52 protein-coding genes and 1 tRNA gene (2 of these 53 running past the window's edge) are annotated in these 55,361 nt (G+C 71.1%); 22 read left to right on the top strand and 31 right to left on the bottom strand.

Translation table 11 applies throughout. From position 1 onward, the window contains the following. The 7 genes from MJ607_RS11965 to MJ607_RS11995 form a co-directional block, all read left to right on the top strand. Positions 1 to 441, top strand: partial view of an ABC transporter substrate-binding protein gene (locus tag MJ607_RS11965; protein WP_243075831.1) — the final stretch only. 645 nt of this gene lie to the left of the window's left edge; only the last 441 of its 1,086 coding nucleotides appear in the window; its start codon lies beyond the left edge, outside the window; the stop codon is at positions 439 to 441. A 140-nt stretch (positions 442 to 581) separates the two neighbouring features. Further along, the gene (locus MJ607_RS11970; protein WP_243076250.1) at positions 582 to 1,307 is read left to right on the top strand and encodes an ABC transporter ATP-binding protein; all 726 of its coding nucleotides are present in this window, start codon (positions 582 to 584) and stop codon (positions 1,305 to 1,307) included. Continuing rightward, on the top strand, positions 1,297 to 2,214 hold the full coding sequence (locus tag MJ607_RS11975) for an ABC transporter permease (protein WP_243075832.1): 918 nt from the start codon (positions 1,297 to 1,299) through the stop codon (positions 2,212 to 2,214). Before MJ607_RS11970 ends, MJ607_RS11975 begins: the two co-directional genes overlap by 11 nt. Beyond that, a complete protein-coding gene (gene cobA / locus MJ607_RS11980; protein ID WP_243075833.1) occupies positions 2,211 to 3,038 on the top strand; it encodes a uroporphyrinogen-III C-methyltransferase in 828 nt (275 codons plus the stop codon). Before MJ607_RS11975 ends, cobA begins: the two co-directional genes overlap by 4 nt. Positions 3,039 to 3,052: 14 nt before the next feature. After that, positions 3,053 to 4,501 carry an FAD-dependent oxidoreductase gene (locus tag MJ607_RS11985; protein WP_243075834.1) on the top strand — a complete coding sequence of 483 codons (1,449 nt, stop codon included), beginning with the start codon at positions 3,053 to 3,055 and terminating at the stop codon, positions 4,499 to 4,501. Further along, a complete protein-coding gene (gene fdxA, locus MJ607_RS11990; protein WP_243075835.1) occupies positions 4,498 to 4,827 on the top strand; it encodes a ferredoxin in 330 nt (109 codons plus the stop codon). Before MJ607_RS11985 ends, fdxA begins: the two co-directional genes overlap by 4 nt. Further along, positions 4,820 to 5,779, top strand: coding sequence for an NAD(P)/FAD-dependent oxidoreductase (locus MJ607_RS11995; RefSeq protein WP_243075836.1), 960 nt, complete (start codon positions 4,820 to 4,822; stop codon positions 5,777 to 5,779). Before fdxA ends, MJ607_RS11995 begins: the two co-directional genes overlap by 8 nt. 128 nt (positions 5,780 to 5,907) lie before the next feature. Here the strand turns inward: MJ607_RS11995 and MJ607_RS12000 are convergent, their stop codons facing one another. The 4 genes from MJ607_RS12000 to MJ607_RS12015 all read right to left on the bottom strand — a co-directional run bounded on the left by MJ607_RS12000 (position 5,908) and on the right by MJ607_RS12015 (position 10,019). After that, a complete protein-coding gene (locus tag MJ607_RS12000) occupies positions 5,908 to 6,708 on the bottom strand; it encodes an ABC transporter permease (protein WP_243075837.1) in 801 nt (266 codons plus the stop codon). Positions 6,709 to 6,717: 9 nt separating this feature from the next. Beyond that, entirely contained in the window at positions 6,718 to 7,641 is a 924-nt protein-coding gene (locus tag MJ607_RS12005) for an ABC transporter permease (RefSeq protein ID WP_243075838.1), read from the bottom strand. Between the two features lie 67 nt (positions 7,642 to 7,708). Next, positions 7,709 to 8,890: an ABC transporter substrate-binding protein gene (locus tag MJ607_RS12010; protein ID WP_243075839.1), complete on the bottom strand. Its 1,182-nt coding sequence runs from the start codon at positions 8,888 to 8,890 to the stop codon at positions 7,709 to 7,711. Between the two features lie 94 nt (positions 8,891 to 8,984). Beyond that, positions 8,985 to 10,019 carry an ABC transporter ATP-binding protein gene (locus tag MJ607_RS12015; RefSeq protein WP_243075840.1) on the bottom strand — a complete coding sequence of 345 codons (1,035 nt, stop codon included), beginning with the start codon at positions 10,017 to 10,019 and terminating at the stop codon, positions 8,985 to 8,987. Positions 10,020 to 10,153: 134 nt separating this feature from the next. On the opposite strand from MJ607_RS12015, the gene MJ607_RS12020 reads away from it, so the two are divergent. Next, the gene (locus MJ607_RS12020) at positions 10,154 to 10,945 is read left to right on the top strand and encodes a FadR/GntR family transcriptional regulator (protein ID WP_243075841.1); all 792 of its coding nucleotides are present in this window, start codon (positions 10,154 to 10,156) and stop codon (positions 10,943 to 10,945) included. Beyond that, positions 10,942 to 11,688, top strand: coding sequence for a cache domain-containing protein (locus MJ607_RS12025; RefSeq protein ID WP_243075842.1), 747 nt, complete (start codon positions 10,942 to 10,944; stop codon positions 11,686 to 11,688). Before MJ607_RS12020 ends, MJ607_RS12025 begins: the two co-directional genes overlap by 4 nt. A gap of 159 nt (positions 11,689 to 11,847) precedes the next feature. Here the strand turns inward: MJ607_RS12025 and MJ607_RS12030 are convergent, their stop codons facing one another. Then, a complete protein-coding gene (locus MJ607_RS12030) occupies positions 11,848 to 12,492 on the bottom strand; it encodes a TetR family transcriptional regulator C-terminal domain-containing protein (protein WP_243075843.1) in 645 nt (214 codons plus the stop codon). Between the two features lie 71 nt (positions 12,493 to 12,563). Between MJ607_RS12030 and MJ607_RS12035 the strand changes: the two genes are divergently transcribed. Next, positions 12,564 to 13,445, top strand: a complete 882-nt coding sequence (locus tag MJ607_RS12035) for a S9 family peptidase (RefSeq protein WP_243075844.1) — start codon at positions 12,564 to 12,566, stop codon at positions 13,443 to 13,445. A 121-nt stretch (positions 13,446 to 13,566) separates the two neighbouring features. Here the strand turns inward: MJ607_RS12035 and MJ607_RS12040 are convergent, their stop codons facing one another. Further along, positions 13,567 to 14,436, bottom strand: coding sequence for an amidohydrolase (locus MJ607_RS12040; RefSeq protein WP_243075845.1), 870 nt, complete (start codon positions 14,434 to 14,436; stop codon positions 13,567 to 13,569). Positions 14,437 to 14,525: 89 nt separating this feature from the next. Here MJ607_RS12040 and MJ607_RS12045 point away from each other — a divergent pair, with 89 nt between their 5' ends. Further along, positions 14,526 to 15,278 carry a FadR/GntR family transcriptional regulator gene (locus MJ607_RS12045; protein WP_243075846.1) on the top strand — a complete coding sequence of 251 codons (753 nt, stop codon included), beginning with the start codon at positions 14,526 to 14,528 and terminating at the stop codon, positions 15,276 to 15,278. Here the strand turns inward: MJ607_RS12045 and MJ607_RS12050 are convergent. From MJ607_RS12050 to MJ607_RS12110, 13 genes are all read right to left on the bottom strand, one after another. Then, entirely contained in the window at positions 15,263 to 16,582 is a 1,320-nt protein-coding gene (locus MJ607_RS12050; RefSeq protein ID WP_243075847.1) for an L-fuconate dehydratase, read from the bottom strand. The genes MJ607_RS12045 and MJ607_RS12050 overlap by 16 nt on opposite strands. 288 nt (positions 16,583 to 16,870) lie before the next feature. Then, positions 16,871 to 17,476, bottom strand: a complete 606-nt coding sequence (gene dcd / locus MJ607_RS12055; RefSeq protein ID WP_243075848.1) for a dCTP deaminase — start codon at positions 17,474 to 17,476, stop codon at positions 16,871 to 16,873. Positions 17,477 to 17,922: 446 nt separating this feature from the next. Next, positions 17,923 to 17,996, bottom strand: a tRNA-Gly gene (locus MJ607_RS12060). A gap of 143 nt (positions 17,997 to 18,139) precedes the next feature. Continuing rightward, the gene (locus tag MJ607_RS12065) at positions 18,140 to 19,669 is read right to left on the bottom strand and encodes an aldehyde dehydrogenase family protein (protein ID WP_243075849.1); all 1,530 of its coding nucleotides are present in this window, start codon (positions 19,667 to 19,669) and stop codon (positions 18,140 to 18,142) included. Positions 19,670 to 19,694: 25 nt separating this feature from the next. Next, positions 19,695 to 20,747, bottom strand: a complete 1,053-nt coding sequence (locus tag MJ607_RS12070) for a LacI family DNA-binding transcriptional regulator (RefSeq protein ID WP_243075850.1) — start codon at positions 20,745 to 20,747, stop codon at positions 19,695 to 19,697. After that, the gene (locus tag MJ607_RS12075; RefSeq protein ID WP_243075851.1) at positions 20,744 to 21,928 is read right to left on the bottom strand and encodes a fumarylacetoacetate hydrolase family protein; all 1,185 of its coding nucleotides are present in this window, start codon (positions 21,926 to 21,928) and stop codon (positions 20,744 to 20,746) included. The genes MJ607_RS12070 and MJ607_RS12075 overlap by 4 nt, the downstream gene beginning before the upstream one ends. 19 nt (positions 21,929 to 21,947) lie before the next feature. Further along, the gene (locus MJ607_RS12080) at positions 21,948 to 22,730 is read right to left on the bottom strand and encodes an enoyl-CoA hydratase/isomerase family protein (protein ID WP_243075852.1); all 783 of its coding nucleotides are present in this window, start codon (positions 22,728 to 22,730) and stop codon (positions 21,948 to 21,950) included. Next, on the bottom strand, positions 22,727 to 23,863 hold the full coding sequence (locus MJ607_RS12085) for an extracellular solute-binding protein (protein ID WP_243075853.1): 1,137 nt from the start codon (positions 23,861 to 23,863) through the stop codon (positions 22,727 to 22,729). Before MJ607_RS12085 ends, MJ607_RS12080 begins: the two co-directional genes overlap by 4 nt. A 1-nt stretch (position 23,864) precedes the next feature. Then, positions 23,865 to 25,106 carry a CaiB/BaiF CoA-transferase family protein gene (locus MJ607_RS12090; protein WP_243075854.1) on the bottom strand — a complete coding sequence of 414 codons (1,242 nt, stop codon included), beginning with the start codon at positions 25,104 to 25,106 and terminating at the stop codon, positions 23,865 to 23,867. Between the two features lie 43 nt (positions 25,107 to 25,149). After that, positions 25,150 to 26,274, bottom strand: a complete 1,125-nt coding sequence (locus MJ607_RS12095; protein ID WP_243075855.1) for an aldose 1-epimerase family protein — start codon at positions 26,272 to 26,274, stop codon at positions 25,150 to 25,152. Positions 26,275 to 26,279: 5 nt separating this feature from the next. After that, positions 26,280 to 27,041 (bottom strand): SDR family NAD(P)-dependent oxidoreductase, encoded by a 762-nt coding sequence (locus MJ607_RS12100; protein WP_243075856.1) that lies wholly within the window; start codon positions 27,039 to 27,041, stop codon positions 26,280 to 26,282. A gap of 2 nt (positions 27,042 to 27,043) precedes the next feature. Next, on the bottom strand, positions 27,044 to 27,958 hold the full coding sequence (locus MJ607_RS12105; protein WP_243075857.1) for a sugar phosphate isomerase/epimerase: 915 nt from the start codon (positions 27,956 to 27,958) through the stop codon (positions 27,044 to 27,046). Positions 27,959 to 28,022: 64 nt separating this feature from the next. Further along, complete coding sequence (locus tag MJ607_RS12110) at positions 28,023 to 29,117, bottom strand: Gfo/Idh/MocA family protein (protein ID WP_243075858.1); 1,095 nt, start codon at positions 29,115 to 29,117, stop codon at positions 28,023 to 28,025. A 227-nt stretch (positions 29,118 to 29,344) separates the two neighbouring features. On the opposite strand from MJ607_RS12110, the gene MJ607_RS12115 reads away from it, so the two are divergent. Genes MJ607_RS12115 through MJ607_RS12130 form a run of 4 tightly spaced genes read left to right on the top strand, consistent with a single transcriptional unit; the run spans position 29,345 to position 34,019 of the window. Then, on the top strand, positions 29,345 to 30,424 hold the full coding sequence (locus tag MJ607_RS12115) for a substrate-binding domain-containing protein (protein ID WP_243075859.1): 1,080 nt from the start codon (positions 29,345 to 29,347) through the stop codon (positions 30,422 to 30,424). Between the two features lie 28 nt (positions 30,425 to 30,452). Then, the gene (locus MJ607_RS12120; RefSeq protein ID WP_243075860.1) at positions 30,453 to 31,991 is read left to right on the top strand and encodes a sugar ABC transporter ATP-binding protein; all 1,539 of its coding nucleotides are present in this window, start codon (positions 30,453 to 30,455) and stop codon (positions 31,989 to 31,991) included. Then, complete coding sequence (locus MJ607_RS12125; RefSeq protein ID WP_243075861.1) at positions 31,988 to 33,013, top strand: ABC transporter permease; 1,026 nt, start codon at positions 31,988 to 31,990, stop codon at positions 33,011 to 33,013. The genes MJ607_RS12120 and MJ607_RS12125 overlap by 4 nt, the downstream gene beginning before the upstream one ends. Next, positions 33,006 to 34,019, top strand: coding sequence for an ABC transporter permease (locus MJ607_RS12130; protein ID WP_243075862.1), 1,014 nt, complete (start codon positions 33,006 to 33,008; stop codon positions 34,017 to 34,019). The genes MJ607_RS12125 and MJ607_RS12130 overlap by 8 nt, the downstream gene beginning before the upstream one ends. Positions 34,020 to 34,151: 132 nt before the next feature. Here MJ607_RS12130 and MJ607_RS12135 read toward each other — a convergent pair whose 3' ends face one another. The 4 genes from MJ607_RS12135 to MJ607_RS12150 all read right to left on the bottom strand — a co-directional run bounded on the left by MJ607_RS12135 (position 34,152) and on the right by MJ607_RS12150 (position 39,313). After that, entirely contained in the window at positions 34,152 to 36,101 is a 1,950-nt protein-coding gene (locus tag MJ607_RS12135; RefSeq protein WP_243075863.1) for a glycoside hydrolase family 127 protein, read from the bottom strand. Next, positions 36,098 to 36,997, bottom strand: a complete 900-nt coding sequence (locus tag MJ607_RS12140; protein WP_243075864.1) for a carbohydrate ABC transporter permease — start codon at positions 36,995 to 36,997, stop codon at positions 36,098 to 36,100. The genes MJ607_RS12135 and MJ607_RS12140 overlap by 4 nt, the downstream gene beginning before the upstream one ends. Before the next feature lie 3 nt (positions 36,998 to 37,000). Beyond that, complete coding sequence (locus tag MJ607_RS12145; protein ID WP_243075865.1) at positions 37,001 to 37,927, bottom strand: carbohydrate ABC transporter permease; 927 nt, start codon at positions 37,925 to 37,927, stop codon at positions 37,001 to 37,003. A 90-nt stretch (positions 37,928 to 38,017) separates the two neighbouring features. Beyond that, positions 38,018 to 39,313 (bottom strand): sugar ABC transporter substrate-binding protein, encoded by a 1,296-nt coding sequence (locus tag MJ607_RS12150; protein ID WP_243075866.1) that lies wholly within the window; start codon positions 39,311 to 39,313, stop codon positions 38,018 to 38,020. A gap of 173 nt (positions 39,314 to 39,486) precedes the next feature. On the opposite strand from MJ607_RS12150, the gene MJ607_RS12155 reads away from it, so the two are divergent. Next, a complete protein-coding gene (locus MJ607_RS12155) occupies positions 39,487 to 40,512 on the top strand; it encodes a LacI family DNA-binding transcriptional regulator (RefSeq protein ID WP_243075867.1) in 1,026 nt (341 codons plus the stop codon). A gap of 19 nt (positions 40,513 to 40,531) precedes the next feature. Here MJ607_RS12155 and MJ607_RS12160 read toward each other — a convergent pair whose 3' ends face one another. Further along, complete coding sequence (locus MJ607_RS12160) at positions 40,532 to 41,407, bottom strand: DMT family transporter (protein WP_243075868.1); 876 nt, start codon at positions 41,405 to 41,407, stop codon at positions 40,532 to 40,534. A gap of 4 nt (positions 41,408 to 41,411) precedes the next feature. Further along, entirely contained in the window at positions 41,412 to 42,575 is a 1,164-nt protein-coding gene (locus MJ607_RS12165; RefSeq protein ID WP_308193834.1) for a serine hydrolase domain-containing protein, read from the bottom strand. Positions 42,576 to 42,763: 188 nt separating this feature from the next. On the opposite strand from MJ607_RS12165, the gene MJ607_RS12170 reads away from it, so the two are divergent. Together MJ607_RS12170 and MJ607_RS12175 are read left to right on the top strand one after the other, a co-directional pair. Continuing rightward, entirely contained in the window at positions 42,764 to 43,075 is a 312-nt protein-coding gene (locus tag MJ607_RS12170; RefSeq protein ID WP_243075870.1) for a DUF2470 domain-containing protein, read from the top strand. A gap of 45 nt (positions 43,076 to 43,120) precedes the next feature. Next, positions 43,121 to 43,774, top strand: coding sequence for a heme oxygenase (biliverdin-producing) (locus MJ607_RS12175; RefSeq protein ID WP_243075871.1), 654 nt, complete (start codon positions 43,121 to 43,123; stop codon positions 43,772 to 43,774). Positions 43,775 to 43,870: 96 nt separating this feature from the next. On the opposite strand, the gene MJ607_RS12180 is transcribed toward MJ607_RS12175, so the two are convergent. Further along, the gene (locus tag MJ607_RS12180; RefSeq protein WP_243075872.1) at positions 43,871 to 45,226 is read right to left on the bottom strand and encodes an ATP-dependent RecD-like DNA helicase; all 1,356 of its coding nucleotides are present in this window, start codon (positions 45,224 to 45,226) and stop codon (positions 43,871 to 43,873) included. Positions 45,227 to 45,323: 97 nt separating this feature from the next. Between MJ607_RS12180 and MJ607_RS12185 the strand changes: the two genes are divergently transcribed. Both MJ607_RS12185 and MJ607_RS12190 read left to right on the top strand, forming a co-directional pair. After that, on the top strand, positions 45,324 to 46,523 hold the full coding sequence (locus MJ607_RS12185; RefSeq protein WP_308193835.1) for a hypothetical protein: 1,200 nt from the start codon (positions 45,324 to 45,326) through the stop codon (positions 46,521 to 46,523). Between the two features lie 192 nt (positions 46,524 to 46,715). Next, complete coding sequence (locus tag MJ607_RS12190; RefSeq protein WP_243075873.1) at positions 46,716 to 48,467, top strand: SulP family inorganic anion transporter; 1,752 nt, start codon at positions 46,716 to 46,718, stop codon at positions 48,465 to 48,467. A 214-nt stretch (positions 48,468 to 48,681) separates the two neighbouring features. Here the strand turns inward: MJ607_RS12190 and MJ607_RS12195 are convergent, their stop codons facing one another. The 3 genes from MJ607_RS12195 to MJ607_RS12205 all read right to left on the bottom strand — a co-directional run bounded on the left by MJ607_RS12195 (position 48,682) and on the right by MJ607_RS12205 (position 51,923). Next, positions 48,682 to 50,661, bottom strand: coding sequence for a cytochrome c oxidase assembly protein (locus tag MJ607_RS12195; protein WP_243076252.1), 1,980 nt, complete (start codon positions 50,659 to 50,661; stop codon positions 48,682 to 48,684). 188 nt (positions 50,662 to 50,849) lie between these two features. Next, positions 50,850 to 51,137, bottom strand: coding sequence for an HU family DNA-binding protein (locus MJ607_RS12200; protein ID WP_243075874.1), 288 nt, complete (start codon positions 51,135 to 51,137; stop codon positions 50,850 to 50,852). A gap of 198 nt (positions 51,138 to 51,335) precedes the next feature. After that, entirely contained in the window at positions 51,336 to 51,923 is a 588-nt protein-coding gene (locus MJ607_RS12205) for a TetR/AcrR family transcriptional regulator (protein ID WP_243075875.1), read from the bottom strand. A gap of 122 nt (positions 51,924 to 52,045) precedes the next feature. Here MJ607_RS12205 and MJ607_RS12210 point away from each other — a divergent pair, with 122 nt between their 5' ends. Continuing rightward, the gene (locus MJ607_RS12210) at positions 52,046 to 52,876 is read left to right on the top strand and encodes an alpha/beta hydrolase (RefSeq protein ID WP_243075876.1); all 831 of its coding nucleotides are present in this window, start codon (positions 52,046 to 52,048) and stop codon (positions 52,874 to 52,876) included. A 150-nt stretch (positions 52,877 to 53,026) separates the two neighbouring features. On the opposite strand, the gene MJ607_RS12215 is transcribed toward MJ607_RS12210, so the two are convergent. After that, the gene (locus MJ607_RS12215; RefSeq protein ID WP_243075877.1) at positions 53,027 to 53,899 is read right to left on the bottom strand and encodes an LLM class flavin-dependent oxidoreductase; all 873 of its coding nucleotides are present in this window, start codon (positions 53,897 to 53,899) and stop codon (positions 53,027 to 53,029) included. A gap of 54 nt (positions 53,900 to 53,953) precedes the next feature. Between MJ607_RS12215 and MJ607_RS12220 the strand changes: the two genes are divergently transcribed. Beyond that, positions 53,954 to 54,364 carry a nitroreductase/quinone reductase family protein gene (locus MJ607_RS12220; RefSeq protein ID WP_243075878.1) on the top strand — a complete coding sequence of 137 codons (411 nt, stop codon included), beginning with the start codon at positions 53,954 to 53,956 and terminating at the stop codon, positions 54,362 to 54,364. 31 nt (positions 54,365 to 54,395) lie between these two features. On the opposite strand, the gene MJ607_RS12225 is transcribed toward MJ607_RS12220, so the two are convergent. After that, on the bottom strand, positions 54,396 to 55,361 hold the 3' portion of the coding sequence (locus MJ607_RS12225) for an alpha/beta hydrolase (protein WP_243075879.1). 135 nt of this gene lie beyond the right edge of the window; 966 of the gene's 1,101 nt are visible here — the last part of the coding sequence; its start codon lies beyond the right edge, outside the window; its stop codon occupies positions 54,396 to 54,398.

Genomic DNA, 55,361 nt, shown 5'->3' on the forward strand with positions numbered 1-55,361 from the left:
GCGGGCGCCCACGTCCTCCAGGACGAGGCCGACCTGTGGAAGGACGGCGAGTTCCCGACGACCGTCCTGCTCGTGCGCGCCGAATTCCTCGAGGAGCACCCGGACGTCGTCGAGGAGCTGCTGCAGGGGCACGTCGCCTCGGTCGACTGGATCGCGGAGCACCCCGACGAGGTCGCCGACGTCATCAACGCGAAGCTCGAGGCCGACACGGGCAAGACGATCGCCGACGAGGTCATCACGCGCGCGCTCGAGCACGTGACGTTCGCGGTCGACCCGCACGCCGACACGTTCGAGCAGCTCGTCGCGAACGGACTGCAGGCGGGCACGCAGAAGGAGGGCTCGATCGAGGGCCTCTTCGACCTGCGACTGCTCAACGGCATCCTGGCGGCTGCGGGCGAAGAGCCCGTATCGGCCGCCGGCCTCGGTGAGGACACTCCGTGACGACACCCGTCAGCGGGTCCGCCGGTGTCGCGTCGCCTCTCGGCGGCGCGGCACCGCGGTCCCACGGCGCGAGCGACTTCGCGCCGAGCTTCGACGGCGTCACGCCCGTCCTCGCCCCGGCGCCGCCTCCTCCGCCCGCCGTGCGCATCTCGCACGTCACGAAGCGGTTCGGCACGGGTCCCGTCGTGCTCGAGGACGTCTCGCTCGATATCGCACCGGGGGAGTTCGTGTGCCTGCTCGGCGCGTCCGGCTGCGGCAAGTCGACGCTGCTGAACCTCGTCGCGGGCCTCGAGCTGCCCTCGGCCGGCGAGATCCAGACGCCGGCCGGAGGCTCGGCCGTCATGTTCCAGGAGTCGGCGCTCATGCCCTGGCTCACGGCGCGCCGCAACGTCGAGCTGGCGCTCCGCCTGCGCGGCGTGCCGCGCGCCGAGCGTCGCGAGAAGGCGCTCACGCTTCTCGACACCGTCAACCTCGCGGATGCCGCCGAGAAGCGCCCGCACGAGCTCTCGGGCGGCATGCGCCAGCGCGTCGCGCTCGCCCGCGCCCTCGCGCAGGACCGGCCCGTCCTGCTGATGGACGAGCCGTTCGCGGCCCTCGACGCCATCACGCGCGACCTGCTGCACGAAGAGCTCGAGCGCGTCTGGCGCGCGACGGGGCGCACGATCGTCTTCGTGACCCACAACGTGCGCGAGGCCGCACGCCTCGGGCAGCGCGTCGTGCTGCTCGGGAGCCGTCCCGGCCGCGTCGTGCAGGAATGGCGCATCTCCAAGACGACGGGCCGGCGCATCGAGTCGCCCGAGGTCGCGGCCCTCTCGGTGGAGATCACAGAGCAGCTGCGTAAGGAGATCCGCCGCAATGCCGCTTGAGACCCCCTCACCGACCCTCGCCGACGCCTCCGCCCAGGGCGGCGACGAGCTGCGCAGCCTCTCGGCGGGCCTCGACCGCCTGCAGACGGATGCCGCGACCGAGCAGAGCCGCTGGCGCCGCATCGCCGCGAGCGTCGTGCCCCCCATCGTCTTCGTCATCCTCCTGATCGTCGCGTGGCAGCTGTACATCGTCATCGCCGAGCCGCGCCCCGACAAGGTGCCGAGCCCCCTCGCCGTGTGGACGGCGATGGGCGACGCGTGGAATGCCGGACGCCTGCAGGAGGCCGTCGTCACGAGCCTCGAGCGCGGTGTCGTCGGCTTCATCATCGCGATCATCGTCGGCACGCCGATCGGCCTGCTGCTGGCCGAGGTGCGGCCCATCCGCCGCGCCGTCGGCCCCATCATCTCCGGCCTGCAGGTGCTGCCCTCGGTCGCATGGGTGCCCGCCGCCATCATCTGGTTCGGCCTCTCGGACGCAACCGTCTACTTCGTCATCCTCATGGGCGCCATCCCGTCGATCGTCAACGGCCTCATCGCGGGCATCGACCAGGTGCCGCCGCAGCTGCGCCGTGTCGGCACGGTCCTCGGCGCCTCGCGCTGGCAGCTCGCGACCGCCGTCATCATGCCCGCCGCACTCCCCGGCTACGTCGCGGGGCTCAAGCAGGGCTGGGCGTTCTCGTGGCGCTCGCTCATGGCCGCCGAGATCATCGCGGTGGGCGGCACGATCGGCTTCGGCCTCGGCTCGATGCTGCAGCAGTCGCGCGAGCTCGCCGACCTCGCGGGCGTCCTCGCGACGATCATCCTCATCCTCGCGATCGGCGTGCTCATCGAGCTCGTCTTCTTCGGACCGATCGAGCGCCGCATGCTCAAACGCCGCGGCCTCCTCGTGACGGGGAGCGGGCGATGATCCCCACGCCCCCTCCACACGACGCTGACGCGTCGCGCGGAGCCTCCGGGCGCGTGGGCCCCGGCAAGGTCTGGCTCGTGGGAGCCGGCCCCGGCGACCCGGGGCTGCTCACCGTCCGCGGCCTGCGGGCGCTCGAGGGCGCAGACGTCATCGTCGCCGACCGTCTCGGGGCCCGCGCGGTGCTGGACGGACTCGCCGCGGAAGGCGTGCAGCTGCGTGCCGAGGTCGTCGACGTCGGCAAGCTCCCCGGCCACCACGCCGTCCCGCAGGACGCCATCAACGCGCTCCTGGTCCAGCTCGGGCGCGACGGCAAGAAAGTCGTGCGCCTCAAGGGCGGCGACCCGTACATCTTCGGCCGCGGCGTCGAAGAGCTCGAGGCCTGCCGCCAGGCGGGCGTCGACGTCGAGGTCGTCTCGGGAGTCACGAGCGCCATCTCGGTCCCCGCGATCGCCGGCATCCCGCTCACGCACCGCGGAATCGCGACGGCCTTCACCGTCGTCACGGGTCACGACCAGATCCGCGAGCTCGGCGGCGGCCGCGACCACACCGTCGTCCTCCTCATGGGCGTCGGGACGCTCGCGCACGCCGCGATCACCCTCGCCCGTGGCGAGCGCGGGGCGGACTGCCCCGTCGCGATCGTCGAGGACGGCTTCGGCCCGCGCCAGCGCGTCACCGTCGGAACGCTCGGCACGATCGCGGCGCAGGCCGCCGTGCGCGGCATCCGCTCCCCCGCCGTCGTCGTCGTCGGCGACGTCGCCGCCCTCAGCCCCTATGCACCCTCCGAGCTCGCGGCATCCGTCCAGCCGTCCGAGCCCATCCTCTGAAAGGCAGCCCCGCTGTGACCGTGCAGAACTCCTCGGCCCTCCAGCTCCGCGTCGCGATCGTCGGCGCAGGTCCCGCCGGCATCTACGCCGGCAACATCCTCGCGAACACCGTCCGGGAGGCCGGCGGCTCGGTTGCGATCGACCTCTTCGAGTCGCTCCCCGCGCCCTACGGCCTGATCCGCTACGGCGTCGCGCCCGACCACCCGCGCATCAAGGGCATCGTGAACTCGCTGCACGAGATGCTCGGCGAGGGCACGATCCGCTTCCTCGGCAACATCGAGGTCGGCCGCGACATCTCGCTCGGCGAGCTGCACGAGCGGTACGACGCCGTCGTCCTCGCGACGGGTGCGATCCGGGATGCCGCGCTGAACATCCCCGGAATCGACCTGTCCGGCTCCTACGGCGCCGCCGACTTCGTCTCGTGGTTCGACGGTCACCCCGACGTCCCGACGGAGTGGCCGCTCGACGCCGCCGAGGTCGCCGTGATCGGCAACGGCAACGTCGCGCTCGACGTCGCCCGCATCCTCGCGAAGCACGCCGTCGACCTGCGCCCGACCGAGATCCCCGACAACGTGCTGGCGGGCCTCGAGGCCTCGGCCGTGACCGACGTGCACGTCTTCGGACGCCGCGGCCCCGGCGACATCAAGTTCACCCCGATCGAGCTGCGCGAGCTCGGCGAGGTGCCGAACGTCGACATCGTCGTGCACGACGAGGACTTCGCAGACGCCGATCCCGCGAAGGCTCCCAACAACCAGCTCAAGGTCATGCTGCGCGTGCTCAACAGCTGGCGCGACCGCGAGTCGACCGGAGCGAGCCGCCGCCTGCACCTGCACTTCTACCACTCGCCCGTCGAGGTGCTCGGCGAGGGCCGTGTCGAGGGCGTGCGCTTCGAGCGCACCGAGCCCGTCGGCGACGGCACCGTGCGCGGCACGGGCGAGTTCCGCGAGATCCCGGTGCAGCAGGTCTACCGCGCCGTCGGGTACTACGGCACGCCCGTCGTCGACGCGCCGTTCGACGCGAAGGCCGGCGTCGTGACGAACGTCGAAGGACGCGTTCAGGTCCCCACGGCCACTCCACCCGCCGCTGACGCGTCGGGCGGAGCCTCCGGCCGCGTGGGCCCGGACGCCGCCCAGCCGATCCCCGGCCTGTACGCGACCGGCTGGATCAAGCGCGGACCCGTCGGCCTCATCGGCCACACGAAGTCCGACGCGATGGAGACGATCGCGCACCTCGTCGCCGACGCGTCCGCCGGCCTGCTGGCCGCCCCGACCGTCCAGGAAGACGTGGTCGAGCTGCTCGAGGAGCGCGAGGTCGCCTACACGACGTGGGACGGATGGCTCGCCCTCGACGCGCACGAGCGCGACCTCGGCGCGAACCATGTGCACACGCGGGAGCGCGTCAAGGTCGTCCCGCGGGACGAGCAGGTCGCTATCTCGCGCGCTGGTGAATTGACGTTGTCATGACGTACGTCATCGCACTGCCGTGCGTCGACGTCAAGGACCGCGCCTGCATCGACGAGTGCCCCGTCGACTGCATCTACGAGGGCGACCGGTCGCTCTACATCCACCCCGATGAGTGCGTCGACTGCGGCGCGTGCGAGCCGGTGTGCCCCGTCGAGGCGATCTATTACGAAGACGACCTGCCCGAAGAGTGGCAGGACTACTACAAGGCCAACGTCGAGTTCTTCGACGACATCGGCTCGCCCGGCGGCGCGGCCAAGGTCGGCGTGATCCACAAGGACCACCCCGTCATCGCCGAACTCCCCCCGCAGGCGGGCGAGCATGGCTGAGACCGAGGTCTGCCCCGCGCAGGCGGATGTCGTCATCGTCGGCGGCGGCCCCGCCGGCCTCTCGGCCGCCCTCAACCTCGGGCGCGCCCGCGCGTCGGTCGTGCTGCTCGACGCCGGTCGTCCGCGCAACGCGGCGACGCTGCGCTCGCACGGCTTCCTGACGCGCGACGGCCTGCCGCCGCTCGAGCTGCGCAAGCTCGCACGAGCCGAGCTCGCCGCGTACCCGAACGTCCGCATCCTCGACCGCTGCGTCGCGGGTGCGCTCCTGCCGGCGCCCGGCGCCGACGGCCTGCGCTTCATCACTGCGGTGCAGGGGCGGCGTCCCGGCACGCCGCCGGCCGTGGCATCCCGCTCCGTGCTCGTCGCGACAGGACTGCGCGAGACGCTGCCCGCGATTCCGAGCCTGCGCGCGTTCTACGGCATGACCGTCTTCAGCTGCGCCGCGTGCGACGCGTGGGAGCTGCAGGACCGCCCGCTCGCCCTGATCGGCGAGACGCCCGACCTCGCGGACCGCGCGCGGCTCATCGCCCGCTGGACCGACCGTCTCACGGTCTTCACGAACGGCGCCGACGTCGTCTCGACCGTCGAGGAGGCCGAGCTCGCGGCATCCGGGATCATCGTCGAACGCCGCCGCATCGACGACCTCGAGGGCGTCAAGGGCGCCGTGTCGGCGGTCCGCCTCGTCGACGGCACGCGCATCGAGATCGAGGGCGGGTTCGTCAGGCCGCACTGGGACCCGGCGCTGGACTTCCTCGGGGGCATCGACGCCGAGCGCGACCCCGAGGGGCACCTCGTCGTGGACGGCTCGGGACGCACGTCGGTCGCGGGGCTGTATGCGGCGGGGGATGCCGCTGCCCCCGGTCCCCAGCAGCTCATCGTCGCGGCCGGCCAGGGCGCCCGCGCCGCCGCCGTGCTCGTGCACGATCTCGTGGGAGTGCGCACGGCGCACTGACCCGGCCCAGCCTCGGCGCGTACGGCTCCGGAGGAGATGACGCAACCGGAGGAGATTCCGCGGTGTGGCGACCTCCCGACGGGACAACTCCTCGGCTCCGCATGCCGGCCGGCCCGCGGCATCCCGAATCAGCGCCGGGTCTGCTCCGACCCCGAGAGCCGCTGCGCGACGTAGATCGGGATGATCGACACGAGCACCATGACGACGGCGATGACCGAGACGATCGGCGCCTGGTTGGGCCGGAACATGTTGTTCAGGATGAAGATCGGCAGCGTCGTGACGCCCGATCCCGCCGTGAACGTCGTGACGATGATCTCGTCGAAGCTCAGCGCGAACGCCAGCAGCGAGCCCGCGAGCAGCGCAGAGCGCAGCTGAGGGAACGTCACGAGCCGGAAGGTCGTCCAGACGCCCGCACCGAGGTCGGCCGAGGCCTCCTCGAGGTTGATCCCCATGCGCCGCAGGCGCGCGATCGCGTTGTTGAAGACCGTCACGATGCAGAACGTCGCGTGGGCGATGACGACCGTCCAGATCGAGAGCGGCACGCCCATGATCGTGCGGAAGAAGTTGTTCAGCGCGATGCCTGTGATGATGCCGGGCAGCGCGATCGGCAGGATCACGAGCAGGTTCACGACGCTGCGCCCGAAGAAGTCGAACCGCTGCAGCGCGAGCGACAGGAGCGTGCCGAGCACGATCGAGACGAGCGTCGCGACGATCGCGATCTGCACGCTCGTGAGCACGGCGTTCATGGCTCCCTGCGACTGGAACGCCTTGACCCACCATTCGAGCGTGAAGCCCGGGGGCGGCCACGTCAGCGACGTCGAGGTCGAGAACGAGTTCACGAGTACGACGAACAGCGGCACGTAGACGACCAGCAGGATGACGCCCGTGACGATCGCGAGGGTGACGCGCGCGGACTTTCCGAGTCGCACCGGGGTCTCCTAGAGGTTGTCGAGGGCGCCCGTGCGGCGCACGAGACCCAGGTAGCCGAAGATGATGACGATCGGGATGAGTGCGATCGCCGCCGCGAGCGGCAGGTTGTTCGCGGCTCCGACGTTCGTGTAGACGAGGTTGCCGAGCATCTGCGTCGTGCCGCCGACGATGTTGACCGTGATGTAGTCGCCGAGCGTCAGCGAGAAGGCGAAGATCGTTCCCGCGATGATCGCCGGCATCGCGAGGGGCAGGACGACGTGCCGGATGGTGCGCCAGCTCTTTCCGCCGAGATCTGCGGATGCCTCGAGCAGCGAGTCGGGCACGCGCTCAAGCCCCGCGTAGATGGGCAGGATCACGTACGGCAGCCACAGGTACGACAGTGTGATGACAGTCGCGGTGATGCCGTAGCCCGGCGTGTGCAGGCCGAGAGGCGCGAGCAGCCACTCGAGCAGCCCGTCCTGCGAGAGCACGGACCGCCACGCGTACGCCTTCACGAGGTAGCTCGCCCACAGCGGCATGAGGACGGCGATCACGAGCAGGCGCTGCATGCGCGGCGAGGCGACCTTCGCCATGTAGAACGCGATGGGCAGCGCGATCGCGACGTCGATGATCGTGACCGCGAGCGCGATCCCCACGGTCCGCAGCGTGACCGTCTGGTAGAGCGTGCCCGTCACGACCGTGATGATGTTGTCGAGCGTCCAGTCCGTGACGATCTCGCCCGTGAACGAGTCCACGGTCCAGAACGCCGTCACGAGCAGCAGCACGAGCGCGACGATGTAGACGACGCCGAGCCAGAACAGCGGCGCGCTCAGCAGCAGCGCGAGCCTCGCGCGGGGGTGCGTGCTGAGCCACGCCGAGACGCGGCGACGCGGCGACGCCGGCGGAACGGGCACGGCACGCGTCGGCGGCGTCAGGTGGATCGTGTCGGTCATGTCTTTCCTCGAGATGCCGGGGGCGGTGTTTCGGGTCACCGCCCCCGGCGGTCGGGTCAGGGCTGGGTCAGCCCCGGATCTCGGACCAGGCCTGGGTCCACTGCGAGTAGTCGACGCACTCGACATCGGTGCGGCCGTCGACGCACTCGGCGATCGGGGTCGTCCAGTACCAGATCTTCGACGCGTACTCCGCGTCACCTGCGTGGTAGGCCTCGCAGTCCTCGCGGTAGTCGCACGCGGCGTCGCTCGAGGGCGCCTCGCCGAAGTAGCCGGTCGCCTGCGCGTTGACCTCGGGGCTCGCGATCCAGTCGAGCCACGCGTAGGCGCAGTTCGGGTTCGCAGCCTCGGACGCGATCATCCACGTGTCGGACCATCCGGTCGCGCCCTCTTCGGGGAGCACGACGTCGGTCGGCGCGCTCTCGGCCGCGAGGGAGTTCTGGATGACCTGCCACGTCGTGCCGACGACTGAGTCGCCGGTCTGGAAGGCCTGGATCTCCTTGAGGTAGTCCGACCAGTACTCGCCGACGTGCTGGCGCTGCTCCTTGAGCAGGTCGACGGCCGCCTGGAACTGCGTCTCGTCGAGCGCGTACGGGTTCTCGATGCCGAGGTCGGGCTGGTGAGCCATGAGGTACACCGCGGCGTCGGCGATGTAGATCGGCGAGTCGTACGCCGTGACCTTGCCCGAGTTCTCGCCCGCCTTGTCGAAGACGACGTCCCACGACGTGGGCGCCTCGGTGAAGACGTCCGTGTTGTACAGGAGCAGATTGGCGCCGTAGCCGTGCGGCACGCCGTACGACTGACCGTCGACCGAGTTCCAGGCCTGCTCCTTGAGGAAGTCGTAGACGCCGGCGTAGCTCGGGATGAGGTCGGTGTTGACGGGGGCGACGTCGCCCGCCGCGATGAGGCGCAGCGTCGCGTCTCCCGACGCCGCGACGACGTCGTACTCGCCGGTCTTCATGAGGTTGACAGCCTCGTCGGACGTGCCGTACGTCTTCGCTGCGACGGTGCAGCCGGTCTTCTCCTCGAAGCCCGAGACCCAGTCGACGGCGGGGTCGTTGGTGCCGTCCTCGACGTAGCCGGGCCACGCGAGGATCGAAACCTGACCCTCCATCTCGCCGAGCTCGTCGGCCTCTTCCGACGGGGCTGCGCTGCCTCCGCCGGACGTGCCGCAGCCGGCCAGGATCGCGATCGCGCCGATCGCGAGCGCGGCGCCCGCGGTCGCGCGCGCCGCGCGGGTCTTGTGCATCATGATGTGCTTCCTCTCGGGTGCTGGACTGCTGTGTTCTCCGGGCCTTCGGCCGCGGTCTGATCCCCGGCGCGCAGCCGGGGGAGCGGGCGCCGGCTCAGGTGCCGGGCGGAACGAGCGAGACGACATCGCCGTCGTCCCATGTGACGTGCACGCGGTCGCCGCGCTCATCGTCCGCGGCACGCGAGCGGTCGTTGCGCTCGAGCACCGTGACGCGCAGGCCGGCATCGAGATCCACGACGCGACGGATGCCGCTCCCCACGTAGATCGACTCGACGAGCGTTCCCGGGGCCGAGCGCTGGCCCGCCGCGGAGGCGGCGTGCGCGCTCAGGGTGAGCTTCTCTGGGCGGATCGAGTGCTCGCCACGACGGCCGATGAGCGCGGGGGATCGTTCCGCGTCGAAGAGGTTCGAGGTGCCGACGAAGTCCGCGACGAATCTCGAGGCCGGCTTCTCGTACAGCTCCCACGGCGTGCCGAGCTGCTCGATCTTCCCGTCGTGGAAGACGGCGATGCGATCGGAGAGGGTCAGCGCCTCCTCCTGGTCGTGCGTCACGAAGATGAACGTGATGCCGAGGTCGCGCTGGATCTGCTTGAGCTCGACCTGCATCTGCTCGCGGAGCTTGAGGTCGAGGGCGCCGAGCGGCTCGTCGAGGAGCAGCACCTTGGGAGCCACGACCGTTGCGCGGGCCAGGGCGACGCGCTGGCGCTGCCCACCGGACAGCTGTGCGGGTTTACGGCCGGCCATCTGCTCGAGGCGGACCGCCGTGAGCGCCTTCATGGCGCGCTCCCGGCGCTCGGCGCGGCCCACGCCGCGCACGCGCAGACCGTAGGCGACGTTGTCGAGCACTGACATGTGCGGGAAGAGCGCGTAGTCCTGGAAGACCGTGTTGACGTCCCGGTCGAACGGCGCCTTCTTCGTGACGTCGTGTCCGAAGAGCTCGATCGTGCCGCTCGTAGGCTGCTCGAAGCCCGCGATGAGCCGCAGCACCGTCGTCTTGCCCGACCCCGACGGGCCGAGCATCGAGAAGAACTCGCCTGCGGCGATCTCGAGGTCGACGTCGTCGACGGCCGCCACGGTCCCGAACTGCTTCGTGAGTCCCGTGAGGCGGATGGCCGGCTGCTGCTCGCTCATTGACGATCTCCTTCGATGTCGTCAGGAATTAAATCATATGGATCCAGATGTCTGAAGATCCGCCCGTGTTACGGTCTTGTCACGGCGGGGGCGATGCGCATCCGCACACCCCCGAAGCGAACACGGAGAGCTCGATGCCGCACGCGACAGGACGCCTCGACGCCGCGCGCGCCGTCATCTTCGCGCCGCTCGACGGCGCAGGCCGGGCCGAGCTCGTCGAGCAGCGACTGACCGACGCGATCGTGAGCGGCGTCCTGCGCGACGGCGAGCGGCTGCCGAGCGAATCCGACCTCTCGCGCAGTCTCGGCGTCGCCGTCGTCACGGCCCGCGAGGCGCTCGAGGGCCTGCGCGACAAGGGACTCGTGCGCACGCGGCGCGGCCGCGACGGCGGCAGCTTCGTGACCTTCGACCGGGAGTCGGCGGGACGGATGCTGGAGCTCCGCCTGCGTGACCACTCGCGCATCGAGCTGCGAGACCTCGCCCTGCACGTCGGCGCGATCGCGGGCGCTGCCGCCGAAGTCGCGGCCGATCGCGCGAGCGACGACGACCTCGAGAGCCTCACGACGATCCACGAGCAGGCCGATCTCACGACCGCCGGCGGGGCGCGCCGCGCCGTCAGCCGCTTCCAGCTCGAGATCGCGGCGATCAGCCAGTCCCCGCGGCTCGTCCGCGAGGAGATCCGCCTGCAGGCGGAGGCGGGGCCGCTGCTCTGGCTGTGCCTGCGCGAGCAGGAGTACCGTGAGCGCAGCGCGTCCGCACGGGAGCGCGTCATCGCCGCCATCCGCGACGTCGCACCCGAAGCGGCGCGCGAGGCCACGATCCGACACATCACGAGCGCCTTCGAGTGGCTCGTGCACGAACGACTGAGGCTCGACGCGGCACGCCGCGACGAGGCATCCCTCCCTCTGCAAGGCGGTTCCGCATGAACACGGTGGTCACGCATCCGGCCGTCGCGATGGCGGCACGGGTCGCCGAGACGATCGACGGCATCTTCGCGACGATCGACGGCTGGCGGGACCATCTCGAGGCGGTCCTCGGTGACGGCCTCGAACTCACGGCGACGGCGCTCGACCCTGTCGTCGAGCAGTTCGCGGTGCCCGCCGTCACGAACGACACGCTCCTCACGGGCGCGGGCTTCGTCGCGGCCCCGGGCATCCTCGCCGACGCGCGGTGGCACCTGGCATGGTGGCTGCGGGATGCTGCGGCCCCGCGCCGTCTCGCGACGATCGACGACCCCGGCCACGAGCAGTTCCGCGACTACACGGCGCTCGAATGGTGGCGCGTGCCCGCGCGCACGTCGGCGCGCCACCTCACGGGACCCTACGTGGACTACGTCTGCACCGACGACTACGCCGTCACGATCACGACGCCCGTGCGCCTGGGCGGCGAGATGGTCGGGCTCGTCGGGATCGACGCGCTCGTCGACCGCCTCGAGCACGAGCTGCTGCCCGTCCTGCGCGCCGGCGGCGACGACACGACGCTCGTCAACGCGTCCGGGCGGGTCGTGACCTCGACGGACGCGAGCCGCGAGCCGGGATCGATCCTGCGCCTGGAGGGACTCGCCGATGCCGTCGCCTCCGGGCGGGCCGCGGCATCCGTCGTCACGCTGCCCGGCGGCGCGGCCGTCCTGACCTGCGGCGACACGTCGCTGACGCTCGTCCTGCAGTAGCGGTCCGCGGGCGGGTGGCGTACCGCTTCGGAGGAGATGGCGCGTACGGAGGAGGATCCGCGGCGGGGCACCCTCCCGTCTGGACAAGTCCTCCCGACCGGCCAACGCTCCGGTCGCCCCGCGAGCGAAGCGAGACGAAGCGCCGAGCCCGCGTGCAGCTCAGGCGAGGGCCTCGAGGTCCTCGGGCCGAGCGCCGAGCGCGAGCAGGCGGTCGCGCATCGCGGCGGCCGCGAGGTCGTAGGCCGAGTCGTCACCCGTCATGAGCGAGCGGGCGTTCGCCTCGTTGTCGAGCGCGACGAGCTCGAACGCGAGACGCCGCACCGTCCCTTCGTCGGCACGCAGCTCGCCCGCCTCGGCGGCATGGCGGGCCTGCGCCTCGACGTAGCCGTACCAGTCGCGCAGCCAGCCGCGCACGGAGTCGCGCACGGGCCCGGGCTTGGAGTCGACGTCGGCCGCCGTCGCGGCGAAGAAGCAGCCGCCCGTGAAGACGCGCGTGCGGGAGTAGTCGAGCGCGCTGCGCATGAGCATCGCGAGACGCCGGGTGCCCCGCGGCTGCACGCGGACGGGCTCGACGACGACCTCGCGGAAGACTTCGGCCGCCGCCGCGACGGCCGCGAGCTGGAGCGCCTCCTTGCCCCCGAACAGCGTCGCGATGCTGCTCTTGCTCATGCCGGCAGACTCGGCGAGGCGCCCGATCGTGAGGCCGTCGAGTCCCTCGACCGAGGCGAGATCCGTCGCGCGCTCGAGCACGATGCGGCGTGAGGCGTCGCCTCGCAGGCGCCGCCGGTCGATCGTCTCGGACATCCCCCTAGTGTAAGTACGATCGTTCGTATAGTCTACGACCGATCGTTCGTATTTCTTTCGGAGGTTCCGCAATGCAGCTCTCCCGTACCCGCTCGGCGCTCCGCGCGACGAGCGCCGTCTCGCCCGACCTCGCCGGCTCGATTGCGCTGCGCGCGTTCTTCCAGACCCAGCCGCGCCTCGCGCTTCGAGAGGCGGATGCCGTCACCGACGGAGCCGCCGAGCGCGACAGCATCCGGCTCCGCAGCATCGAGTTGGCGACCTACCGCTGGGGCCGCGGGGACGACACCGTCCTGCTCGTCCACGGCTGGCGCGGCCGCGCCTCGCAGTTCGCGCCGCTCGTGCGTGAGCTCGTCGCCGAGGGGTTCCACGTCGTATCGTTCGACGCGCCCGCGCACGGGGCATCCGGGCCGGGCCGCACCGACATCCGCGACTGGATCGCAGCGATCGACGCGCTGCAGCAGCGCCACGGGCGCTTCCGGCTCGTCGTCGGCCACTCGTTCGGCGCGCTCGCGGCGCTCACGGCGGTGCGGGCCGGCACGACGACGGGGCGCGTCGCGACGATCGCGGGCGCCGGCACGCCGCAGGTGTTCATCGACCAGTTCACGACGGCGATGCTCGACCTTCCGCCGCGCGCGAAGGCCGCGTTCGAGCAGCGCTTCCTGCGGCGGTTCGGGCTCGACGCGGCATCCGCTCGACGGATCTTCGATGCCGTCGCCGATCCGCTGCCCGCTCCGCTCGAACTGCTCGCGGTGCACGACGACACCGACCGGCAGGTGCCGCTCGCGGCGACGACCGACCTCGTCGCGGCTCACGGCGACCGCGCGCGCTTCGTGCCGACGCACGGGTTCGGCCACAATCGCGTGATCGGCGCCGATCAGACGCTCGACGGGATCGTCGCCTTCGCGGCCGGCGGACTCGAGCGCGTCGACGCCGTGCGGGCGCGCACGGCGTAGGGCTCACCGTTTCGCCGGAGACCGCCGCTTCGTCGGAGGCGCGCGGCGCGTCATCCTGCGCCGTGGTGATCTCCCGCGCTGCGACGCGACGTAGACACCCCTCGACCGCCGAGTGGTCGGATCATTCGAGGTTCAGCCGCGCGTCGTCGAGGCGGTAGAACTGCGCCGCCGACCGACCGAGCAGCCACTCCCGCTCGTCGGGCGCGACCTCTTCGAAAAGCGGCGCGAGGCCCGCCCAGACGCGCGCGTAGCCGCCCGCGAGCACCGAGATCGGCCAGTCGCCGCCGTACATCAGGCGGCGCGCTCCGAAGACGTCGAGCGCATGCTCGAAGGCGGGACGGATGGCGTCGGTCGTCCACGCCGCCATGTCGGTCGTCGCCGAGTACAGGCCGCTCACCTTGCCGTGCACGAGCGGGTTCTCGGCGGCGGCCGCGATGAGTCCCCTCCACGGCTCGAGCGACTCGAGGCCGATGGGCGGCCGGCCGAGATGGTCGATGACCATGCGGAGCGACGGATGCCGCCGCGAGAGGATCGGCACGAGCTCGAGGTGGCGCGGCAGGACCGCGACGATGTCGAGCGTGAGGCCTCGCTCGGCGAGCAGGCCGAGGGACTCGTCGACGTCGCGTCGCAGCAGCCAGTCAGGGTCGGGCTTGGTGTGGATGAGGTTGCGCACCCCGACCATGAGCGAGTCGCCGGCCCACGCGTCGAGCGTCGCGGCTGTGCCGGCAGGGTCGTCGAGGGGCGTGAAGCCGACGATCCCGGCGACCTCGCGATGCGCTGCGGCCGAGGCGCGCATGAGTGCGGTGTCCTCCGGGTTGTCGGCCGACTGCACCTGGACGGTGAAGTCGACGCCCGCCGCGCGAAGCTCGGGCGCGACATCCTCGAACGCCATCGGCCCGTCGATCGGCGAGAGCTCGGGTCCCAGCCAGTCGTACGCCGCGCGCGCCGGATCCCACACGTGCTGATGCGCGTCGATCACGGGGAAGGTCATGGGGTCTCCGTTGTTCTCTGTGCCCGGGGGCGTCGACGTGAGCGTCGCTCAATCATCCGATGTTCTCCGCGAACCGTACACTGACACGCATGACCGACGATGAGGCCGCGACCGGCTCGCGCTCGCAGACCGACGTCGTGATCGAGAGCATTAAGGACCTGCTCGCCCGCGGCGAGCTGCGGCCGGGCTCGAGACTGCCGATCGAGAAGGATCTCGCGGCGCAGCTGGGCGTCTCGCGCGGATCGCTGCGCGAAGGCGTGCGGGCGCTCGCGACGCTCGGAGTGCTCGAGACGCGGCAGGGCGACGGCACGTACGTGACGTCGCTCGACCCGAGCAGGCTGCTCAGCCCGCTCGGATTCCTCGCCGATCTGCAGCAGCCCGCGCACGCCGCCGACCTGCTCGCCGTGCGACGCATGCTCGAGACCGAGAGCGTCGCGCTCGCGGCGATCCGCCTGACGGACGACGAGCTCGCCCACTTGGACGGCGTGCTCGACGGCGTCGACACGATCCTGCAGAGCGAACCCGACATGGACCTCGAGGCGTTCATCGACGCCGACACCGAGTTCCACCGCACGATCGCCCGCGCGAGCGGAAACCCCGCTCTCGCCGCCATCATCGACACGCTCGTCGGCCGCACCTTCCGGGCACGCCTGTGGCGCGCGATCTCGCACCGCGGCTCGGTGCGCGAGACGCAGGCCGAGCATCGGGCGATCCTCGACGAGCTCGTCCGCCGCGACCCCGCGCGCGCCCGGATCCGCATGTCCGTCCACCTGCTCGGCGTCGAGGAGTTCAGTGCGGCGCATGCCGACGAGGACCCCGAGGCGGGTCAGCCGACCCGCTGAGCGAGGCGACCGGCCCAGTACGACCCGTCGGGGTAGGAGTACGCGGCCACCGATTCATCTGACATCTCGGCGCTGTAGCCGGGGCTGCCGGGCAGCACGTAGGCGCCGTTCTCGACGATGCACGGGTCGACGAAGTGCTCGTGCAGGTGGTCGACGAACTCGGTGACGCGGTTCTCGAGGCTCCCCGAGACGCACACGAAGTCGAAGATCGAGAGGTGCTGCACGAGCTCGCACAGCCCGACGCCGCCCGCGTGCGGGCACACCGGCACGCCGAACTTCTTCGCCATGAAGTACACCGCGAGGATCTCGTTGACGCTCGCAAGCCGCGCCGAGTCGAGCTGGCAGAAGTCGATCGCCTCGGCCTGGAAGAGCTGCTTGAAGAGCACCCGGTTCATGCCGTGCTCGCCGGTGGCGACTCCGATCGGCGCGACGGCCCGCCGCACGGCGGCGTGGCCCAGAATGTCGTCAGGACTGGTGGGCTCTTCGATCCACAGCGGCCTGAACTCGGCGAGATGACTCATCCACTCGATCGCCTCCGGCACGTCCCACACCTGGTTCGCGTCGATCATGAGGTTGGCGTCCCACCCGATGACCTCGCGCGCGATCCGCAGGCGCCGGATGTCGTCCTCCAGGTTCGCGCCGACCTTGAGCTTGACGTGGCGGTACCCCTCGTCGACGGCCTCCTGCAGCAGGCGCCGCAGCTTGTCGTCGCTGTAGCCGAGCCATCCCGCGCTCGTCGTGTAGCAGGGGTAGCCGCCGCGCGACTCGAGTTCGGCGATGCGCTCGTCTCGAGTCGGGGCGAGTTCGGCGAGCATCGCGATCGCCTCGTCGCGCGTGATCGCATCCGAGAGGTAGCGCAGATCGGCGGCGTCGACGAGCTGCTCGGGCGTCATGTCGGCGAGCAGTCGCCACAGCGGCTTGCCCGCCTGACGCGCCGCGAGATCCCACATCGCGTTCATGACGGCCGCCATCGCGAGGTGCACGACCCCCTTCTCCGGGCCGAGCCAGCGCAGCTGCGAGTCCGAGGCGAGATCGCGGTACAGCCCGCCGAGGTCGGCCACGGCATCCTCCACCGACCTGCCGACCAGCGGCAGACCGCGTTGCCGCGCCGCCTCGACGCACAGGTCGTTGCCCCGGCCGATCGTGAACGTGAAGCCGAATCCCTTGACCGCGGGGTCGTCGGTGTGCACGACGACGTAGGCAGCCGAGTAGTCCCCGTCCTTGTTCATGGCGTCCGAGCCGTCCATGCTGAGCGACGTCGGGAACCGCACGTCGTGCGCCGTCACGGCGGTGATGGTCGTCATGCGGGAGCCTCCGGGGCGTCGGTCTACGTCGGGCTATCCTATGGGATTCATTGGATGAATCGTCCAGTCTGAGCCCCAATCGTCCGCCGATCCCCGGCCCGGCGAGGTGATTCATCTGCTTTATCGCGCCTCGCGCGCGCGTCGACGCCTACCTTGGGCGCACCCGCCAATGTGCACCGACCACCACGGCTCCCCAGCGGCATCTGGCGGGCACCGAGGCCGAGCGCTCGCCGTTCGCCGCTGCCGAGCCGAGGGAGCGCACGCTCCAGCCGAGTGGGTGGCGCGGGGTCAGGCGCCGCGCGCGCCGGCGTCGGTCGATCCGACATCCGTGCGGTGGAAGTTCTGGAAGGAACGGGATGCCGTCGGCCCGCGCTGCCCCTGATACCGGTTGCCGTAGGGGCCCGAGCCGTAGGGGTTCTCGGCGGGGGACGACAGCCGGAAGTAGCAGACCTGGCCGATCTTCATGCCGGGCCAGAGCTTGATGGGGAGGGTCGCGACGTTCGAGAGCTCGAGGGTGACGTGTCCCGAGAATCCCGGGTCGATGAAGCCCGCCGTCGAGTGCGTCAGCAGTCCGAGTCGGCCGAGCGAGGACTTGCCCTCGAGCCGCGCCGCGACGTCGTCGGGGAGCGTGATCTGCTCGTACGTCGAGCCGAGAGCGAACTCGCCGGGGTGCAGGATGAAGGGCTCGTCGGGCTCGACCTCGATGAGGTGCGTCAGGTCGGGCTGGTCGATCGCGGGATCGATGAAGGGGTACTTGTGGTTGTCGAACAGCCGGAAGTACCGGTCGAGCCGCACGTCGACGCTCGACGGCTGCACCATCTCGGGCTGCCACGGGTCGAGGCCGATGCGTCCGGCGTCGATCTCCAGGCGGATGTCGCGGTCACTGAGCAGCACCCGCCCAGCCTACCCAGGCCTCCTGTCCGGACGGCCTCCGTTACCGCGTCCGGCCTCGGTCACGACTCGCGTCGCCCGGTCCTCCGCTCAACACGCCGAATGCGGGTCTCGCTGTTGACCGCGCAGATTCTGGCGAGTCGCCACAATTCGCCAGTTCATCCAGCCGATTCTGGCGACTCGCCAGAATCGGAGCTCTGCGCGGGCGGAGCGGGACCGCCCGAAGCGGATCGGTTCCTACGGCATCCACACGAAAGCCCAGCCGCGCCGACTTCGTCGGCACGTCGGGGCATTGGAGGGGATGACGGGAATCGGCCACTCCGCCACTCCACGCATCGCTTCGCGCTGCGCGGAGCCTCCGGCGGAGCGGGACTGCCCGAAGCGGATCGGTTTCTACGGCATCCACACGAAAGCCCCGCCGCACCGACTTCGTCGGCACGTCGGGGCATTGGAGGGGATGACGGGAATCGAACCCGCGCTATCAGCTTGGGAAGCTGAAGTTCTGCCATTGAACTACATCCCCGGGGGGACGCCTTTCGGCGCCCGGCCAGCATAACAGGGCAGGCGGCGGCGTCCTCAACGCACCACTCCCACGGTCGCTGAGCCAGCCGAGGCGTCGCACCCGAGCCGGGAGAACGGCCCCGGCCGCGGCGAACCGCGCGCCCTCTACGCCCCGACGGGAACGCCCGCCTCGAGCACGCCGTCGACGCGACGCGCGATCTCGCGGTATTCGTCGCGCAGCTCTTCCGGCAGCAGCTCGGCGGGTGCGTTCTGCCACGCGAGGGGCCGCAGGAACCGGCGGATCGAGGTGATGCCGACCGACGTGTGGAACGAGTTCGTCGCGGGCCACGGGCCACCGTGGTGCTGTGCCCACGAGACCCGCACGCCGGTCGGGTAGCCGTTGAAGACGATGCGTCCCGCGGCCGCCGAGATCTGCGGCAGGAGGCTCGAGACTGCCGGATAGTCGGCGCTCTCGGCGTGGAACGTCGTCGTGAGCGAGTCGGGCACGGCCTGCAGCGCACCGAGCAGCTGCGCCGTGTCGGCGTAGTCCACCAGCAGCACGAGCGGGCCGAAGGCCTCGACGGTGTGCTCGGGCGTGAGCTCGCCGGCCGGCACGCGCAGGACGCGCGGGGCGACCGCGAAGCCGTCGCCCGCTGACGCCTCGGCGTCGCCCAGGAGCGACTCCACGGCCGGCGCCTGCTCGAGCTCGCGCTCGGCGTCGCGGAACGACGCGAGCACGCGGTCGTTGAGCAGGACGCCGGGGTCGGCGGCGCTCATCGCGGCGACGAGCTGTTCGGCGAATCCGTCCGCCCCCTCGCCCGCGGGGATGAACGCGATGCCGGGCTTCGTGCAGAGCTGGCCGCCCGATCCCGTGACCGAGGCTGCGAGGCCCGCCGCGATCTCGGCGCCGCGGGCGGCGAGCGCCGCGGGCCCGACGACGAGCGGGTTGACGCTCTGCAGCTCGCCGTAGAAGGGGATGGGACGCTCGCGCTCGTCGATCGCGGCGCGCAGGTGGTTGGCGGCGCCGAGCGATCCCGTGAACCCGACGGCGGCCACGCCGGGGTGGCCGACGAGCCGCGTGCCCGCCGCCTGACCGTAGACGATGCCGACGGTTCCCGCCGGCGCCCCGGCGCGGCGGGCGCCCTCGCGCAGCGCCTCGAAGCTCGCGCGCGACGTGAGCGGGTGGGCGCTGTGCGCCTTCGCGATGACGGCGTTGCCTGCCGCGAGCGCCGAGGCCGTGTCGCCGCCGGGCACCGAGAACGCGAACGGGAAGTTGCTCGAACCGAACACCGCGACGGGGCCGATGGCGACCAGCATCCGTCGGACATCCGGCTGCGGACCCATGGGGGTGTCGCCCGCGTGATCGATCGCGGCCTCGAGGTAGCCGCCGTCGCGCACCGCCTCGCCGAACAGTCGCAGCTGATACGTCGTACGGGTCAGCTCGCCGTTGAGACGCACCGAGGTCAGCCCCGTCTCGGCGGCGGCGATCGCCACGAGCTCGTCGCGGCGCTCGTCGAGCGCGTCGGCGAGCGCGTCGAGCAGGTCGGCGCGCCACGCACGGGGACGCTGCTCGAGCTCCTCCATAGCGCCCACGGCGCGTTCGACGATCTCGTCGACCTCGGCGTCGGAGGTCACCTCGATGCCGGTGTCGGTGCGCACACCCGTGCGCGGGTCGGTCGTGGTCAGGGTCGACATGGGTCCTCCGTCAGGGAGCCGAGGGTCACGCGCTTTCGCGCACGACGAGTGTGAAGCCGAGATCGATGGATACGGGCGCGGCGTCGGGTTCGGCGATGCGCTCGAGGATGAGCTCGCCGGCGCGGCGGCCGATGCTGTTGTTGGGGGTCTGCACGGTCGTCAGCGCGGGGTGCAGGTAGCGGCTGATCTCGAAGTCGCCGAATCCTGTGATCGCGATGTCGCGGGGCACGTCCAGGCCGCGACGCTGCGCCTCGAGCACGGCGCCGGTCGCGAAGATGTCGCTCGCGCACACGAGGACGTCGGTTTCGGGATGCTGCTCCAGCGCCTCCGCGAGCAGCCAGCCGCCCGCCTCGACGCTGATGCCGCGCGATCCCGTGTCGAGCACGCGTGCCAGCTCGTCCGGCAGCAGCCGCCGCAGGGTCGCCTCGAACCCGTCGCGACGGGCGCGGGCGCGGGAGTCCGCGCCGGTCAGCCAGCCCGCGAAGGTGGGGTGGCGGTAGCCGGCCTCGACGACGTACTCGACGATCGCCGCGAAGGCCGCGCCGTTCGAGAAGCCCACGAGCGAGTCGATCGGGTCGTCCGACCAGTCCCACGTCTCGATGACGGGGATGCGCGCGCGGCGGAGCATCTCGCGCGTGCCGGCGGTGTGCGAAGCGCCGACCATGACGATGCCGTCGGGGCGTCGTCCGAGGAAGGCGCGCACGACCTGCTCCTCGCGCTCCTCGTCATAGCCCGAAGTGCCGAGGAAGAGCTGCACGCCGGCGGCCGACAGCTCGGCCTCGAGCCCGTGGACGGTGTCGGCGAAGACCGAGTACGACATCGCGGGCATGACCGCCGCAACGGTTCCGCTGCGGTTCGAGGCGAGGTTGCTCGCGGCGCGGTTGGGGACGTAGTTCGTCGCCTCGACGGCGCGCATGACAGCTTCGTAGGCGGCGACCGACACCTGTTCTGGGTCGCGGATCGCGCGCGACACCGTCGACGGCGACACCCCGGCGAGCGCGGCCACCTCGTCGAGCGTGACCGTCCGGGTGTTGCGGCGCGTGAAGCGCGGCTCGGGCGGCGGCTCGGGATCCGTCATAGAAGTCCTCGCGCAGCGAGGTTGCGCATGAGGGCCGTGACCCCGAAGGTCCACGGCTCGCACTCCTCGCTGTGACGAACGACGTTGCTCAGCGTGCCAAGCCCCTGCGAGCGGATCGCGACCACGTCGTCCAGCCTATGCGTGAAGCCTTTGCCGGGCGCGTCGCGGTCGTCGATGGGCGCGAACAGTGTGCCGAGCATGAGGATCGCGCCGTCGGGGTACTGGTGGTGCGGGCCGATGAGCTGGCTCACGAGGTCGAGCGGGTCGCGGCTGATCTGGCGCATGTCGGATGCCGCGCTGAGCGTGAACCCGTCGGTGCCCTGCACCTCGACGCTGATCTCCATGCCGCGCACGTCGTCGATGCCGAACGCGCCGTCGAACAGGCGGATGAACGGACCTGTCGCGCACGACGCGTTGTTGTCCTTCGCCTTCGGCAGCAGCAGGGCGCTGCGGCCCTCGATATCGCGCAGATTGACGTCGTTCGCGAGAGTCGCGCCGACGACGACGCCTGCCGACGACACGACGAGCGCCACCTCGGGCTCGGGATTGTTCCACGTGGAACTCGACAGCACGCCGATCTCATCGCCCGTGCCTCGCGACGACAGAGGCATCGCCTTCGTGAAGATCTCGGCATCCGGACCGATCCCGACCTCGAGGTACTGCGACCAGAGGCCCTCGTCGACGAGGAAGCCCTTGAGCTCCGCCGCCCGCTCGGAGCCGGGCACGATGCCCCGCAGGTCGCCTCCGATGCGATCGGCGATGACGGCGCGCAGGGCGGCCGCGGCATCCAGATCCCCTCGCGCACGCTCCTCGATGACCCGCTCGATCATCGAGACCGCGAACGTGACGCCCGCCGCTTTGACGGCCTGCAGGTCGTGCGGAGCGAGCAGCCACGGCTTCTCGGCATCGCGACGGTCGAACGCCGTGTTCGCGTGGATCTCGGCGAGCGTGCCGATGACCTCCCCCGCGTCGTCTCGCGCGGCGGCCGCAGCGTCGGAGTGCTCGGCGAGGGCGCTCACGGTCGCGAAGGCCGGCGCGAGCGAGCGGACGACGTCGCCGTCGATGACGACAGGCGTGGGTCCGCCGACCTCGGGCTGCCAGACGCGGCCGACGAGGAGGGCGGCCTCCGCATCGGCGGGCAGGGTCTCGGCGAGCGTGGGGAACCAGTCGGCGTCGGTCATGCGGGGTCTCCGGTCTCGATCAGCGGCCGTGGAAGACGGCCGGGCGCTTCTCGGCGAAGGCGGCGCGCCCCTCGGCGGCGTCCTCCGTCGCGAAGCAGATGGTCTGCAGGTCCCGCTCGTAGCGCATGGCGTCGTCGAAGGGCATCGTGTAGGTCGCGCGCAGGTTGGCCTTCGCCGTCTGCGCCGCGATCGGGGGCCGTGCCGCGATGACCCCCGCGAGCTCCCATGCACGCGCGAGGAGCTGCTCGCGTGGATGCACTTCGCTCACGAGGCCCCAGTCCTTCGCCGTGGAGGCGGGGATGGGGTCGCCGGTCAGCAGCATGAGGGCGGCGTTGCTCGGTCCTGCGCTCTGCGCGAGGAAGGCGCTCATGCCGCCCCCGCCGATCCAGCCGAGCTTGATCTCGGCCGCCGCGAGCTGCGCGTTCTCGGACGCGAGACGGATGTCGCAGAGCATCGCGGTCTCGACGCCACCGCCGAACGCGTAGCCGTTGATCGCGGCGATGAGCGGCTTGCGCACTTCGCGCAGAGCGTCGCAGTAGTCCCCGCGGTTGCGGAACTGCCACGGCGTCGCGTATTCGTCGAGGGTGCGGATGTCGGAGCCCGCGCAGAACGCACGCTCACCGGCGCCCGTGATGATGCCGACCCGCACGTCGTCGTCGTCGTTGATCGCGTGCGCGAGGCGCGCGAGCTCCTTCGACATCTCGGGAGTCACGGCGTTGAGCTTCTCGGGGCGGTTGAGCGTGACGAGCACGACGTGCCCGTCGGTCTCGACCGTGACCTCGTCGATGGTGCTTTCGATCATGATGCGATCCCCTCCGCGGCCGTCTGCACCGCTGCGCGCTGGATGTCGGTGAGCTGCGCGAGCACGGCGGCCGGCGCCCGCCGCTCACGGACGCCCTCGCGCACGACGCGCGAGAGCTCGGTCTGGGCCTTCGTGAATCCCGCGAACCGCGGGCGCGTCCAGGCGCCGTCGATCGTGCTGCGCGTGCGCCGGTAGAAGTCGCGGAACGGCGCGTTGACGTCGTCGCTCTCCCACGCGGCCCGCACCGAGGGCTGGCCCTCGTGCGCGGGGATGAACGACACCTGCGCCTCGTCCGACAGGAGCCACGCGAGATGCTCGCGCAGCGCGGGCGAGACCCGGGCGCGCCGCGTGAGCGCGATGCCCGTCCCGCCGATCGTCGAGCCGACGCCGCCCGGACCCGTGGGGCTCGGGCCGAACGTCACGGGACGCGGGCGTGCGGCATCCGCATATCCGACATAGCCGTAGACGAGCGGGATGCACCCGATGTCGTCCGTCGCGACCATGCGTTCGAGGAGCGCGATCGGGTTCTGCGCGTCAGTGCCTTCGGGGGCGGATGCCGCGAGCTCGGCGAGGATGCCGAGCGCCTGCTCTCCCACCTCCGGCGCGACGATCTGCTCGGCGCCCCCGAGGGCGAGGGAGTCCCCGAGGCTCGCGCACACCGACGCGAAGGTGAGGTAGGCGTGCGGGCCCGACAGCGACAGCGCGACGGGCGCGCGACGGGCGAGGTCGAGGACGTCGTCCCAGCCGACCGGGTCGTCGGCGACGAGATCGGCGCGGCGCGCGGCGACCTGCGTCGCGGCATCCAGCGGCAGCGCCCACGTTCGCCCGCCGAGCTCGTACGTCGAGAGCGACGGCCCGACGGCGCGACGCGCGACGTCCTCGAGGAATGCGGCGCCCATGACCTCGTCCATCGGCTGGAGGCAGTCCTCTGCGAGCGCGTCACCGAGGTGCGGATGGTCGAGCACGATGAGGTCGTAGCGCTCGGCGAGCTCGCCGATCGGGGCGGACTCGAAGCCCTCCAGTGAGTGGACGTCCCACGCGATGTCGAGGCCGCTGCCGCGCGCCTGGGCCGCGGCCGCCTCGAGGGCGGCGCGCCCGCGCGGGTGGTCCCACGTGAGGCCGGAGTAGGTCATGTCACGCGCTCCGCTGAGACGGCTCGCGGACCTCGGACGACGCGACGACGCCCGCGGCGAGCAGCGCCTCCACCTCGTCGCCGGTCACGCCGAGGTCGTCGAGGATCTCGCGCGTGTGCTCGCCCGCGAGAGGTGCGCCGCGGTCGATGCGGGCGGGCGTGCGCGAGAAGCGGTACGGGAAGCCGGGCGTCTTGACACGGCCCTCGGTGGGGTGGTCGTACTCGACGAACGTGCCGTTGTGCGCGATCTGCTCGTCGTCGACGAGGTCGGCGTAGGAGTACACCGGCGCGACCCAGACTCCGGCCGGCTGCAGGATGTCGAGCCACTCGCTCGTCGTCCGCGTGCGGAGCTTGTCGGCGACGACGGCGTGGATCTCGTCGCGGCGCGTCCAGCCGTCGATCTCGCCGTCCATCTCGGCGAACGACGGCTCGTCGAGCAGCCGGCCGAGGGTCGGCATGTTCGGCATCGCGAGGGCGAGGTAGCCGTCGGCGGTCGCGAAGGCGCCGTACGGCGCGCGGATGTAGACGTGGGCGTGCGGCTGCTCGCTGCGCTCCTGCGGCACGCCGCCCATCGTGAAGACCGAGATCTCCTGCATCTGCAGCGTCGTGATGACGTCGAGCATGTTGACGGTGACCTGCTGGCCCTCGCCCGTGCGCTCGCGGTGGAGGAGCGCCGCGATGACCGCCTCGAACGCGGTCGATGCAGTGACTGCGTCGACGAGGTACTGGCCGGCGGGCTGGGGAGGCGATCCCGCGGCACCCGCGGAGAGCATCGCGCCGCTGAGCGCCTGCAGGAGGAGGTCCTGCCCTGGGCGGTCGCGGTACGGGCCGTCCTCGCCGTAGCCCGAGATCGAGACGTAGACGAGCGACGGATTGATCGCGCGCAGCGATTCGTAGTCGACGCCGAGCCGCGCCGCGACGCCCGGACGGTAGTTCTGCAGGAAGACGTCGGACTCAGCCACGAGCCGGTACAGCAGCTCGCGGCCCTCGGGCGCTTTCAGGTCGACGGCGAGCGAGCGCTTGTTGCGGTTGAGCGACAGGAACGACACATTGATCTGGTTGCCGCGCGCTCCCCCGGCCGCCGCGTGCCGCTGCCACTCGCCCGTCGTGGGCTCGACCTTGATCACGTCAGCCCCGAGGTCGCCGAGTCGCTGGCCCGCGAAGGGGCCGGCCATCGCGATCGAGCAGTCCAGCACGCGGTAGCCGCTCAGGATGCCGGAGTCGGGGCGTCGGGGGTCGGTCATCGTTGGTTCCGTTCGGTCGTTCACGCTACGCGTGGGCTGGAGGTCAGGGGCGGAGGCCGTCGGGCTGTTCGCCGATTGCTCGGATGCGGACGCGGGAGGCGTCCACCTCATCGGCACCGTCGAGGATGCCGATCGTCATGTCGTAGGTGCGGCTCTCGCCGTGGCGCAGCCACGTCAGGCTTCCGTCGGCGCGGGCCGCCGCCTCGCCCGTGACGGGGCTGCTCGACGGCTCGAGGCCCACGGCGTACTGCCCCGCGCGCAGGTTCTGCCATTCGAAGAAGTACGGCTGGGTCGCGGCATCCCACGACACCTCGACACCGCGCGAGCCGTCCGCCGCGTGCAGCGCGACGCGGTGCCGCCCGTCGGCACCCGCCGTGACGGCGTGCTCCCACACCTGCTCGACGAACCCGTCGACGGGTGCCGACAGCACGTCGTACGCGACGCCCTGCTGCGAGGTCGAGTCGGACGCCCACACGTGCGACGTGATCGGCGCGACGAGTCGCGTGCCCTCGTCGACGTAGGGGTAGCCGATGTTCAGGTGGTACAGGAACATGTGCGGCGTCGGCTCGAACCCGAGGTTGTCGACGACGTCGTGCACGCGGATCTCGAAGCCGTGGACGTCGAGCTCGATCGTGCGGGTGAGCCGCAGGTGCTCGCCGAACGACGTCGCCTGGATCACCTCGCCGACGACGCGCAGCACGCCGCCCTCGTCACTCCAGTCCTCCTCGACGCGCAGCAGCCGCGCGGGGATCGCCGTGAGGCGGCCGTGCAGTCCGTGGCGCACGGTCTGCTTCGGCGGATAGGCATAGTGCGTCGCGTCGTACTCGCCCCCGAAGAGGGCGTGGTCGAGACCGCCCGTGACGAGCAGCCCGTCGAGGGCGCGCAGCCACGACAGACCGTCCTCGGCGTCGGCTTCGTGCAGTCCGGGATGCCGGAACCCGTTGCCGCTGCGCCACCCGACGGGCTCGCCGCGGAACCGGGCGGAGCCCAGGTCGAAGGCGCGGTCGATGAGCACCTCGACCTCGAGTCCTGCGGCGTTGCGCACGAGGAGCGCGCGCACGCCCTCCTCGCGTCCGTTCTTGAGGACGACCTCCTGGATGCCTGCGAAGGCGGCGAGGTCGCCCGTGCGCCGGCGCAGCGCGCCGGCCGAGAGGGGGGAAGGGGTCATCGGGGTCACTCCATGATCCAGCCGCCGTCGACGTTGATCGTCTGCCCGGTGACGAACGCGGCGTCCGGGCCGACGAGGAACGCCACGACGGCGGCGAGCTCGGCGTCGGTCCCCCGACGCTTGATCGACTGACGGTCGATCACGAACTGGTTGTACTCGGCCGGGTTCTCGTGGATCTCCTCGGCCTTGGTGGGGAAGGCGCCCGGCGAGACGCCGTTGACGCGGATGCCGGCGGGCCCGAGCTCGCGCGCGAGGGCGCGGGTGAGACCCACCGACGCGCCCTTCGTCGAGACGTAGCTCGCGAGGTTCGCCCATCCGCCGTGGAACGTGATCGACCCGATGTTGACGATCGCGCCCGACCCGCGGGGGGCCATGCGCCGCGCGGCGCCCTGCGACCCCAGGAAGTAAGCGGTCTGGTTGACGCGCACGACATCCTCGTACTCGTCCTGCGTGATCTCGAAGAACGGCGTCGCGGGGTAGATCGCGGCGTTGTTGACGAGGGCCTCCAGCGGGCCGAGGTGCTCCTCGGCCTCGGTCAGCGCGCCGTCGAGCGACGCGGCATTCCGCAGATCGACGTGCAGGACGCGGTTGCGTGTGCCCTGTTCGGTGAGCAGGCGCGCGGTCTCGTCGAGCTGCTCGCTCGCGCGGCCCAGCACGCCGATGGCGAACCCGTCGGCGCCCAGGCGCAGCGCGATGGCGCGGCCCAGCGCTCCTCCTGCGCCGGTGACGACGGCTGATCCACGAGGCGCCGACGGGTTCGATGTCATCGTCAGACACCCACCTTGGTGAGGATGTCGTCGACGAACTTCTTGGCGCGCGGCACGTCGCTCTCGTCGAGGTGCTCGATGATGAGCGGCACGTTCGGGCTCTGCTCCGCGAGGCGTCGCACGTAGAACTCGTAGTCGAGCTCGCCGAGGCCCGCCGCGGGCAGCTCGATCTCGCCGACGCCGCGGAAGGTGTGGGACTCGAGCGCGTGCTCGTCGCCGATGTCGGCGTGCTTCTCGCTCTTGTCGTCGCCCGACCGCTTGACATCCTTCGCGTGGGCGATCCGCACGCGGTCGCCGAGGCTGTCGAAGACGGACCCCAGCACCTCCTGCTGTTGGTCGATGTTGTGGGTCTCGAAGTAGTTCGTCGGGTCCATCAGCAGCTGGATGCCGGGGCCCGTGAGGTCGCGGAAGACCTGCTCGGTCTCTTCGCGCGAGCCGATGACGTTGTTGACGTACGTCTCGAGCAGGAACGTCGCGCCGTGGTCGTACGCGGTCTGACGCAGGTCGTCGAGCACGGCGAGCGCCGTGTCGTAGCCCTCGGTCGTCTTGTTCTTGTCATCGTGGACCCAGTCGCTGTCGGCGTTGAAGGTGCCCGACTCCGAGATGACGTAGGGCGTGCCGAACTTGCGGGCGTTGCGGATGATCTCCTTGAGGTAGTCGACGCGACGCGTCCGCTCGTCCAGATCGGGGTGGACGATGTTGGTGTAGCCCGAGATCGCGCAGATCGGCAGATCGTGCGCGCGGAACGTGTCGCGCACCCGCTTGGCCTTCTCATCGGTGATCTGGCCCGCGCTGAGGTCGATGTCGGTGAAGTGCAGGTCGAGCTGCACCGTGTTGAACCCCAGCGAGCGGATCTTCCGCGCCGTGGTCTCGAGGTCGTACGGGAAGTACCCCGAGAAGATTCCGACTTGGATCATTTGCCTTGCTCCTTTGCAGTGGTGGTCGTGCGTATGGGTGAGTGGATGTCGGTGCCGGCGCTGCTCATACCGGGATCTCGGCGACCCGCACGGGGCGGTTCTCGCGGATCGACCGGTAGCCCGCCTCGATCAGCGCGATCGTGCGGACGTTGTCGGCGACGGTGAGCTCGGGCTCGGTGCCGGAGGCGATCGCGTACTGCAGCTGCTCCATGACGCCGATGAAGGCGTGCGGGAACCAGTGCGTGTCCCAGTCCGGCGTCACCCACTGTCCGTCGGTCGCCTTCGTCGAGGCGTAGGTGAGCGTCGAGGGGTCGCCGGTCGGCCAGCCGATGGTGCCCTTCGCGACGCCGTGCGTGCCTTCGACGCGCCACGTGATGCCGGCGTCGGAGTCGTAGCCCTCTTCGCGGGGACCCGACCAGACGTCCTCGACCGACATCGCCAGGACGCCGGAGGGGAATCGGAGGGTCGACACGACGATGCCGTCCTCGTGCGCGAACGTCGTGCGCGGGTCGGTGCGCGTGACCGTGTAGATCTCGTCGGGCTCGCCGAACAGGAAGCGCAGGGCGTCGAGATGGTGAACGCTCATGTTGGCGAGCGTCAGCCGGTCGTAGTCCTCGAGGAATCCCTGCCAGTGCGGGATCGCGTGCATGTTGATCGTCGCGAAGACGACCTCGCCGAGCTCGCCGGCCTCGAGGATCTGGCTCAGCACGCGGATCGACTGGTCGAAGCGCATGTTCTGGTTGACCGAGAGCACCTTGCCGGCCGCGGCCGCCTCGTCGCGCAGCGCGATCGCCTCGTCGAGCGTCAGGGCGAGGGGCTTCTGGGCGAGGATGCCCTTGACATGCTCCTGCGCGAGCGCGGCGCGAATGAGCGCGGGCTGCTGGTCGGGCGGGAAGGCGATGTCGACGATCTCGACGTCGGTGTCGGCGATGAGCGCGAGCGGGTCGTCGTGCACCGTCGGGATGCCGTAGCGCTCGGCGAGCGCCTGCGCCCTGGACGGCGTCCGCGAGGCGATCGCGACGACGGGGAAGCCCGCCTGGCGGTACGCCTCGAGGTGCACGTCGGCCATGATCATGCCGGCGCCGATGGCCCCGATGCGCAGGCCGTTCTCGCGGACCTGGACGTCCGGAGCGAAGCTCGTCTGCTGCTGTGAACCCATTGTCGGGGGTCTCCTCTCTCGCATCTTCGCGGTCCGTGCGACACCTGATAAGCGATCCACGGGTGAGATGAATGATGTTTGCCAGCGCTACTGGCAGCGCTGTCAGAGTTACGGTAGTGTCCCTCCCACGTGCTCGTCAACACAGCATCTGCCAGCGAGCGCGAGGCGGCCCACGACGGTCCGCCCGAGGCCGGAGTCCGGCCTGACGCATGTTCAAAGGAGAAGCAATGCAGTCAACACCCACCCGCAAGCGCAGGGTCGCCGCGGCGGCCGCTGCCCTCGCCGGCGCCGCCCTGATCCTCGCCGGCTGCACGTCGGCCCCCGCGGATGCGGGGACCGGAGACGCGAGCGGCTCGGGGGACGAGAAGTTCGTCATCGGGTTCCAGCAGCCCCTCGGCGGCCAGGCCTGGCGCGAGATGGGGCTCGCGTCGATGCAGGCGCTCGCGGCACGCCCCGAGTACAAGGACAAGGTCGAGCTCAAGATCGTCCGCACCAACGACAACGACGCCGCGCAGCAGAACGCCGCCATCCAGAACCTCATCGCCGAAGGCGTCGACGCCATCATGTTCGACCCGGCCTCGGCCACCGGCGCCGACGCCGCCATCGCGCAGGCGAAGGCCGCCGGCATCCCGGTGCTCGCAACCGGCGGCCCCTACGACAACGACTACGTCTACGTCGTATCGACCGACTGGGCCAACGCCGGCACGATCGGCGCCGAGTGGCTCGCCGACCAGCTGGGCGACAACAAGGACGTCGCGGTGCTCGAGGGCCTCGCGGGCGTTCCGCTCAACGACGGCTCCATGCCCGGTGTCGAGCAGGTCCTGACGGACGCGGGCGCGAACATCGTCGCTCGCGGCACGAACGGCTGGAACGAGGCCGACGCGCAGAAGGCCGCAGCCCAGATCCTGCAGTCCAACCCCGACGTCGGAGGCGTCTACTCGTTCCTCACGGGCGGACAGGGCATCCCCGAGGCGTTCGCCGATGCCGCCATCCCCTTCGTCCCGGTCGTGGGCGGCTCGGGCTACAACGGCGAGGCCTGCACGCTCGTCGAGTACGGACCCGACGGTCTCGTCGGCAACAACGTCTTCGGCCAGCCCGCCATCTACGCCAAGGGCCTCGAGCAGGCCGTCATGCTCCTCGAGGGCGACGACATCGAGAAGCAGCAGTTCTACCCGCCGCTCGAGATCACGAACGACAACGCCGAGGACTTCTGCCTCCCCGACCAGCCGGACAACTTCCAGCTCGGCTACGACTTCCCCGGACTCGACCTGACGGTCGACGAAGTCCTCGCCTTCTACCAGAAGTAGCCCGAACACCGACGTCCCAGGAGACGAAGTGGACAATCAGCCCTTCCGCGGCACCGCGTCAGACGCGGTGCCGCGGACGGACCCGCTGCTCGCGGCATCCGATCTGACCAAGAACTATGGGCCCGTGCGTGCGCTCGCCGGCGCGAGCTTCACGTGCATGCCCGGCGAGGTGCTCGCGCTCGTCGGCGAGAACGGCGCGGGCAAGAGCACCGTGTCGCGCATCCTCGCGGGTGCGACGGCGGCCACCTCCGGGACCATCACCCTCGACGGCGAGCCGTTCGCGGTGGGCTCGATCGCCGAGGCCCGCGAACGCGGGGTCGCGTGCGCGTTCCAGGAGCTCGCCCTCGTGCCGGACTGGACGGTCGGCGAGAACCTCCTGCTCCCCGAGAAGCGGGGGCGCGGGATGTTCTCGCAGCGGCAGGCGCGCGAGCAGGCGGAGCGTCTGCTCACGGACCTCGACGTGACGCACCTCGACCCCGCGACCGTCGTGGGCGATCTGCGGCTCGCCGACCGGCAGGTGATCGAGATCGTCCGCGCGATCGCGGCGGACCCGAAGCTGCTGATCCTCGACGAGGCTTCCTCGGCCCTGAGCCCCGTGGGAGTCGAGTGGCTCTTCGCCCGCATCCGCGAGCTCACGGCGCGCGGCGTCGGCATCATCTACGTCTCGCACCGGCTCGGCGAGATCTCCGAGATCGCCGACCGCGGCACGGTGCTGCGGGACGGCGTCTCTGTGGGGGAGTTCTCGCGCGGATCGTGGTCGGACGACGACCTCGTCTCACTCATGGCCGGGCGCACGACGCGTCGCCTGTTCCCCGAGCGTCCGCCGGCACCCGCGGCCGACGCCCCGCTCGCCCTCGAGGTCGCGGGACTGCGCTCCGAGACCCTCGCCGACGTGACCCTCGAGGCGCGCCGCGGCGAGATCCTCGGCATCGGCGGCCTCCAGGGCCAGGGGCAGACCGAGCTGCTGCGCTGCCTGTTCGGCGCCGCGCCGGCCGTCGCCGACACGTGGCGCGTCGGCGGCAAGGACATCCGGCACCTCAGCCCCACGCGCGCCGTGCGCGCGGGTCTCGGCTTCGTGCCCGAGGACCGCAAGACCGAGGGCCTCGCCCTCAACCTCGGAGTCGGGGAGAACCTGCTCGCCCCGTGGCTGCGCTCGTTCGGCGCGGGCGGCCCTGCGCTGCTGCGCGCCGAGCGCCCCTGGGTCGACCGCGTGCTCGGCGGGCTCAGCGTCCGCACCCGCGGACCCGAGGAAGCCGTCGGCGCGCTGTCCGGCGGCAATCAGCAGAAGGTCGTGTTCGGCCGGTGGATCGACCGCAAGCGGTCGGTGCTCCTCCTCCACGACCCCACGCGCGGCATCGACGTCCGCGCCAAGCAGGAGCTCTACCGGGCGATGCTCGAACTCGCGGAAGCGGGTGTCGCGATCGTCTGGTTCTCGACCGAAGTGGAGGAACTGGTGCACCTGTGCCACCGGGTCGCCGTGCTCTACCGCGGGCAGGTCGCCCGCGTGCTCGAGGGCGACGACATCACACCCGACGCGATCGTGGGGGCGGCGGTGGGAACCTCATGAGCCCCACGACGACCACGATCGCCACCGCTCCCAAGGCGGTCGGCCGCTTCGCATCCGGCGCGAGCCGCATGCGCTACGACGGCGCGCTCGCGCCGATCCTCGCCTTCGTCGTGTTCTTCGGCGTGTACCTCGTCGTCAACCCCGGCCTGCTGACACGGTTCCAGCTGCAATCGGCGGCGAGCCTCATCGCGCCTCTCGCGCTCATCGCGCTGGGCCAGCTGCTCATCGTGCTGATCGGCGGCATCGACATCTCGATCGGCGCCATCACGAGCCTCTGCAACGTGGTCTTCGCGACGCAGATCGCCGCGCTGACGGCACCCGGCGCGATTCTGCTGTGCGTCGTGACCGGCGTCCTGTGCGGCGCGGTCAACGGTCTGCTCGTGGCCTACGTGAACCTCCCTGCGATCGCCGTGACGCTCGCGACAGCCTTCATCTATGCGGCCCTCGCCCGGCAGATCCTCGATCGCCCCGGCGGCGCGCTGAGCGAGGAGGTCTACCTCGCGACGAGCGGAGAGCTCGTCGCGTACGTGCCCATCGCGGTCGTGTGGCTCACGGTCGCGGCGGTCGGGCTCTGGATCTTCCTGCAGCGCACGGCGTTCGGCCGACAGGTCTACGGCGTGGGCTCGGGGCGCGTCGCGGTGCAGTCGGCGGGGCTCAAGCCGCGGCTCACGATCCTCATGACCTTCATGGTCTCGGGCGGCATCGTGTCGTTCGGCGCGATCCTGCTGGCCGGCTCGACGCTCACGGGAGACCCGCGCAGCGGCGACCCGTATCTGCTCAGCTCGATCGCCGTCGTCGCCCTCTCGGGTGCGTCCTTCGCGGGCGGCCGGGGCAGCATCCTCGGCACCGTCCTCGCGGCTGCCGTGCTCGGGATGGTCGGCAACATCCTGTTCTTCGCCGGCATCAACTCCTACTGGCAGTACGTCATCAGCGCGCTGATCATCCTCGCCGTCGTCGTGATCCCGCGGCTCGTGCAGCTGAGCATCCGCCGGTCGGCGCTCCGAAAGGGACACCATGAGTGACACGCGCACCGTCGTGGACGAGCACGACGATCTCGTCGACCACGGCGCTTCCGCGCAGAGCCGGTTCGTGCGGCTGGTGTCGCGCATGCCGCGGGCCGGCTGGGGCATCGCGATCTTCATCGCACTGTTCGTGATCGGCGGGATGCTCCGTCCTTCGCTCTTCAGCCTTCCCGGTCTCCTCAGCACGGCGACGTTCGCCGCGATCCTCGCGGTCGCCTCGTACGGACAGACGATCGCCGTCATCCAGGGCGGCATCGACCTCTCCGTGCCGAACACGATCGCGTTCGCGGCGCTCGGGTTCCTCACGTGGAACGCGACGCTCGGCCCCGTGCCGGCCCTCCTGCTCGCCCTCGCGAGCGGGGTCGTGATCGGACTCGTGAACGGCACGATCGTCGCGAAGATCGGGTTGACGCCCATCGTCACGACGATCGCGATGAACGGACTGCTGTTCGGCCTCCTGCTGCTGAACTTCCCGCTGTCCGAACTGACTGTCGTCCCGGACCTCGTGACGTCGTTCACGTCCCACCGCTTCGAGATCCTGGGGCTGTCGATCGCGGCAGTGCTCCCCGTCGCCCTGCTGCTCATGCTGCTGCTTCAGCTCGTGCTCAGCTACACGGGGTGGGGCCGCTCGCTCTTCCTCGTGGGCTCGCGCGAAGAGGCCGCGCGCCTCGCGGGCCAGCCCGTCGCCCGCATCCGCATCTCGGGCTATGCCGTGTCGGGCCTGCTCGCGGCCTTCGCGGGACTCGTCATCGTCGGCTACTTCTCGCAGGCCGAGACCACGATGGGCAACAGCTATCTGCTCGGCTCGGTCGCCGCGGTCATCGTGGGCGGTGCATCGATGTTCGGTGGCCGGGGCTCGATGGTCGGCACGTTCGTCGGCGCGCTCGTGCTCGGCCAGGTCTCGACGCTCGTCGCGGTCTTCAACCTCGGCGCGACGATCCAGAACCTGATCTACGGGCTCATCATCCTCGCGGTGCTCGCCGCGTACGGGCGCGACCGCAGCTGACGAAGAAGCACCTGCCGATCCCCGCGGCTTCGCAGCCGGGCGGTTCGGCAGGTGCTTTCGTGCGCGCGGTCCCCGCCCGGTGCCGCCCGTCGGGCCGCGCCGGCCAGCCGCGCCGTGCCGCCCGTCAGGCCGTCAGGCCACCGGGATGAAGACCCGCATCGTCGACGGGCCGCGCTCGGCCCACTCGTGGTAGGCGACGAGGGGGACCTCGGCGGTCGCGGGGGACGCGGCATCCGGAGCCCCTCCATACGGCCACGCGTGCGCACCCGACGGTGCGACCGCGACGCGGACCCACACGCGGCCGTCGCGCTCGACGGGCGGTGACGAAAGGTCGACGGCGACACCCTCGACGTCGTCGAGGCCCGCAGGAGCGAGGTCGACCGACTCGAGCGCGAGCACCTCGGGGCCCCGCTCGATCGCGACGCAGCCGCGCACGGCGTCGATGCGCGGATCGGGCACCGAGACGCGCGGCGCGACCGGCAGGTCGAGCTCGACGACGTCACCCTCCGCGAAGCGCCGGCGCACCTCGGCGAGACCGGGAGCGACCTCGCGCTCCTCGACGCCGTCTGCCGACCGCGCGCGCAACGCGGCGCCGACCGCCCACGACGGCACGCGCAGGCCGAGCGTCCACTCGCCGGCGGAGCGCACGGTCACTCGCACGAGGCCGTCCTCGGGGTAGTTCGTCTCGACGTCGAACGCGACCTCGCGGCCGTCGGGCAGGGTCGTGCGCACCTCGGCTCGCGCGTACTGCTGCACCTGCACGCCGTCGTCGTCGGCGGTCGCGACGTAGGCGTCGAGGCTCGCGAAGGTGCGCGCGACGTTCGGCGGACAGCACGACACCTCGAACCACGGCGCGCGCAGCGCACCGGCTGCCCGGGGCGAGGTCGCCTCGGGGTCGGCGGGCACGCCCGGCACGCGCTCGTGGAGCGTGTTGGCGTAGTAGAAGGCCGTGCCCTCGGCGCTCGGCGAGGTCGCCACGACGTTGTAGAGCGTGCGCTCGACGAGGTCGGCGTACCGCGGGTCGCCGTCGGCGAGCAGGAGCCGCGACGCGAACATGATCGACCCGATCCCCGCGCACGTCTCGGAGTAGGCGCGGTCGGCGGGCAGCTCCCAGTCGTCCCCGAACGCCTCGTCCTGGTGGTGGGATCCCTGCCCGCCCGTGATGTAGGTGCGCCGCGCGATCGTGCGCTCCCACTGGCGGCGGAGCGCGTCGAGCAGCTCGTCGTCGCCCGACTCGACCGCGACGTCGACGGCAGCGGCCGACAGGTAGTTCGCCCGCACGGCGTGCCCGCGCAGGACGTCGGCCTCGCGCACCGGCACGTCGTCCTGATAGTAGGAACGGCCCCACTCGTGCTCGGCGAGGGTCGCGGCGCCGTGGCGCTCGATGAACAGACGGGCCTGCGCGAGGTAGCGCTCGTCGCCCGTGAGTCGGGCGAGCTCGGCGAGCCCGACCTCGATCTCGGCGTGGCCGCAGATCGACGCGATCCCGTCGGGTCCGAAGACGTCGCACACGAGGTCGGCGGCGCGGCGCGCGACCGCCAGCAGCCCGTCGTCGGCGCCGGGCCGCGTACGCTCACGCGCGACGGCCGCCTGGAAGAGGTGCCCGAGGCAGTACAGCTCGTGGCCCCATTCGAGGTTGGCCCAGCGCGGCTCCTGGCCGGGCCGGCCGAACATCGTGTTCAGGTAGCCGTCCGGCTCCTGCGCCGCCGCGACGCGCGCGACGATCGCGCGGAACCGCGCCTCGAGCACCCCGTCGGACGTGCGGCCGATCTCCCATGCGAGCGCCTCGAGGTACTTGTAGACCTCGGAGTCCGAGAACTCGCGCCCCCGGCGGCCCGCCGGCAGGGTGCCGGTCGAGGCGAGGTCGAAGTTCGGCAGCCAGCCCTCGGACTCGAGGCGCGACTCGATGTGGGCGAGGGTCGCGCGGCCGTTGACCCGCTGCCGGCGCGCCCAGAACCCGCCCGTGATGCGCACCTCCGTCTGGCCGAGCGGTCGCAGTGCTCCGCGCCTCGGCACGGCAGGCGCGGCGGGGACGGTCGGCACGGCGGGCGCGGCGGGGATCGAAGTCGAAGTCATTGTCATCCTTTGAACGCACCGGACATGAAGCCGCGCACGTAGTGGCGCTGCAGAACGAGGAAGAGCACGATGCACGGCAGCGCCAGCACGACGACGCCGGCCTCGGTCGCGCCGTAATCGATGACGCCCTGCACCTGCACGCGCAGATTCGCCACTGCGAGGGGCAGCGTCATCCGGTTCGTGTCGGTGATGAGGATGAGCGGCGCCATGAAGTCGTTCCATGCCGCGAGGAAGGCGAAGAGGCCCACCGTGATGAGGCCCGGCTTGACGGCGGGCAGCAGCACGCGCCACAGGGCGCCGAAGGTCGAGCATCCGTCGACCATCGCGGCCTCGTCGAGCTCGCGCGGCACGGACTCGAACGAGATGCGCATCATGAACATCGAGAACGGCAGCTGGAACATCGTCAGCACGATCGCGACGCCCACGAGCGAGTTCGCGAGGCCGACCGAGTTGAGGATGACGTAGAGCGGGATCAGCAGCGTCGCGTACGGCACCATCAGGATCGCGAGCGTCGTGAGGAACAGGATGTTCTTGCCCGGGAACGAGAAGCGCGCGAACGCATAGCCGCCCAGCAGCGAGATCGTGAGGGTCAGGAGCACCGTCAGCAGCGACACGAACAGCGAGTTGCCGAGGTAGACCCAGATGCCCGCCTGGTAGTTCGCGAGCGCGACGTAGTTGCCGAAGCCCCAGCCGTCGGTCTGGCTCGTGCCGGCGCGCGGCTGCACCGACGAGACCGCGGTCCACACGAGCGGGTACAGGAAGATGATCGCGAGCGCCGTCGTGAAGACCCAGTACGGCACTCCGAGCACGATGCGGCCGATGGCCGAGCGGCCGCGCGGGGACGTGCGGGGCGGCTCGACGCGGATGACGTCGGTCGCGCTGAAGGTCTGCTGCGTCGTCATGGCTCAGCCCTCCTCGGGGCGACGGAACGCCCGCAGCTGGAAGATGTTGATGACGACGAGCGCGATCAGCACGAGGACCGAGATCGCGGCGGCGACGCCGAGGTCGTTCTGGCCCTGGAAGGCGACGTTGTAGATGAGCTGCACGATCGTCATGGTGCTGTTGTCGGGTCCGCCCTTGGTGAGGATGTAGAACTGCTCGAACGCGAGCAGCGACCCCGTGACGCACAGCACGATCGTGAGCGCGAAGGTCGGCCGAAGGAGCGGCAGCGTGATGTCGCGGAACGTCTGCCAGCGCGACGCGCCGTCGATCCGCGCGGCTTCGTAGACGTCGTCGGGGATGCCCTGCAGCCCCACGAGCATCAGCAGCATGTAGAACCCGGCGTACCGCCACACGACGAGGAAGACGGTCGACCACAGAGCGCCCTCGGGCGTGCCGAGGAACGTGAACCCCCACGTCTGCATGAGATCGGCGAACGGTCCGGCGTAGGGCGAGTAGAGGACGTAGAACAGGAGGGATGCCGAGGCCAGCCCGAGCGCGCTGGGCACGAGGAACGACGTCCGCAGGATCGACTTCCATCGCGTCGACTCCTGCACCAGCATCGCGAGTCCGAGGCCGAGCCCGACCAGGAGCACCGTCGTGATGACGGTGTACTTCAGCGTGAACCCGATCGAGTCCCAGAAGAGCCGGTGGTCGACGGCGTCGACGTAGTTCTCGGGGAAGTTCGGGCCCTGGTAGCCGCCGAGCAGCGGCCAGTCCGACGCCGACATCCGCAGCACGAGCCCGAGCGGGATGATGAAGACGAAGACGACGAACGCGAGCGTCGGCAGGGCGTAGCCCCAGCCGCGCAGGGCTTCGCGTCGCGCCCGGCGCGAGCGGCGCGGGCGCTTCGGTCGCGCCGCGGGCGGGGCGTCGAGGGTGTCGGCGACCATGTCGGGTTCACTTTCGCTGGGGCCGCGAGGGCGGCGGGATGCGGCATCCCGCCGCCCTCGCAGGCGTGGAGGCTCACGAGCCTCCGTGGGTCACTGCTGGAGGATCTCGGTGATGCCGTCGTTGTCGGCGTCGACCGTGTCGGTGCCCTCGAGCACGGCGTTGCGCACGAGCGTCAGCCAGGGGCTGCCGGGAGCGTTGAACGCCTGCTGGAAGTTCAGCGCGACGGGCGTGTCGCCCTGTCCCGCGACCTCGTTGATCGTGACGAGCCGCGGGTCCTCGGCGGCGTACTCGTTGTCGGCGAGGTCGGCGCGCGCGACGACGTCGTTGTTCTTGGCGAGCACCTCGACCTGGGCGTCCTCCGACATGAGCCAGTTGAGGAAGTTCCACGCCTGCGCGGACTTCTTCGAGTCCTTCGAGATGCCGATGCCGTCACCGCCGACGAACGTCGACGCGCCACCCTCGGGGCCGGGGATGCCGGCGACGCCGACGTCGAACGGCGTCGACGAGAGCAGGGTCGCGGGGTAGAACATGAGCCCGACGTTGCCCTCGGTGAACGCCGCCGTCCAGGTCGGTCCCGCCTCGTCCTGCGAGCTGGGCAGCACGGCGCCCGACTCCCACAGGTCGTTCCACGTGTCGTAGACGGCCTTCGCGGTGTCGCTGTTCAGGAGCGACTCGGTGCCCTCCTCGTTCATGACCTCCTCGCCGTCGGCCCACACGCTCGGGAACCACGTGAAGACGAGGCATCCGCCGCAGTTGAGGCCCGTCGCGGTGCCGTAGACGCCGTCCTTGCCGAGCGCCTGCACAGCCTTGGCGGCCTCGGCGTACTCCTCGAGGTTCGCGGGCGCCTTCTCGGGGTCCAGGCCCGCCTCGGCGAAGAGCTCCTTGTTCCAGAAGAGCATCGACAGGTCGAGCACGAACGGCAGGACGTGCTCCTGGCCGTCGCTCGTGCCGGCCGACAGGTGGCCCTTGTTGATCTCGTCCTTGAAGTCGAGGCCGTCGATCTGCTCGGTGATGTCCTGGAAGAGCCCCGCCTCGACCCAGTTGGGCACGTAGACGATGTCGGCGGCGAACAGGTCGGGGAGCCCGTTCGAGCCGGCAGCGGCGCCGACCTTCGCGACGTAGTCGTCGTTCGGGACGACCGTGAGCTCGACCTGGTTCTCGTGGCTCGCGTTGTACGCGTCGACGAGCAGGTTGGCCTGCTTCTCGAGGGGCGCGCGCGTCCACAGGGTCAGCGTCGAGCCGTCGTCGACCCCTTCGGGGCCGATCGATTCGGCGGGCGCCGGGGTCTCTGCGCCGGAGCAGGCAGCCAGCCCGCCGATCAGCGCCCCGGTCGCGATGATCGCCGTGAGTGCGCGGAATCCGCGCCGGCGTCGCAGGTTGGTCATGCTGTCTCCTCTTGCTCTTCATCGAGCGGGGCGGCCGGCGTCGGGCCGGGCTGAACCGCTGTGCATGGTGGCGAGGTTCCGAAAACTCCGAAATCCCTTTCGGGACGCTATCGTGAGTCGAGACGGTCGGTCAAGACACCATGCCGATAACGTTTCCGCAACGGGGAGGGCACATGGTCGCGTATGAGGGAACGTCGCGCGCCGCGACGCTGAGCGACGTCGCGCGCATGGCAGGCGTCTCCATCGCGACGGCATCGAAAGCGCTCAACGGACGGGGGGATGTCGCTCCCGCGACGCGCAAGCGCGTGCTCGACGCCGCCGAGACCCTCGCCTTCACACCCAACGCGATGGCGCGCGGCCTGCTCGCAGGACGCACGGGCACGGTCGGCCTGCTCACGAGCGACCTCGAGGGCCGCTTCATGCTGCCGATCCTCATGGGCGCCGAGGACGCCTTCGGCGCGGGCCAGGTCAACGTCTTCCTGTGCGACGCCCGCGGCGACGCGATCCGCGAGCAGCACCACCTCAAGGCGCTCCTGAGCCGCCGCGTCGACGGCATCATCGTCGTCGGCAGGCAGACCGATCCGCGCTCCTCCCTCGGGCAGGACCTCCCGGTCCCCGTCGTCTACGCGTACGCGCCCTCCGACGACCCGCGCGACCTGTCGCTGACGCCCGACAACTACGCGGGCGGCCGCCTCGCCATCGAGCATCTGATCTCGTGCGGCCGCACCCGCATCGCGCACATCTCGGGCGATCCCGCCTACGCGGCGGCGCAGGACCGCCTCGCGGGCGCCCGCGCCGCGCTCGAGACGGCCGGTCTGGCGCTCGTCGGCGAGCCGATGTTCTCGGTCTGGTCCGAGCCGTGGGGGCGCGATGCCGCCGCGATGCTCCTGGCGCAGCATCCCGATGTCGACGCGATCTTCTGCGGATCCGACCAGATCGCGCGCGGCGTGCTCGACACGGCGCGCGACCTCGGGCGGCGCGTGCCCGACGACCTCGCCGTCATCGGCTACGACAACTGGGAGGTGCTCACGACCAACTCGCGCCCCGAGCTGACGAGCATCGACGCCAACCTCCAGCAGCTCGGCCGGCACGCCGCGCAGCGCGTCTTCGACGCGATCGACGGCGTCGACATCGGCGAGGGCACGCACCACCTGCCCGTGCGGCTCGTCATCCGGGGCTCGACGATCCCCCGACGCTGAGCCCGGGATGCGGCATCCGTCAGCCGATCGGCTCGGCCGCCTCCTGCGCGGCGCGCTGCGACGACCGCACCGCCCCGATCGACGCGACGATCACGAGGCCGATGCCGACGATCTCGAGCCACGCGAGGTGCTGGCCCAGCAGCAGCCACCCCGCGAGAGCGGCCGTCGCGGGGGCGAGGCTCATGAGGATCGCGAAGGCGGATGCCGCGAGCCGGCGCAGCGCGATGAGCTCGAGCGCGTACGGGATCGTCGAAGAGAGCACCGCGACCGCCGCCCCGAGCGCGAGCAGCCCCGGCCGCAGAAGCGCCTCGCCCGCCGAGGCGATGCCGAACGGGAGGGCGACGAGCGCGCCCACCGTCATGGCGAGCGCGAGTCCGTCGAGCTTGGGGAACTCCCGCCCGACGCGCGCCGACGCGAGGATGTAGAACGCCCAGCTCGCCGCGGCGCCGAGCGCGAAGACGACGCCGAGCGGGTCGAGCCGCTCCCAGCCGCCGCCGCCGAGCGCGAGCACGCCCGCGAACGCGACGGCCGCCCACGCCCACGCCGAGGCGCGCCGCGCGGCGACGATCGAGAGCGCGAGGGGTCCGAGCACCTCGATCGTGACGGTCACGCCCAGCGGGAGGCGTTCCAGCGCGAGGTAGAACAGGCCGTTCATCGTCGCGAGCACGAGCCCGAAGGCGATGACCGCCCTCCAGCCGCTGCGAGAGTGACCACGCAGCTTCGGGCGGGCGATGAGCAGCAGGATGACGGCCGAGAACGCGAGCCGCAGCATGACGATGCCGAGCGGACCCGTCTGCGGGAAGAGCACGACCGCGAGCGCCGCGCCCACCTCCTGGCAGGCGAGGCCCGTGACGACGAGCAGGATGGCGGCGTTCTGCCCCGTGCGCGCGCTCATCCCGTCACGGGATGGGGCAGATCGCCGACCCCGTGATGGCGTCGTGGTACTGCTGAGCCGTCCAGGGCAGGCCGGCCTCGGGGGCCGTCTGACCCGGTGCTGCCGGCGCCTTCGAAGCGATCGCCGCGAGCTCCCATGCGAGCGCGAGCGCCATGCCCGACCCGGCCGCGGAGTTGTTGAGCACGACGGCGACCGTGAGGCCCGACGCGGGATCCGCGAAGGCGGCCGTCGCATACCCGGGGACGGCGCCGGACTGCCCGATGAGCGAGCCCGCCTGGTAGACGCCGCCGCGCGTCGTGTACCACGCGGGCGCGCCGTCGTAGGCGGGGAGGGCGCCGTCGAGCCGGTCGGTGTCGGCGGGCACGAGCGCGTCCGCGGCGAGCGCCTGCGCGTAGCGTCCGAGGTCGCGGATGTCGGTCACGACGCCCGCATCGGTGTAGCCGGTCGAGGTCGAGAGCTTCGTGATGTCGAGCGGCTCTGCGCAGTTGGCCGCGCCCGCGGCGTCGCGCTGCGAGAGATAGCCCGCCAGCATCGACGAAGGCAGTTCGGCGCCGTCCGCCGGAAGCCGGGTCGCCGACAGCCCGAGCGGAGTCGCGACCTGCTCTGAGATCAGCTCGGCCGCCGTCGAGTCGCTCGCATGCTCGAGCGCGAGGCCCAGGAGCACGTAGCCCGCATCCGAGTCGCGGAAGGCGGTGCCGGGCTGCGTGCGCGCAAGACCGAGCCCGTAGCTCGCGAGCTCGCGCGGGTTCCACACGCGCTCGGGCATCGAGAGCCACGTCGAGAGCAGCTGGCCCGAGTACGACCCGATGCCGGCGGTGCCGTCGCACAGCTCACCGAGCGTCACTTCGCTCATGTCGGCGACGCCCGTGACGTACTTCGTGACGGGGTCGTCGAGCGCGACGACACCCTGGCCGGCGAGCCGGTAGAGCACGTCGCACGTCATCGCCCTCGTCACCTGAGCGGCCTTGAACTGCTGATCGGTCGACACGGCGGAGCCCGCGCCGGCCGGCTTCTGCGTGCCGAGGCCCGCGACCCACTCGCCGCTCCACGGCGCCCACACGCCCACGATGGCCCCGGGCGCGCCGGCTGCCGCCATCGCATGCGCCGCGGCCGCCTGCAGCTGGTCGACCGTCTCGGTGGAGAAGTCGGCGTCGACCTGAGCGGGCACGTCGATCTCGATCGCGGCGGGCGCCGAGCACCCGGAGAGCGCGAAAGCGAGGACGGCCGCACACGCCGTCGCAACGCCTAGGCGGCGATGGTGCCGAAGGAGCCTCAACTCTCACCCCCCGATGATCGTTCCTAGATTCAAACACACGCCGGGAGATCCGACGGACTCGTCATCCCTAGGGTGTGAATATGACGTTCCGATTCGACGACGGTGTGGTGGCGGCCGTGCTGGGGCACATGAACGGCGACCACACGGGCGACAACCTCCTGATCGCGCGCGCATTCTCGTCGGAGGACGGCCTCGTGTCGGCGACGATGACCGGATTCGACGGCGACGGCGGCGACTGGGAGGCCCAGCGCGCCGACGGCGAGCGGATCGCGGTGCGTGCGCCGTGGCCCGGCGGCACGATCGCCGACCGGCCGGCCGTGCGGCGCGAGGTCGTCGCGCTGTACGACGAGGCGTGCCGCCGCCTCGGCGTGGAGCCCCGCCCGCACGCGTAGCAGATCATGACTTAGGTCGTGCTTACCTTGAGCTATCCTGAAGGTATGAGCGACCCGATCCCGTTCTCCGCCGCGCTGCGCGAGCGCTCCGGCTCCGCCCACTCGACGAGCGAGCATGCGGGCTTCATGGCCGACCTCATCAAGGGCGACGGCACCCGCGACGACTACATCGCCCTCGTGGCGCAGCACTGGTTCATCTACTCGTCGCTCGAGGCGGCGACCGAGCGGATGCGCGCAGACCCCGTCGCGGCGGTCTTCATCAGCGACAAGCTCACGCGCCTGCCCGCCCTCGAGGCCGACCTCGAGTTCCTCATCGGCCCGGACTGGCGCGAGCGCATCACGCCGCTCCCGACCACGCGCCGCTACGTCGCGCGCATCGACCACGTCGGTTCGACCTGGCCCGGCGGGTTCGTCGCGCACCACTACACGCGCTACCTCGGCGACCTCTCGGGCGGCCTCTTCATCGGGCGACTCATGGCGCGGCGCTTCGGGTTCGAGACGAACGGCATCGGTTTCTACCTGTTCGGCGACATCGCCGACCCGCAGGCCTTCAAGGAGGTCTACCGCGAGCAGCTCGACATCGCGCCGTGGGATGCCGCCGAGCAGGAGCGCGTCATTGACGAGGTGCTTCTCGCCTACCGGTTCAACACGGAGCTCTTCGAAGACCTCGCCGCCGCGAAGGCCTCGCAGGTGGCCTGACGCCCGGCGCCCCGCCGCGCCCGCGGGAGGCTGCGGACGGCGGAACCGCAACGTGCGTCAGCAACGCAGATCAGCAACGCGCATCAGCAACGCGCATCAGCGACTCGCGCGCACCCCGGCCATGAAGCGGCGCACATCGGGATCGACCTGGATGTCGCGCGGACGCAGCGGACGTGAGAGGTACAGCCCCTCGAGCGACGTGAGCCGCGACAGCGCGACGTAGGTCTGTCCCGGTGCGAAGGCGCCCGACCCGAGGTCGATGATCGCGCGGTCGTACGTCTTGCCCTGCGACTTGTGGATCGTCACGGCCCACGCGAGCCGCAGCGGGAACTGCGTGAACTCCGCGACGATGTCGCGGCTGAGCTGCTTCGAGCCCGGGTCGTACGAGTACCGGTACTTCTCCCACACCGATGGCTCGACGTCGAACTCCTCGCCCTCGACGTCGACCCGCACGGTTCCTCCCGCGATGCGGGTCACGGTGCCGATCGTGCCGTTGACCCACCGGGCGGGCTCGCCGAACGAGGCGGTGTCGTTTCGCAGGAACATGACCTGCGCCCCGACCTTGAGCCGCAGCTCGAGGTCGGCGGGGTAGGCGGCATCCCCCCGTCCGAAATCCCCGCTGACCTCGGCGGTCGCTGTCTGCTGGCGTCCGACGAGCTCTTCGAGGTGCCGCCGGTTGATGTTGTTGACGATGTCGTTGCGGGTCGCGAGCGTGATGATCGGATGCTCGCCGTCGGCCGGGTGCGGAGGCGTGCGCGCGCCCGTGTCGTTGAGCACCTGCGCGATGTCGGCCGTCACGATGCCGTGGCGCACGGCGTTGAGCATGGCCTTGAACTCGGGATCGGCCTGCCGGTGTATGTCGACCAGCTCGCGGATGTTGAGGTCGGCGCCGTACGTGCCGACGTCGAGGATCCCCTCGGTCGCGGCCTCTCCGACCCACACCTTCGCGTCGAAGAACCAGAACGACCGGTAGTGGTCCTGGACGTAGCGCAGCTCGTCGCCCCGCGGCGGAACGGGCGCCAGTTGGTACGGATCGCCGAACATGACGATCTGCACGCCGCCGAACGGCTCGCCGCGTCGCCCGCGGGCTTTGCGGAGCGAGCGGTCGATAGCGTCCATGAGGTCGGCGTTGACCATCGAGATCTCGTCGATGACGAGCGTGTCGATCGCGTTGAGCAGCTTGCGCGTCGCGTCGGACTGGTCCTCGTCCTGCGACCCGATGATGCCGAGCGGCAGCTTGAAGAGCGAGTGGATCGTCTGCCCCTCGACGTTGAGCGCCGCGACGCCCGTCGGCGCGCACACCGCGATCTGCTTCGAGGTGTTCCACGCGAGGTGCTGGAGGAGCGTCGACTTGCCCGTGCCGGCGCGGCCCGTGACGAAGACGTGCTCCCGCGTGTCCTCGATGAGCCGGTACAGCGCCTCCTGCTCGACGGAGAGAGGCGGCGCGGTCACCGATTCATGGTAACGACCGCACGTCGCCTCCCGGCCGACCTGTGCACGCTTCGTCACGTACAGGACTCTCCGGGCCGCCCTTTTCTAGACTGTTCGCGTGGACCGGGGGGCTCTCGAAACGACCGGCGGCGCAGGCGCGTCGCCGGTGCTTCCGCCCGCCCCGCGGCTGGAGAAGCAGCAGAGTGGATCGACGGTCCCCACGTCCACTCCCGACATCCCGTCCGCTCCTCCCCAGGATCCCCGTGCGGCGTCCCCCCGCCGCCGGCGCGGCTCGCTCGCGCTCGATCTGACGCTCCTCGGTGTCGTCGGGGTGCTCCTGGCGGGCGCCGTGGCAGCCGGGTCGCAGGTGCTCTACCGCGAGTTCTACAGCCCGAGCGCGTTCGTCGAGCGCTATCTCGGGATGCTCGCGGAGGGCCGTGCGGCCGACGCGCTGTCGGTCGCGGGCGTCGCGGTGGACTCGGCCGAGCTCGAGGCCGCGGGACTGCCGATCGGGGCATCCGACGCCCTCCTGCGCACGGCGGCCCTCGCGCCGCTCACCGACGTCGAGGTCGTTTCCGAGGTGACCGGCGGCGACACGACGAAGGTCACCGTCGCCTATACGGCGGGACGCTACCCGGGCACGACGACGTTCACGGTCGAGCGGGACGGCCAGATCGGACTCGCGCCGACGTGGCGGTTCGCCCGCAGCCCGCTCGCCGTCGTCGATCTCACGGTTCTCGGCTCGATGAGCTTCGAGGTGAACGGCTTCGAGGTCGACAAGCGCCAGGTCTCGGCCGCGGGCGTCGACGCCGATCCGGTCGCGCCGGTGCCGCTGCTCGTCTTCTCGCCTGGCGTCTACTCCGTCGCGGTCGACACCCCGATCTCGGCGACGGGCGGCGTCGCGGTGCTCTCCGACAGTCCCCTACACGCGACCGACGTGAGCATCCAGGCGGCGCCCACTCAGGAGTTCACCGACATCGTGCAGCAGCGGGTCGAGGAGTTCCTCACGACCTGCGCGACGCAGAAGGTGCTGCTGCCGACGGCCTGCCCGTTCGGGTTCCCCGTAGAGGACCGCATCGTCTCGGCGCCGGAGTGGTCGATCGCCCGCCAGCCGACCGTCGCACTCGAGCCCGAGGGCGCGAACTGGAAGATCCCCGCCACCGAGGCCGTCGCGCACATCGAGGTCGACATCCGCTCACTCTTCGACGGCTCGGTGCGCCGCGTCAGCGAGGACGTCCCGTTCCTCATGACGGGCACCATCACGGTGCAGCCCGACGGCACGGCGTCGATCGTCGTCGGCGCGACCGACACGCGCTGACGCGTCGGTCGCAGGCCGGAGGCTTCGCACCCCATCGACGGCGGGGGCGGTCCTCACGCCCCCTCCAGACATCGCCGACGCGCTGCCCGGAGCCTCCGGGCGCGTGGGCCCGGCCGCCGCCCACCCGCCGCGGACGATGAGCCCACCCTCGCGCGCGGACGATCCGCCATGATGTTCGCGGAAGGAGCGACCATGGCGAAATCGACGGGGATCGGCCGGTGGGTGCCCGGTATCGGGGTCGCGCGACAGTACAAGGCGGCGTGGCTGTGGCCCGACGTGCGCGCGGGCATCGTCGTGACGGCGCTGCTGATCCCGGCGGGCATGGGCTACGCCGAGGTCGCGGGCCTGCCGCCCGAGACGGGCCTCTATGCGACGATCGTCCCGCTCGTCGCCTACGCGATCTTCGGACCCTCGCGCGTCCTCGTGCTCGGCCCGGACTCGTCGCTCGCGCCCATCATCGCGGCGGCGATCCTGCCCCTCGCCCTCGCCGACGGCCAGCGCGCGATCGCCCTCGCGGGGCTGCTCGCGATCATGGTCGGCGCCCTTCTGCTGCTCGGCGGAATCCTCAGGCTCGGCTTCGTGACCGACCTGCTGTCCAAGCCGATCCGCGTCGGCTACCTCAACGCGATCGCGGTGCTCGTGATCGTCTCGCAGATCCCCAAGCTGCTCGGCTTCTCGACCGACGCATCGGGCGTGTGGCGCGAGTTCGTCGCGATCGCGCAGGCGATCGGCGCGGGCGAGATCCTCCCCCTCGCGGCGGCCTTCGGCATCCTGTCGCTCGTGGTCATCTTCGTCCTGAAGTGGCTCAAGTCCCCCGTCCCCGGCGTGCTCGTCGTCGTCGTGCTGTCGATGATCGTGACGGGCGTCTTCGGACTCTCGGATGCGCTGCCCGTCGTCGGCGCACTGCCGCAGGGACTTCCCGCGCCGGCGCTCGAGGGACTGCAGTGGGGCGACGTCGGCGCCCTGGCAGGACCAGCCGCGGGCATCGCGCTCGTCGCCTTCACCGACAGCGCCGTCCTCTCGCGCACCTTCGCGGCGCGGCGCGGCGAGTCCGTCAGCGGCAGCCAGGAGATGTCGGGCATCGGCATCGCCAACATCGCGGGCGGCTTCCTCGGCGGCTTCCCCGTCTCGGCGTCGTCGTCGCGCACGCCCGTCGCCGAGCAGGCGGGCTCGAAGACGCAGCTCACGGGCGTCGTGGGCGCCGCCCTCATCCTGGGCTTCATCCTGCTCGCCCCGGGCCTCACCGAGTTCCTGCCGTCGGCCGTGCTCGCGGCCGTCGTCATTGGCGCCGCGACGAGCCTCATCGACGTGAGCGGCTTCCGCGCGCTGTGGCGCATGGACAGGCTGGATGCCGGTCTCTCGCTCGCCGCGTTCCTCGGCGTCCTCGTGTTCGGCGTGCTCGAGGGCATCGTCGTGACGATCATGCTGTCACTGCTCGCGTTCGTGAACCGGTCGTGGCGGCCCTACAAGGCCGAGCTCGGGCGCGTGAAGGGCCTGCGAGGCTACCACGACCTCTCGCGCTACCCCGAGGACGGCGAGCGCATCCCCGGCATCGTCATCGTGCGCTTCGACGCGCCGCTCTTCTTCGCCAACGGCGGCGTCTTCGACGACTGGGTGCGGGCGCGCGTCGACGCGGCGCAGCCCGGCGTGCACACCGTCATCCTCGCCGCCGAGCCCATGACCGACATCGACACGACGGCGATCGACGAGCTCGTCGAACTCGACGACTATCTCAAGGTCCACGACATCCGGCTCATCATCGCCGAGATGAAGGATCCCGTGAAGGACACGCTGCGCGAATACGGGATGGCCGACCGCTTCCCGCCCGAGCGCTTCGCGCCGACCGTCGGCGCCGCCGTCGACGAGCTCACGGGAGAGCTGCGCGGAGACCTCGACGGCACGAAGTGGGACGACGACCCGGACGGTCGCTCCCGCCCCGTCTGACCGCCTCAGCGGGGGGAGTCAGCGCCCGGCGGCCCCACCGCTCCGCACGCTCCCCCGACCCCAACCCCAACCCCGACCCCAACCCCAACCCCGAGCATCCGCCCCGCTGACCACGACGTTCGGCCCATTCGACCGAATTCGGATGGATCAGCGACGTTGATCCGATTTCGGTGCAATCGTCCGAACAACGTGACGACGGATGCCGCGGCCCGCGTCAGCGCCCGGCGCGGGCGTCGCGCTCGGCGAGCTCGGCGAGGCGCGCGTTGTACGCCTCGAGCTCGGCGTCGCCCGAGCGGTCGACGTGCCGGTCGCGGCGCCGCTGCTGACGGTCATCCGTGCGGCTCCACTGGATCGCGACGGTGATCGCGAGGATGAGGGTCGGGATCTCGCCGATCGACCATGCGATGCCGCCGCCGACGTACTGATCCTCGAGGGGCGTGGCGCCCCACGTGCGGCCCATCGCGCCGAACCAGTCCGAGACCATGAGCCCCGTCTGCATCATGAGGACGATGCCGAAGAAGGCGTGCATCGCCATGATGCCGATGAGCAGCAGCAGGCGGCCCGGGTACGGCAGGCGGTACGGCACGGGGTCGACCCCGATGAGCGACAGCGCGAAGAGGTACCCCGTGACGAGGAAGTGCGCGACCATCCACTCGTGCCCGAGGTGGTCGTAGAGCGACCAGCGGAACAGGTCGGTGAAGTAGAAGAGCCACAGCGAGCCCATGAAGAGCGCCGCCGCGACGAAGGGGTGCGTCACGACGCGGGCGACCGGTGAGTGCACGGCCCACAGGATCCACTCGCGGCCGCCGCGGGTGCCGTCGTCGCGCTTGCGGATGGCCCGTGCGGCGAGGGTCACGGGGGCGCCGACGACGAGCATGAGCGGCACGGCCATCGACAGCAGCATGTGCCCGACCATGTGCACGCTGAACAGGTAGTCCTGATACGCGTTGACGGGGCCCGAGGTCACCCAGAACAGCAGGACGAGCCCCAGCACCCAGAAGATCGTGCGATGCACGGGCCAGCCGTCGCCGCGGCGACGCAGGCGCCACACCCCGGCGAGGTAGAAGAAGATGCCGAAGCCTGCCGCGAAGGCCCAGAGCAGGTCGACGTCCCACGACGTGAACCACCGCTCGATCGTCAGCTCGGGAGGCAGCGGGGCGCCCGTCAGGATCTCGGGGGGGGTGCGCACCTCGGGCAGCGCCGAGTTCGTCGGAGGGGCCGTGCGGGCCAGGGCCGCGGCGGCCCCGCTCGCGATGCCCATGAAGCCCAGCTCGAGGGCGATGAGCGACCAGAAGCGACGGGATGCCGCGTCCTCGCCCATGCGCCCGATGAGCCGTCGTCGATAGCCCGCGCCGAGCACGCCGATCGCGAGGAGCGCCGCGATCTTGACGAGCAGGATGACGCCGTAGTCGCTCGCGAGCGCCTCCCATGAGCCGAGGCCGATGGCGGCGCGCGCCGTGCCGGCGATCGCGACCACGACGAAGGCCGCGAGCGCGATGCTCGAATACCGCGAGAGCGCGGCGGCGATGCCGTCACGGCCCACGAGGGGGCGGATCACGACGAGCAGCAGGAGTCCGCCGAGCCAGACGGCGGCGCCGATGATGTGCAGGACGAGCGCCATGACGGCCGCGGAGTGGTTGGACTCCTCACCCGAGTGGCCCTGCGTCCCCATCGGGACGAGCGCGGCGACGGCGAGGATCGCGACGAAGAGGGATGCCGTCCACCCGCGCACCGCGAAGGCGAGCACCGTGAGCGCGGCCCCCGCGATCATCGTGATGAGCCACGTGCGGCCCACTTCGGTCTCGACGAGGTACCGGCCCAGCTGCGCGCCGAACTCGGGGGCTGCGCTGACCTCGGGGTTGAACGCGTCGAGGAACGTGAGGAAGCCCGTCGCGGCGGCGGCGGTCGTGAAGACCGCGGCCGAGATCGAAGCGAGATCGAGGGCCGCGTCGAACTCCCGCTCCCCCGCCTTCAGCGCGAAGAGCGCCGTCACGAGCGCGCCGACCATGCCGGCCCCCGAGAGGTTGACGAAGAGCTTCGCGGTGGGGAGCCCCCAGCGCACCCAGGGCCCGGGATCGCCGATGACGAGCGGTGCCGCGCCTCCGCCCAGCGCGAGTCCCCACACGAGGGCCGCGAGCGCGGCCGCGACGAGGATCGCGGGGCCGGCGACCCGCAGCGCACGGGGCGAGCCCACGCGCCCGGAGGCTCCGCGCGGCGCGCGGGCGACACGTGGAGTGGGCGTGGGGATCACCGTTCAAGCCTACGTGGCGTGTTCCCACTCGGTCGTTGAGCGAGCGAAGCGGGACGAAACGCCCGAGCCAGCGCTGAACAGGCAGAGGGGGGATGCCGCGAGCGCGGCATCCCCCCTCTGAAAGCTTCCCGTTACTTGACGGCAGCCTTGAGCTTCGAGCCGGCGGTGACCTTCACGCGCTTGCCCGCGGGGATCTTGATCTCGGCACCGGTCTGCGGGTTGCGGCCCGTGCGAGCGGACGTCGCGACCTGCTCGACAGCGAGCCAGCCGGGGATCGAGACCTTGTTGCCCTTGGCGACCGCCTCGGCCACGGTGGCGAAGAGGGAGTCGAGCACGCCCGAGACCGCGGACTGGCTCTGGCCCGTCGCGCTGGCGATGCTCGCGACGAGTTCGGTCTTGGTGATGGACTTGTCGGCCATTGTGGTTGTCCTCCAAGGCGGCGGAACTGCCGCCTTTGATTGCTCGGACCGGGCGACGGATGCCCCCCGGCTTGGTCTGTGCGACCGCCTCGAATGTAGCCGACATGGCCCGGAATCCGCGGATTTTCGCGGGTTTTGGGCATTCTGACCGGCGTGTCGAGTGTCTGATGGGGCTTTTGTTACCGATGTGACGCCCGATCAGGGCCGGGATGCGGCGATGACTCCTCGCGCCGTTCGGGCGAATGCGGGCGCCACGCGGTCCTCTCCGTCGAGGTATCCGCCCACCAGTGCGGCGTCGCGAAGGAGGACGAGGGATGCCGCCACGTCGGCCGGATCGGTCAGTCCGGCGGCCTCGGCGAGGTGCTGGAGCGTGCCACGGAACCACTCCCGGTGATCGGCGATGAGCGCGCGCACGGGGCCCTCGTCGGGGTACTCCGCGGCGGCGTTGATGAAGGGGCATCCGCGGGTGTGGCGATCGCGGATGTCGGCCGCGATGCCCTCGACGACGAGCTCGAGCAGCACGTCGGGGTCGTCCGAGACGCCGGCCGCCTGCGCGAAGAGCGTGCGCAGCCCCGCGTCCTCGCCGCGGAGGTATTCGAGGACGAGGCCCTCTTTGCCGGCGAACTGCTTGTACATCGTCGCGCGGGTGACGCCGGCCGCCTCGATGATGCGGTCGACGCCCACCGAGTGGATGCCCTCGCCGTAGAAGAGCTCGGTCGCGGCGTCCAGCAGCCGCTGCCGTGCGGGTGAGACGCGGGCCGCGGCATCCGTCGTCGTCGTGCTCATGAGGTGTCCTCCTGGGGTCAATCGTGCCATTTCAGAAAAGTTTGGGAATAGTCTGGTGTAGATAGAACGTTCGGTCTACTATCAACAGCATAGCCCACCGCAACACCACCAAGGAGATTGAAATGAACACCACGACCAAGACCCCCATCGTCCTCATCCACGGCCTCTGGATGACCCCCAAGAGCTGGGACACGTGGGCCGAGCGCTTCCGCGCCGCCGGCCACCAGGTCATCGTCCCCGGGTGGCCCGGAATCGACGACCGCAGCGTCGAAGACATCCGCAAGAACCCCGAGGCGCTCAAGGGCATCGGACTGAAGCAGATCGCCGACAACTACGAGCGCATCATCCGGGCCCTCCCCGAGAAGCCGATCATCATCGGCCACTCGTTCGGCGGCGTCCTCACGCAGATGCTCGCCGACCGCGGTCTCGGGGTCGCCTACGTCGGCGTCGCGCCCGGACAGCCCGCCGGCGTCACGAGCCTGCCGCTCTCGACACTCTGGACCGGCACGCCGATCCTCTCCAACCCGTTCGGCAAGAACGGGGCCAAGCCGCTGTCCAAGCGCCACTTCCGCTTCACGTTCGGCAACGACCTGCCCCGCAGCGAGTCCGACGCCCTGTGGGAGGAGTACGCCGTCAACTCGTACAACCGGGTCTTCTTCGAGGGCGTCACGTCGGTCCTCAATGAGAAGGGCGGCGTCACCCACGTCGACTTCGGCCGCACCGACCGTGCACCGCTGCTCGTCATCACGGGCGAGATCGACCACGTCGTGCCGCCGGCGATCGGCAAGGCCATCGTCGCGAAGTACGCGAAGAGCGGCAGCCCCGCCGTCGTCGAGTACAAGGAGTACGCGGGCCGCACGCACCGCCTCGTGAGCCAGGACGGCTGGGAGGAGATCGCGGACTACGCCCTCGCGTGGGCGACGGCGCACGCCGTGACGGAGGTCGCGAAGTAGCATCCCGTCCTCCTCGGAGGCCGGATCCCGGGCGAGAGGCCGCGCGTCTCTCGATCGGGATCCGGTGTCCGCGGTGGGATACGGAGAGGAAGGCCCGGGGCTCGCTGAGCTCCGGGCCTTCTGCCGTGCGGGCCGCGGGGACCGCGAGAATCAGCCGATCAGCTGCGCGACCGCGCCGACGCCCGTCATGAAGCCCACGAGGTCGGCCTCGTGCTCGCGCGGCTGCAGGATGACCGACGTGGCACCCGCCGCATAGAACGGCTCGATGGCCTCGGCGATGCCCGCTGCGTCGCCGGCGATGAGCAGCGCAGGGTCGACCGACCCGTTCTCGCGCTCGAGATCCTCGGCGAGCGCGGCCCTCGCGTCGTCGCCGCCGAACGCCGCCGCGACGAAGACGACGAGCTGGTGCGCCGCATCCCGGCCCGCAGCGGCCCGCCCCTCGAGGGCGATCGCAAGAGTGCGCGCGATGCGCTCGGGGCTGCTCCCCGCGGGCAGCACCGTGCCGTCGCCGACCTCGCCCGTCAGCCGCACCGTCTTGGGGCCTTCTCCCGCGACGACGATGGCGGGCGCCTGCGCCGGCGGCCAGTCGAGGCGCACCCGGTCGAGCGTCACGTATCGGCCGTCGGTGTTGACCTCGTCGCCGGCGAGCAGCGACCGCAGCGCCGGCACATACTCGCGCATGAGCGTCAGCGGAGAGGCGGCGCGCGCGCCGACCTGCGCCATCCACGGCAGCACTCCGTGCCCGACACCGGGGATGAGCCGCCCCGGGAAGAGGCGGTCGATCGTCGCGATCTCCATGGCGGTCAGTGCGACGTTGCGCAGCGGCATCGGCGCCACCCCGATCCCGACCCGCAGGCGATCGGTCCAGGCGAGGACGGCGGATGCCGCGGCGAACGCCGACTCGCGGAAGCAGTCCTCCCACAGCCACAGCTCGGGAACCCCCGCCTCCTCGGCGGCGAGCGCGGCTTCGCGCAGCGCCTCGGGCGGGGAGTAGGGCGTGAAGATCGCACCGATGCGTCGCATGCGACCACCCTGGCACGCACCGCCGACAACCGCCGCACCTAGACTTGCCGCACGATGGAAGCCGCGATCGCGCACGCTCTGAGCCTCGGCCCCGGCTCGACGTCACGGGACCACACAGTCGACATCACCACGACCGGCGCCCGCTCGGGCGAGCCGCGACGCATCGAGATCTGGTTCCACAACGTCGACGGGACCGTCTACCTGACGGGACTGCCCGGCCCTCGCGCCTGGTACGCGAACCTGCTCGCCCACCCGCGCTTCACATTCCATCTGAAGCATGAAGTGGTCGCCGACCTCTCAGCGACCGCTGAGCCGGTGACCGATCCCGGCGAGCGCGCGGCGCTCCTCGACGCCATCATCACGGGCATCGACGCGCTCTACGCCCGTCGAGGATCGCCGCAGCGCGTCGCCCATCCCGATCGGTGGGTCGCGGACAGCCCCCTCGTGCGCGTCACCTTCGACTGAGCCGAGGCCGGCCGGATCGCGACACCCGCCTTCAGGCGTGCAGGCTGCGCAGCGCCGTGACGATGTCGGAATGCCAGCGGCGGGCCGCCGGCAGCACGCCCGTGAACATGGGGGTGTCGTGCGTCACGCCGAGGTACTGCACGGCGCTCGCCTCGACTCCGGCCGCCCGCAGCGCCGCCGCGTAGGCGGCGCCGTCGGCGCGCAGCGGGTCGTACTCGGCGGTCAGGACGACCGCGGGGGGAAGACCCTCGTGCGAGTCCGCGAGCAGCGGCGAGGCGTACGGCGTGCGCGCATCGCGCGCCTTGCGCAGATACGTCCGCACGACCGAGCGCAGTTCCCGGCGAGCGAGGAAGCTCGGGATGCCGAGAGCGCGCGTCGCAGCGAGGTCGATGTGCGCGCCCGTGAGGTCGGTGACGGGCACCTCGAGCACCTGCAGCCGCAGCGGCAGCGCGCTGCGATCGCGATTGAGCAGCGTCACGGCGGCGGCGATGTTGCCGCCCGCCGACGTCCCCATGATCCCGATGCGATCCCGGTTGATCCCGAAGCTCGCGGCGTGCGCGAAGAGCCACACGAGCGCCGCGTGCGCCTGCTCGATCTGCGTCGGGAACTTGTGCTCCGGTGCGAGCGCGTAGTCGACCGCGACGATCGCGACACCGGAGTCCGCGGCGCGGCGGCGGTAGCCGGCATCCGTCGACGGATAGTCGATCCCGCCGATGCGGAACGCGCCGCCGTACAGGGCGAGGCACCCCGGCACGAGGTGCCCGTCGGGCTCGCGCGGGTGGTAGATCCGCACGCGGACGGCGGGGAAGCCGTCGACGTCGACGACATGCTCTGTGATCGGGATGCCGGGACCCCGCGTGCCGACGGTCTTGAGCTCCTTGCGGTCCCAGGCGACGGCCGCCGCACGATTGCGGGCTCGTGCTCGGGCGCGCGGACCGAGAGGAGCGCGGGAGGGCTCGGACAGCGGCTCGGCGACGGCCGGGCCGGTGGGCCGGAC

The sequence above is a fragment of the Microbacterium sp. SS28 genome (assembly GCF_022761035.1).
Taxonomy (GTDB): domain Bacteria; phylum Actinomycetota; class Actinomycetes; order Actinomycetales; family Microbacteriaceae; genus Microbacterium.

Coding starts and splice junctions, on each gene's coding strand:
- MJ607_RS12050 (WP_243075847.1), bottom strand. CDS start 16,582: ATGACGACCATCACCGCCGTGACGGCGCACGACGTGCGGTTCCCGACG.
- MJ607_RS12045 (WP_243075846.1), top strand. CDS start 14,526: ATGACCGACGATGAGGCCGCGACCGGCTCGCGCTCGCAGACCGACGTC.
- MJ607_RS12135 (WP_243075863.1), bottom strand. CDS start 36,101: ATGACAATGACTTCGACTTCGATCCCCGCCGCGCCCGCCGTGCCGACC.
- MJ607_RS11995 (WP_243075836.1), top strand. CDS start 4,820: ATGGCTGAGACCGAGGTCTGCCCCGCGCAGGCGGATGTCGTCATCGTC.
- MJ607_RS12210 (WP_243075876.1), top strand. CDS start 52,046: ATGAACACCACGACCAAGACCCCCATCGTCCTCATCCACGGCCTCTGG.
- MJ607_RS12020 (WP_243075841.1), top strand. CDS start 10,154: ATGCCGCACGCGACAGGACGCCTCGACGCCGCGCGCGCCGTCATCTTC.
- MJ607_RS12105 (WP_243075857.1), bottom strand. CDS start 27,958: ATGATCCAAGTCGGAATCTTCTCGGGGTACTTCCCGTACGACCTCGAG.
- MJ607_RS12125 (WP_243075861.1), top strand. CDS start 31,988: ATGAGCCCCACGACGACCACGATCGCCACCGCTCCCAAGGCGGTCGGC.
- MJ607_RS12070 (WP_243075850.1), bottom strand. CDS start 20,747: ATGACGGATCCCGAGCCGCCGCCCGAGCCGCGCTTCACGCGCCGCAAC.
- MJ607_RS12175 (WP_243075871.1), top strand. CDS start 43,121: ATGAGCGACCCGATCCCGTTCTCCGCCGCGCTGCGCGAGCGCTCCGGC.
- fdxA (WP_243075835.1), top strand. CDS start 4,498: ATGACGTACGTCATCGCACTGCCGTGCGTCGACGTCAAGGACCGCGCC.
- MJ607_RS12190 (WP_243075873.1), top strand. CDS start 46,716: ATGGCGAAATCGACGGGGATCGGCCGGTGGGTGCCCGGTATCGGGGTC.
- MJ607_RS12215 (WP_243075877.1), bottom strand. CDS start 53,899: ATGCGACGCATCGGTGCGATCTTCACGCCCTACTCCCCGCCCGAGGCG.
- MJ607_RS12095 (WP_243075855.1), bottom strand. CDS start 26,274: ATGACCCCTTCCCCCCTCTCGGCCGGCGCGCTGCGCCGGCGCACGGGC.
- MJ607_RS12205 (WP_243075875.1), bottom strand. CDS start 51,923: ATGAGCACGACGACGACGGATGCCGCGGCCCGCGTCTCACCCGCACGG.
- MJ607_RS12040 (WP_243075845.1), bottom strand. CDS start 14,436: ATGACCTTCCCCGTGATCGACGCGCATCAGCACGTGTGGGATCCGGCG.
- MJ607_RS12160 (WP_243075868.1), bottom strand. CDS start 41,407: ATGAGCGCGCGCACGGGGCAGAACGCCGCCATCCTGCTCGTCGTCACG.
- MJ607_RS12015 (WP_243075840.1), bottom strand. CDS start 10,019: ATGAGCGAGCAGCAGCCGGCCATCCGCCTCACGGGACTCACGAAGCAG.
- MJ607_RS12145 (WP_243075865.1), bottom strand. CDS start 37,927: ATGGTCGCCGACACCCTCGACGCCCCGCCCGCGGCGCGACCGAAGCGC.
- MJ607_RS12130 (WP_243075862.1), top strand. CDS start 33,006: ATGAGTGACACGCGCACCGTCGTGGACGAGCACGACGATCTCGTCGAC.
- MJ607_RS12035 (WP_243075844.1), top strand. CDS start 12,564: ATGCAGCTCTCCCGTACCCGCTCGGCGCTCCGCGCGACGAGCGCCGTC.
- MJ607_RS12100 (WP_243075856.1), bottom strand. CDS start 27,041: ATGACATCGAACCCGTCGGCGCCTCGTGGATCAGCCGTCGTCACCGGC.
- MJ607_RS12085 (WP_243075853.1), bottom strand. CDS start 23,863: ATGACCTACTCCGGCCTCACGTGGGACCACCCGCGCGGGCGCGCCGCC.
- MJ607_RS12220 (WP_243075878.1), top strand. CDS start 53,954: ATGGAAGCCGCGATCGCGCACGCTCTGAGCCTCGGCCCCGGCTCGACG.
- MJ607_RS12025 (WP_243075842.1), top strand. CDS start 10,942: ATGAACACGGTGGTCACGCATCCGGCCGTCGCGATGGCGGCACGGGTC.
- MJ607_RS12065 (WP_243075849.1), bottom strand. CDS start 19,669: ATGTCGACCCTGACCACGACCGACCCGCGCACGGGTGTGCGCACCGAC.
- MJ607_RS12115 (WP_243075859.1), top strand. CDS start 29,345: ATGCAGTCAACACCCACCCGCAAGCGCAGGGTCGCCGCGGCGGCCGCT.
- MJ607_RS12080 (WP_243075852.1), bottom strand. CDS start 22,730: ATGATCGAAAGCACCATCGACGAGGTCACGGTCGAGACCGACGGGCAC.
- MJ607_RS12090 (WP_243075854.1), bottom strand. CDS start 25,106: ATGACCGACCCCCGACGCCCCGACTCCGGCATCCTGAGCGGCTACCGC.
- cobA (WP_243075833.1), top strand. CDS start 2,211: ATGATCCCCACGCCCCCTCCACACGACGCTGACGCGTCGCGCGGAGCC.
- MJ607_RS12010 (WP_243075839.1), bottom strand. CDS start 8,890: ATGATGCACAAGACCCGCGCGGCGCGCGCGACCGCGGGCGCCGCGCTC.
- MJ607_RS12030 (WP_243075843.1), bottom strand. CDS start 12,492: ATGTCCGAGACGATCGACCGGCGGCGCCTGCGAGGCGACGCCTCACGC.
- MJ607_RS12170 (WP_243075870.1), top strand. CDS start 42,764: ATGACGTTCCGATTCGACGACGGTGTGGTGGCGGCCGTGCTGGGGCAC.
- MJ607_RS12075 (WP_243075851.1), bottom strand. CDS start 21,928: ATGACCGACGCCGACTGGTTCCCCACGCTCGCCGAGACCCTGCCCGCC.
- MJ607_RS12150 (WP_243075866.1), bottom strand. CDS start 39,313: ATGACCAACCTGCGACGCCGGCGCGGATTCCGCGCACTCACGGCGATC.
- MJ607_RS12140 (WP_243075864.1), bottom strand. CDS start 36,997: ATGACGACGCAGCAGACCTTCAGCGCGACCGACGTCATCCGCGTCGAG.
- MJ607_RS12155 (WP_243075867.1), top strand. CDS start 39,487: ATGGTCGCGTATGAGGGAACGTCGCGCGCCGCGACGCTGAGCGACGTC.
- MJ607_RS12110 (WP_243075858.1), bottom strand. CDS start 29,117: ATGGGTTCACAGCAGCAGACGAGCTTCGCTCCGGACGTCCAGGTCCGC.
- MJ607_RS12005 (WP_243075838.1), bottom strand. CDS start 7,641: ATGACCGACACGATCCACCTGACGCCGCCGACGCGTGCCGTGCCCGTT.
- MJ607_RS12200 (WP_243075874.1), bottom strand. CDS start 51,137: ATGGCCGACAAGTCCATCACCAAGACCGAACTCGTCGCGAGCATCGCC.
- MJ607_RS11975 (WP_243075832.1), top strand. CDS start 1,297: ATGCCGCTTGAGACCCCCTCACCGACCCTCGCCGACGCCTCCGCCCAG.